This window comes from Oribacterium sp. FC2011 (genome assembly GCF_000701645.1).
GTDB lineage: Bacteria > Bacillota > Clostridia > Lachnospirales > Lachnospiraceae > Oribacterium.
Map to the genome: position 1 here is coordinate 1 of NZ_JNJM01000012.1, position 57,671 is coordinate 57,671.

At 44.0% G+C, this 57,671-nt stretch carries 42 protein-coding genes and 2 pseudogenes (1 of these 44 running past the window's edge); 3 read left to right on the forward strand and 41 right to left on the reverse strand.

Annotated features, from left to right (window positions below; all coding sequences use genetic code 11):
• Positions 1-334 precede the first annotated feature (334 nt).
• From T357_RS19235 to T357_RS0110805, 9 genes and pseudogenes are all read right to left on the reverse strand, one after another.
• Positions 335-1,834 (reverse strand): annotated as a pseudogene (locus T357_RS19235) (N-6 DNA methylase).
• A gap of 12 nt (positions 1,835-1,846) precedes the next feature.
• A complete protein-coding gene (locus tag T357_RS0110775; RefSeq protein WP_031552247.1) occupies positions 1,847-2,905 on the reverse strand; it encodes a Fic family protein in 1,059 nt (352 codons plus the stop codon).
• A gap of 375 nt (positions 2,906-3,280) precedes the next feature.
• Complete coding sequence (locus T357_RS0110780; RefSeq protein WP_031552250.1) at positions 3,281-3,613, reverse strand: type II toxin-antitoxin system RelE/ParE family toxin; 333 nt, start codon at positions 3,611-3,613, stop codon at positions 3,281-3,283.
• A 2-nt stretch (positions 3,614-3,615) separates the two neighbouring features.
• Entirely contained in the window at positions 3,616-3,933 is a 318-nt protein-coding gene (locus T357_RS0110785; RefSeq protein WP_242840096.1) for a type II toxin-antitoxin system RelB/DinJ family antitoxin, read from the reverse strand.
• 165 nt (positions 3,934-4,098) lie between these two features.
• A pseudogene (locus T357_RS21745) lies at positions 4,099-4,230 on the reverse strand (recombinase family protein); the annotation flags it as partial.
• Positions 4,231-4,447: 217 nt separating this feature from the next.
• Positions 4,448-5,692, reverse strand: a complete 1,245-nt coding sequence (locus T357_RS0110790; protein ID WP_031552256.1) for a 3-isopropylmalate dehydratase large subunit — start codon at positions 5,690-5,692, stop codon at positions 4,448-4,450.
• A complete protein-coding gene (locus T357_RS0110795; protein ID WP_031552258.1) occupies positions 5,692-6,183 on the reverse strand; it encodes a LeuD/DmdB family oxidoreductase small subunit in 492 nt (163 codons plus the stop codon). Before T357_RS0110795 ends, T357_RS0110790 begins: the two co-directional genes overlap by 1 nt.
• 199 nt (positions 6,184-6,382) lie before the next feature.
• Positions 6,383-7,630 (reverse strand): 3-isopropylmalate dehydratase large subunit, encoded by a 1,248-nt coding sequence (locus T357_RS0110800; RefSeq protein ID WP_031552261.1) that lies wholly within the window; start codon positions 7,628-7,630, stop codon positions 6,383-6,385.
• Between the two features lies 1 nt (position 7,631).
• Positions 7,632-8,099, reverse strand: a complete 468-nt coding sequence (locus T357_RS0110805; protein WP_031552264.1) for a LeuD/DmdB family oxidoreductase small subunit — start codon at positions 8,097-8,099, stop codon at positions 7,632-7,634.
• 761 nt (positions 8,100-8,860) lie between these two features.
• Here T357_RS0110805 and T357_RS0110810 point away from each other — a divergent pair.
• The gene (locus T357_RS0110810) at positions 8,861-9,745 is read left to right on the forward strand and encodes a LysR family transcriptional regulator (RefSeq protein ID WP_031552267.1); all 885 of its coding nucleotides are present in this window, start codon (positions 8,861-8,863) and stop codon (positions 9,743-9,745) included.
• Between the two features lie 227 nt (positions 9,746-9,972).
• On the forward strand, positions 9,973-10,833 hold the full coding sequence (locus T357_RS0110815) for an Mrp/NBP35 family ATP-binding protein (RefSeq protein WP_031552270.1): 861 nt from the start codon (positions 9,973-9,975) through the stop codon (positions 10,831-10,833).
• Positions 10,834-11,075: 242 nt separating this feature from the next.
• On the opposite strand, the gene T357_RS0110820 is transcribed toward T357_RS0110815, so the two are convergent.
• From T357_RS0110820 to T357_RS0110960, 29 genes are all read right to left on the reverse strand, one after another.
• Positions 11,076-11,372, reverse strand: a complete 297-nt coding sequence (locus tag T357_RS0110820; RefSeq protein ID WP_031552274.1) for an HPr family phosphocarrier protein — start codon at positions 11,370-11,372, stop codon at positions 11,076-11,078.
• A 68-nt stretch (positions 11,373-11,440) separates the two neighbouring features.
• Positions 11,441-12,202 (reverse strand): epoxyqueuosine reductase QueH, encoded by a 762-nt coding sequence (locus T357_RS0110825; protein ID WP_242840097.1) that lies wholly within the window; start codon positions 12,200-12,202, stop codon positions 11,441-11,443.
• A 99-nt stretch (positions 12,203-12,301) separates the two neighbouring features.
• Entirely contained in the window at positions 12,302-13,510 is a 1,209-nt protein-coding gene (rpoD, locus tag T357_RS0110830) for an RNA polymerase sigma factor RpoD (RefSeq protein WP_044916772.1), read from the reverse strand.
• 54 nt (positions 13,511-13,564) lie between these two features.
• Positions 13,565-13,870 carry a DUF6637 family protein gene (locus T357_RS0110835; protein ID WP_044916774.1) on the reverse strand — a complete coding sequence of 102 codons (306 nt, stop codon included), beginning with the start codon at positions 13,868-13,870 and terminating at the stop codon, positions 13,565-13,567.
• Positions 13,871-13,879: 9 nt separating this feature from the next.
• The gene (argF, locus tag T357_RS0110840; RefSeq protein ID WP_031552285.1) at positions 13,880-14,893 is read right to left on the reverse strand and encodes an ornithine carbamoyltransferase; all 1,014 of its coding nucleotides are present in this window, start codon (positions 14,891-14,893) and stop codon (positions 13,880-13,882) included.
• Between the two features lie 23 nt (positions 14,894-14,916).
• Positions 14,917-15,720, reverse strand: coding sequence for a TrmH family RNA methyltransferase (locus T357_RS0110845; RefSeq protein WP_031552287.1), 804 nt, complete (start codon positions 15,718-15,720; stop codon positions 14,917-14,919).
• Positions 15,721-15,860: 140 nt separating this feature from the next.
• Complete coding sequence (locus T357_RS0110850; RefSeq protein ID WP_031552289.1) at positions 15,861-18,032, reverse strand: ATP-binding cassette domain-containing protein; 2,172 nt, start codon at positions 18,030-18,032, stop codon at positions 15,861-15,863.
• Between the two features lie 3 nt (positions 18,033-18,035).
• Positions 18,036-20,300, reverse strand: a complete 2,265-nt coding sequence (locus tag T357_RS0110855) for an NHLP family bacteriocin export ABC transporter peptidase/permease/ATPase subunit (RefSeq protein WP_031552291.1) — start codon at positions 20,298-20,300, stop codon at positions 18,036-18,038.
• A gap of 14 nt (positions 20,301-20,314) precedes the next feature.
• Positions 20,315-20,830 (reverse strand): hypothetical protein, encoded by a 516-nt coding sequence (locus T357_RS0110860; RefSeq protein WP_031552294.1) that lies wholly within the window; start codon positions 20,828-20,830, stop codon positions 20,315-20,317.
• Positions 20,831-20,899: 69 nt separating this feature from the next.
• Positions 20,900-21,073 carry a hypothetical protein gene (locus T357_RS21190; protein WP_155991385.1) on the reverse strand — a complete coding sequence of 58 codons (174 nt, stop codon included), beginning with the start codon at positions 21,071-21,073 and terminating at the stop codon, positions 20,900-20,902.
• 2 nt (positions 21,074-21,075) lie between these two features.
• On the reverse strand, positions 21,076-23,130 hold the full coding sequence (locus T357_RS0110870) for an NAD(+) synthase (protein WP_031552297.1): 2,055 nt from the start codon (positions 23,128-23,130) through the stop codon (positions 21,076-21,078).
• Between the two features lie 96 nt (positions 23,131-23,226).
• Positions 23,227-24,690, reverse strand: coding sequence for an IMP dehydrogenase (guaB, locus tag T357_RS0110875; protein WP_031552301.1), 1,464 nt, complete (start codon positions 24,688-24,690; stop codon positions 23,227-23,229).
• A gap of 207 nt (positions 24,691-24,897) precedes the next feature.
• Positions 24,898-26,982: a clostripain-related cysteine peptidase gene (locus T357_RS0110880; protein WP_031552304.1), complete on the reverse strand. Its 2,085-nt coding sequence runs from the start codon at positions 26,980-26,982 to the stop codon at positions 24,898-24,900.
• A gap of 196 nt (positions 26,983-27,178) precedes the next feature.
• Positions 27,179-27,802: a type IV pilin protein gene (locus T357_RS19240; RefSeq protein ID WP_044916777.1), complete on the reverse strand. Its 624-nt coding sequence runs from the start codon at positions 27,800-27,802 to the stop codon at positions 27,179-27,181.
• 131 nt (positions 27,803-27,933) lie between these two features.
• Complete coding sequence (locus T357_RS20305) at positions 27,934-29,634, reverse strand: HD domain-containing phosphohydrolase (RefSeq protein ID WP_049962386.1); 1,701 nt, start codon at positions 29,632-29,634, stop codon at positions 27,934-27,936.
• Entirely contained in the window at positions 29,634-31,439 is a 1,806-nt protein-coding gene (locus T357_RS0110895) for an ATP-binding protein (RefSeq protein WP_031552312.1), read from the reverse strand. The genes T357_RS20305 and T357_RS0110895 overlap by 1 nt, the downstream gene beginning before the upstream one ends.
• Positions 31,440-31,564: 125 nt before the next feature.
• A complete protein-coding gene (locus tag T357_RS0110900; protein WP_031552314.1) occupies positions 31,565-32,056 on the reverse strand; it encodes a hypothetical protein in 492 nt (163 codons plus the stop codon).
• Positions 32,057-32,259: 203 nt separating this feature from the next.
• Complete coding sequence (groL, locus tag T357_RS0110905) at positions 32,260-33,882, reverse strand: chaperonin GroEL (RefSeq protein ID WP_031552316.1); 1,623 nt, start codon at positions 33,880-33,882, stop codon at positions 32,260-32,262.
• 107 nt (positions 33,883-33,989) lie between these two features.
• A complete protein-coding gene (locus T357_RS0110910) occupies positions 33,990-34,280 on the reverse strand; it encodes a co-chaperone GroES (RefSeq protein WP_029200923.1) in 291 nt (96 codons plus the stop codon).
• 458 nt (positions 34,281-34,738) lie between these two features.
• On the reverse strand, positions 34,739-35,692 hold the full coding sequence (locus tag T357_RS0110915; RefSeq protein WP_031552318.1) for an ABC transporter permease: 954 nt from the start codon (positions 35,690-35,692) through the stop codon (positions 34,739-34,741).
• Positions 35,685-37,166, reverse strand: coding sequence for an ABC transporter substrate-binding protein (locus T357_RS0110920; RefSeq protein ID WP_031552321.1), 1,482 nt, complete (start codon positions 37,164-37,166; stop codon positions 35,685-35,687). Before T357_RS0110920 ends, T357_RS0110915 begins: the two co-directional genes overlap by 8 nt.
• 127 nt (positions 37,167-37,293) lie before the next feature.
• Positions 37,294-38,229: a carbohydrate ABC transporter permease gene (locus T357_RS0110925; protein ID WP_031552324.1), complete on the reverse strand. Its 936-nt coding sequence runs from the start codon at positions 38,227-38,229 to the stop codon at positions 37,294-37,296.
• A 247-nt stretch (positions 38,230-38,476) separates the two neighbouring features.
• Entirely contained in the window at positions 38,477-39,856 is a 1,380-nt protein-coding gene (locus tag T357_RS0110930) for an MATE family efflux transporter (protein WP_044916794.1), read from the reverse strand.
• 144 nt (positions 39,857-40,000) lie between these two features.
• Positions 40,001-41,593: a CTP synthase gene (locus T357_RS0110935; protein ID WP_031552330.1), complete on the reverse strand. Its 1,593-nt coding sequence runs from the start codon at positions 41,591-41,593 to the stop codon at positions 40,001-40,003.
• Between the two features lie 473 nt (positions 41,594-42,066).
• Complete coding sequence (locus T357_RS0110940) at positions 42,067-46,788, reverse strand: glutamate synthase-related protein (RefSeq protein ID WP_081828134.1); 4,722 nt, start codon at positions 46,786-46,788, stop codon at positions 42,067-42,069.
• Between the two features lie 299 nt (positions 46,789-47,087).
• Positions 47,088-49,196, reverse strand: coding sequence for a glutamine synthetase III family protein (locus T357_RS0110945; RefSeq protein WP_031552336.1), 2,109 nt, complete (start codon positions 49,194-49,196; stop codon positions 47,088-47,090).
• Positions 49,197-49,390: 194 nt separating this feature from the next.
• Positions 49,391-49,993 carry an ANTAR domain-containing response regulator gene (locus T357_RS0110950; RefSeq protein ID WP_049962387.1) on the reverse strand — a complete coding sequence of 201 codons (603 nt, stop codon included), beginning with the start codon at positions 49,991-49,993 and terminating at the stop codon, positions 49,391-49,393.
• Positions 49,994-50,151: 158 nt separating this feature from the next.
• The gene (locus tag T357_RS0110955; protein WP_031552342.1) at positions 50,152-51,366 is read right to left on the reverse strand and encodes a glutamine synthetase family protein; all 1,215 of its coding nucleotides are present in this window, start codon (positions 51,364-51,366) and stop codon (positions 50,152-50,154) included.
• 133 nt (positions 51,367-51,499) lie between these two features.
• The gene (locus T357_RS0110960) at positions 51,500-52,702 is read right to left on the reverse strand and encodes an LL-diaminopimelate aminotransferase (protein ID WP_031552345.1); all 1,203 of its coding nucleotides are present in this window, start codon (positions 52,700-52,702) and stop codon (positions 51,500-51,502) included.
• A gap of 380 nt (positions 52,703-53,082) precedes the next feature.
• Here T357_RS0110960 and asnB point away from each other — a divergent pair, with 380 nt between their 5' ends.
• Positions 53,083-54,669 carry an asparagine synthase B gene (gene asnB, locus T357_RS0110965; RefSeq protein ID WP_031552347.1) on the forward strand — a complete coding sequence of 529 codons (1,587 nt, stop codon included), beginning with the start codon at positions 53,083-53,085 and terminating at the stop codon, positions 54,667-54,669.
• An 85-nt stretch (positions 54,670-54,754) separates the two neighbouring features.
• On the opposite strand, the gene T357_RS0110970 is transcribed toward asnB, so the two are convergent.
• The 3 genes from T357_RS0110970 to T357_RS0110980 all read right to left on the reverse strand — a co-directional run.
• A complete protein-coding gene (locus tag T357_RS0110970; RefSeq protein WP_029201201.1) occupies positions 54,755-56,017 on the reverse strand; it encodes a GntP family permease in 1,263 nt (420 codons plus the stop codon).
• A gap of 144 nt (positions 56,018-56,161) precedes the next feature.
• The gene (locus T357_RS0110975; RefSeq protein ID WP_031552349.1) at positions 56,162-57,292 is read right to left on the reverse strand and encodes a glycerate kinase family protein; all 1,131 of its coding nucleotides are present in this window, start codon (positions 57,290-57,292) and stop codon (positions 56,162-56,164) included.
• A 228-nt stretch (positions 57,293-57,520) separates the two neighbouring features.
• Positions 57,521-57,671 carry the final stretch of a CdaR family transcriptional regulator gene (locus T357_RS0110980; RefSeq protein WP_029201203.1) on the reverse strand. It continues 1,010 nt past the right edge of the window, so 151 of the gene's 1,161 nt are visible here — the last part of the coding sequence; its start codon lies off the right edge, out of view; it ends in the stop codon at positions 57,521-57,523.

The following is a 57,671-nucleotide window of genomic DNA, read 5'->3' on the forward strand; positions in this document are numbered from 1 at the left end:
TTTTCAGCAGCCTGACGGATAGAAGCAAAAATATCTTCGTACATAAAAACCTCCATGATTAAGTAGTGTTTACAGTGACAACTACCCATCAGGAGGCGCGTTGGCATCATAATTCCGATTGCGGAAGACGCCGTTAAATGCTATTGTTTTCATAGGCAGTGGGGCTTTCCGTATTCAGTTGTTTTGTGTGGTAACTTAACAATACCGAATTACGAAAAGTACTTCCACTGTTTTTTAATTGTCAATAAAGTAAAACTGCGCCACAGCCCTGGCAGGCCATCGCGCAGCGATTTTGTTCAATCTCAATTTATTTTCGTCGCTTAGGACACTACAGTTACACATTCAGAAGCTTCTCAAGCTCATCCATTTCTTGGCTAATCTGCTTCTCGATTTCTCTGATATTTGCCATAATCTCTGATGTAGGCGGATACTCTACCGCTACATATTCAACTTCTTTGTACTTGTTGATAGAGAGATCATAATCATTATCAGCAATTTCCTTCTTAGAAACCATAAAGGACTTGTCCGTACGTTTTCTGTCTTTTTCAGCCTCAAGATTCTTAAAACGGCTGATAATATCAGGGATATCGTTATCCTTGATTTCAGTACGTTTATCATCAAGACTGAAGCCATCAGCAGTCATATCATAGAACCACACATCATCTGTTCCACCATGACCGGTCTTAGTAAAGATAAGTATTCCGGTAGATACTCCGGCATAAGGTTTAAATACACCGGAAGGCATGGAAATCACCGCTTCAAGTCACTGATTTTCTACGATTTCCTTTCTTATAGCCTTATGTGCATTGGAAGATCCAAAGAGCACTCCGTCAGGAACGATGCACGCGCATCTTCCGCCAATCTTAAGCATTCTTACAAACAATGCCAGGAACAAAAGCTCTGTCTTCTTGGTCTTACACACCTTCTGAAGGTCTGTTGATACGGTATCTGCAACAAGATTACCCTTAAATGGTGGATTTGCCAAAATAAGGGTATACATATCCTTATCCGGGTTCTGATCAGATAAGCTGTCACGATACTCGATAAACGGATTTTCTACTCCATGTGTCATCATATTCATAGCGCCAATGCGGAGCATGGTTCTGTCCATATCGTATCCATGGAACATGTCGTTCATGAAATGATTTCTGTTCTGTATATCAAGAAGTACTTCCTTCTTGTATTTTTCTCTTAAGTAGTCTCCGATGGTAACAAGGAATCCGGAAGTTCCGCAAGCTGGGTCGCAGATAAAGTCTGTAGGCTTCGGATCCATCATCTCTACCATCATACGGATGATGTGTCTCGGTGTTCTGAACTGGCCATTAACGCCGGACTGAGCAATCTTAGAAAGAAGGTACTCATATACATCACCACGGATGTCTGTCTGGTGTAGTTCTTCCATCATGGAATATATTTCATCCATAGCGTCAACAATCTTGGAGAGCATCAAAGGAGTGTTTACCTTAAAGCTTGCGTCATCCATGTATTTGCTATAGGCAGAGTTCTTGTCTCCGTGAAGATTCTTTATAAAAGGGAATACCCATTCCTGAACAACTGAATACATTCTCTGTGCCGGGAAGTCGTGGAAGGAAGACCACTTAAGCTGATTACCATCAATCTTACGGTCTCCGATCTCAACTTCATCTGCAAATATGCTCTTGTAAGAAAGCCCAAGCATGGCAGCTTCCTTTGCACGGAGGTTATCTGTATCATCCAGATCCTTTATAAACATGAGGTATGTCATCTGTTCAACAACATCAAGCGGATTGGTGATTCCTCCGTTCCAGAAAATCTCCCACAAACTATCAATTTTATTACCAAGCTCTCCGGTCATTGCTGTTCTCCTTTATTCCTTGTCTCTGTTCCAAACGTATTTTGTATATCTGCCGCCGCCAATCTTTATTATGCTTTCCGATGACAGAAGTTCTGACAGTGCCCTCTCAACAGTTATGCGGCTGATGTCGGGGCATTTCTCCATAATCTGTGACTTTGTGATCTCACCGTAAGTGTTCTTGATCAGTTCAGCCACACGCTCCGGCTTTGAAAGGCCATTGGTAACTAAAGTCTCTACTCTGTCAGAGAAATCTCTGTATGCGGCAACTATAACACCAAGCATATACTGTACAAACGGAACATAATTATTCTCTTCCTCATGCCAGTTAAGAGAGCTTTCCTGCAAGCACTCATAATATGATGTTTTAGTTTTTTCAATCAGATGTTCAATACTGATATACTTTCCCACGATGTATCCGGCTCTGTACAGCATCAGTAGTGTAAGCAATCTGCTCATTCTTCCGTTGCCGTCATTAAATGGATGGATACACAAGAAATCCAATATGAACATAGGTATCAGAAGAAGTGGATCTATTGTCCCGGTTCCGAGTGCTTTTTCAAATTCATTACAAAGATTCTCGATTGCCTCGGGCGTTTCCCAGGCTGGGATCGGTCTGAATCTTACAAACTTGTTGCCATGTTCGTCCTCTTCCTCAATGATATTATCCGCTGCTTTATACTTTCCTCCGATATCATACCCTTCAAATTTATATAAATCTCTGTGAAGCTGAAGGATCATATTCGGTCTTATTGAGATGTAATCATGACTCTCATGGATTGTAATAAGTACATCCCTGTATCCGGCAATCTCTCGCTCGTTTCTCGTCTTAGGTGTTGTCTTATCTTTTACAAGTGCTTTCAGTCTCGCATCGGAAGTATAGATACCTTCAATCTTGTTGGATGCTTCGGTACTCTGAATCTTCGCAATCTCAACAAGTTGCGTCAGCGAATCTGCCTTCGCTTTTATAAAAAGTGACTGCTCACCTTTATACTCATGGATCTGCGTAAGCAGTGCCACTATTTCCGGTGTCAGTAGTTTTTCCCATTTTTTACTGTAATCAAAATTTCTCATTTCAATATCCTCATTCAAACATCAATTCACTCATGAGTGGATATAATGATGCATTTAAATGATAACACTCATTATACTCATTGCCAATGTTAACTACATCATTTATATATAAATGATGTAGTTAAGTGAATGATGATGTAATTAAAAAATCCCTACAAGCCGCTTAAATTCACGGTTTGTAGGAATTTCGTGTGCTATTCCATCTCTATAATTCTGTGCAACTTTCTATAGTCTTGGATACATGCATGGAAAGCATGATTCCAAGACACAAAAATAACCGCCCATTGTCCTGCCAGACTGAGCGGTTATCTTTATAACTAATCATAAAACAGGGCTAACCGTCTACCGGTAGCACTATTTTCTCACAATTAGATATTAATCCATTTCCATCAATTCCAATTGTGCTACCTGATCACGCGCCACATAAATCACTGATGTAATCTGCACTCTATGATTATCTTCGTCTATCCAGAAATAGATATAGTAATTTTTTACACGCATCCGATGAATCCCCTCGCTTCTCCAAGGTTCTTCATCTGTTAATTTGATGCGTTCCGGCATTTCTGAAAGACTTCGTATTTCCTTTTTTAAAACTGTAAGGGTATTTTGAGCAGCCACAGGTGCAAGAAGCTCTTTTTCAATATATTTCTTTATTCCACGCAGATGTTCTCGAGCTTGTCTTGTAATCCTTATGGTATATGATTTCACACTTAACCCTCCAGTTCACCAAACACTTCATCGACATCAAAAGAATCATCTTCTTTCGCCTGTTGAAGTCCTGTCGCCATCATCCTATCAAACTGCGTTGTTGTCATTTCATCCCTTGCAGGAACACTTGTTGGGAGCGTGAGCGAAAATGGAATACCATTATGCGCAATGATCTGTCGATAATACATGTCAATAGCCACAGAGCGAGGAATTCCTAAACGATCAAGTATACTCTCTGCCTGCTGCTTTACATCCAGGTTCATTCTTGAATTTACATTCGCTGTTTTAACCGCCATATTCCATGCACCACCTTTCTGCATATTATTCATCTTCAGTATATACAAATGTGACGCACTTCGCAACACATCTCATAGCCTATGACGGCGATATTATCTCCACACTCGTAACAGTTCAGCCGACCTCTTGAGGGTCGGCTGAACTGTTACTATCTATGTCCTCACTTAAGCAATCATAAAAACTAAACGCTCTTCGTAGTTTCGTCCCATTCGGTCAATGCTTTTGATCACGAGGCAATCACCGGGTTTTAATTTCTTCAAGAGCTTCTTATATTGTGATCTTTCGAAGTTTTTCCCGGATTCCTTGTCTATGAATACATTCAATAATCTTGGATATATGCATGGAAAGCATGATTCCAAGACACAAAAATAACCGCCCTGAGCCTGAGAAACTCGAGCGGTTATTCTTAACCAATTAAAACTGTAGGGCTAACCGTCTACCGGTAGCACTTTTTCTTACAATTAGATATTAACATCCTTTGACTATTCCTTCAAACAAGGTTTTTTTTCAGGAAACAAAACTAACCTTTCGAAAATATCACACATTCGTCACGTATCCCTTTACCGCGCTGTAAGCGGCAGTCACAGGTGAAGCGAGGTAGATATTGACCTTATTGGTACCCATACGGCCTAAAAAGTTTCTGTTGTTGGTGGCAACTACGGTTTCACCGTCAGTAAGGATTCCTCCGGAGCGTCCACAGCAGAGGCCGCAGCCCGGATTCATGATGATGGCTCCGGCATCATTGAAGATCTTCATAAGTCCTTCCTGTACAGCCTTTATATAGATGGAACGGCTGGCCGGCGTGATGATGAGCTTCACATACGGTGCAACATGCTTTCCCTTCAGTATCTCAGCCGCGGCTCTCAGATCCTCGAGACGACCGTTGGTACATGAACCGATAAACACCTGATCGATCTTTATATCTTTAAGCTCCGAAATCGGCCTTATCTTGTCTACCTGAGAAGGGCATGCCGCTACCGGCACAAAGTCCTCTGCCTTATAGTTCAGAACCTGAACGTAGTCTCCGTCTCCCTCATCCTTGAAACATCCGTGAGCTTCATCACATGGCACTCCCGAAAACTCTGCGGTCTTCTCATCTGCATAGAAAAGTCCGCATTTAGCTCCGGCTTCTATAGTCATGTTAGCCATGGTGAGTCTCTCGGAAACGGACATCGCATCGAAGGTATCCCCGGCAAACTCCATGGACTTATATGTGGCTCCCGCTGCAGTGAGATCCCCTATGATAGTGAGTATCACATCCTTTGAAGTAACACCTTGCGGCAGCTTACCGTTGACATTGACTCTGATAGTCTCCGGCACCTTTATCCAAAGCTCTCCGGTTCCCAGAATCCCGGCCATCTCTGTGTATCCTATGCCTGTTGAAAATGCTCCCACTCCGCCATAGGTCACCGTATGTGAATCTGTTCCGAAAACCACATCTCCCGGTGTCGCATAACGAAGCTCCGGCATGAGCTGATGACATACACCGTCGGCTCTGTGTATATGCTCTATGCCCTGCTCTTTGGCAAATGCATCTCCGATCCTGAAATGTCTTGTGTCATCAACCTGACTCGCCGGTACCATATGGTCATAAATGATGACTACCTTCTCCGGATCCCAAACCTTCTTAAATCCCATTTCGTGAAACTTATCTGCCACAAAAGGAATGAATATATCGTGTATCATAACGCGGTCCGGCTTTACGAAGACGATGTCTCCGGCCTTAACATTATCATCATGAACATTTCTTCTGATGATCTTCTCAATAAGCGTCGCTCCCATCATTTTACCCCGTTTCTCTTCTTCATAGCGTTGACCAGTCCGCCCTCATTCAGGATATCCATGAGGTTGTCCGGCAGTGAACCGATCTTAAAAGCTTCCCCGTTAAGAACCAGTTCCCTGCCCGGCTCCACTGTAAGCTCGTCGCCCTCCTTGATCTTATCCTGTATATCACTGTTCTCTATGAGGAGCAGTCCGTTGTTGATGGAGTTTCTGTAGAAAATCCGTGCAAATGACTTCGCCACCACACATTTGACTCCCAGTGCCTTTATCACCTCCGGCGCCTGTTCTCTAGATGAACCGCACCCGAAGTTGCTGCCCGCAACTATGATATCCCCGGGCTTTATAAGCGAAGGAAGCTCCGGACGAAGAGGATAGAAACCATAAGGTCTCATATCTTCTATTGATTTTAATGCAAGATATTCTGTAGGAATGATGATGTCCGTATCGATATCATCCCCCAATACAAAGACTTTTCCTGTAAATGAAGCCATTCAAAACCTCCATTATATTTCTAATTGCTGTCATGATTCATAGATACTGCTTATACATCAGGTATTCAAAATCCTTCAAAAACACATCCTTAAATCAGCATTCTATAGAATTAATGTCATACCTTTATACTTCTCCTGGTCTTCTGCCCAAAAGTGTGATAGGTTCCTGAATCATCCCGTCAAAGCTTCAACTTTAATTTCATATCATATCTGCCTTTACGATCTTTCCTGCCACAGCCGATGCCGTTACAGTTGCCGCAGATCCAAGATATACAAAGGAATTCTTGTCTCCGGCTCTTCCCTTAAAGTTACGGGTTCCGGTGCTGATGAGAACCTCACCTTCACCGATGACGCCCTGACAGCTTCCCCAGCATACACTGCAGTTGGGATTAACCACGATGGCTCCGGCCTCCATAAAGGTCTCAATGATTCCCTCCGACATAGCCTGATCGTAGATATCGCGGCTGGCGGGCGAAACGAGGAATCTCACGCCCTCTGCCACTTTCTTTCCTTTTATGATGGAAGCACCAAGTCTCAGATCCTCGATACGTCCGTTATTGCAGGAGCCTAAGAAGGCTTCATTGATCTTAACATCCTCCACCTCTGACACGGGAGAAACATTATCCACAAAATGAGGCTTTGCAACCACCGGAACTATCTCCGAAAGGTCAATGTCATAGACCTTCTCAAATACAGCATCCTCATCACTTACGAAACCGTCTGCCGCCTCACGGCCATGCTCTTTAAGATATGCCTTGGCTATATCGTCAACCTCCATGAGCGCTGTCTTGGCTCCTGCCTCAACACAGAGATTGCAGATACAGATCCTGTCTGACATGGTGAGGTTCTTCATTCCCGGACCCGCAAACTCCATGGCCTTGTAGTTTGCACCATTGGCACCGATACGACCGATGATGGTAAGGATAAGATCCCTTGCGGTTGCACCGTTCTGAAGCGCCCCTGTAAGATTAAATCTCAAGGTCTCGGGACAGAGCACCCATGACTTTCCCGTAACCATAGCATAGAGATAATCCGTGCATCCTACACCGGTTCCGAAGGCTCCAAGCTCACCGTAGGAGCAGGTATGGCTGTCTGCACCGAATACAAGCTCCTTTGGATTTACATATTTCTCTATCATAAGCTCATGACAGATTCCATCGCCCTCATGGAAGGTAATGCCGTTTTCCTTCGCGAAATCACGCATTTTCTTCTGTGAAGCCGCTGTCTTCGGGCTGTCACAGGGAACATTGTGATCCACTATCCATACAAGCTTTGACTTGTCATAAATCTTTTTGTTCTTCAGCTTGTTGTACATATCTATGGTAAGATGAGTGGTTCCGTCATTACTCATGAGATGGTCCAGCTCCACCACATATATATTGCCCGCATGAGCCTCCGAAGCTTTTGCTGCTCTTGCGATTATCTTTTCAGCTATAGTCATTCCCATATCATCCCTCCAGTGATGCCAGAAGTCCGCCCTGATCCAGTATATTCTTCATATATGCAGGAACCCTGGTGCAGGCATATTTCTCTCCGTTAACGGAAACATAGCCCTCTTCCATATTGAGTTCCATTTCATCCCCACGTTCAACATGGTCATAAACCTCACTGCAAACTATTACCGGTACACCCAGATTTATGGAGTTACGATAGAAAATACGTGCAAATGACTTTGCCAGTACTGCTTTTATTCCACAGGCCTTAAGCACAGCCGGTGCCTGCTCTCTTGAGGATCCGCAGCCGAAATTCTCATCCGCAACTATAAAATCTCCAGGTTGCACCTCCTTAATAAAGTCTCCGTCAAGAGACTCAAAAGCATGTGTTTTCATCTCTTCGATTGTAGGATATAAAAGATACTGGGATGCAATGATCTGATCAGTATCTACATCCTTTCCGTATTTGAAAATTTTTCCCATACTGGTTTTTCTCCTCCTCATCTATAAATGCATATTTTTCGCCGTTTATCTCTGACATACTGATGCAGATCTGATCAGCTCCTATATATGATTGTTTACCGCGCATTCTTTTAAATCAACTATAACATCAGCCTTTCTATAATTCTAATATATGTTTTTGATGTGTATTATGCTTTTTAGTTATTTTCTTTCGTGGTTTTTTCTCCAAAGCATTGCAACAGTTCAGCCGGCAATGGTTCGCGAAGACCGTGGTCGGCTCTTTTCCCCACAATCCAGAGTTATTGGAACCACTGATTGACCTTAAAACTCAGAATTCAGAATATAAGTCAATGTAACCTGCCATTCAGTATGACCCAAATCCTGATTACCTGAAATTGAGTCAATGTAACCTGCTATTCAGTATGACCCAAATCCTGATTACCTGAAATTGAGTCATTATAACCTGCTATTCAGTATGACCCATATCCTGATTACCTGAAATTGAGTCATTATTACCTGCCATTCAGGATGACTCAAATGCTGGTAACCGGAATATGAGTCAATGTAATGCCTTGTTCACTGCGAAAATAAGGCATCCTGGCTGAACTGTTGCAAGCATCCAAAAGTTATATTAATATCTATCATAAATAATCTTGTGTTATGGCGTGAAGATATGTTATAGTACTCATAAATTTGATTTGCAAGAGGAATATCGACATCTCTTCAAAGATTCATTAGCTAGGATTGTAGACATATGCTCCCAAGGAAAGAAGGTACATCAGATGGATCAGAATTTATCAGGCTACAAAATATTCTACGAAGTTGCAACTTGCGGAAACATTTCCAAAGCAGCAAAGAAACTTTACATTTCACAGCCGGCAATTTCAAAGTCAATAGTCAAGCTTGAAGACGGATTGGATACCAAGTTATTTAACCGTAATTCAAGAGGTGTCACCTTAACCGAAGAAGGTCAGATCCTCTATAAATACATAAAGGATGCCTTTGATAATATCAATAACGCAGAAGTTGAGCTCAAGCGAATGAAGGAATTCAACATTGGACATATCCAGCTTGGCGTTTCCACAACTCTTTGCCGTTACATCCTTCTCCCCTATCTGCAGAGATTTATGGAGCAGTTTCCAAATATCCGTGTATCCATCAACACGCAGGCTACTGCCCAGACTCTTAATCTCATTGAGGCTAAAAAGATAGACGTAGGTCTTACAGCAGAGCCTAAGAGCAGACGTCCGGAAATCCGTTTTGTTAACTCCAGACAGATCCATGACGTATTTGTTGCAACTCCGGGATATATGGAGAATCTCAGATCCATCTGCGGACCTGACTTCAATGTATTTGAAGAAGCAAACCTTATGCTGTTGGATCAGAATAATATGACAAGACGCCATATCGATGACTACTTTAAGGCCATGAACATTGAGCCGGCTCAGATCCTCGAAGTAACTACTATGGATCTCCTTATCGAGTTTGCAAAAATCGGCATCGGTGTAAGCTGTGTTGTACGTGAATTTGTACAGAAGGAGCTTGATGAAGGTTCACTTGTGGAGATTCCTCTCCAGCTTCCGATTCCTTCCAGAAACATCGGATTTGTATTCAATTCAGGAAATACTTCAAAATCTCTGGATGCATTCCTTAGTATTCTGGATTAACGATCATTCACATAAAGCCATAGGATTCTTTCGAAAGGCTTTGAACAGGACTGTAAAATCCATAACACTTATATCATTTAATACAATCCAAAGACCATCGTTTCATAGACGATGGTCTTTTTCTATGGTAGAATCCTATACTAAGCGCTGTCAAAACTGATTACGCTAATGTTTCAAAAGCACCAATGAACACTAAGAATAACAGGTGCCGAAAGGAGTTAATATATATGGCAGAATTAGAAAAACAGACACCGGGATCCTGCAATTCAAACTGCAGTTCATGCGGATCGGATTGTCCTTCACGTAACGGTGGCACACCTGATTTTAAAGCAAAGCTTGCAGAAGGCTGCAGTGTAAAAAAAGTTATCGGAATAGTTTCCGGAAAAGGCGGAGTCGGCAAGTCAACCGTAACCTCTCTTCTTGCTTCCGGCACCAATAAGGACGGTTTTAAAACCGCAATACTTGATGCGGACATTACCGGCCCCTCTATTCCGAAAGCCTTCGGATTATCAAATGACGGAGTAGGCATGACCATAGACGGAAAGCTTATGATTCCTGACAAGTCAGCAAACGGAATCGAGATCATCTCCGCTAACCTTCTTCTTGAAAACGAAACCGATCCCATCATCTGGAGAGGTTCTCTTATCGCTCAGGCTGTTAAACAGTTCTGGTCTGAAGTCAACTGGAAGGATATCGAGTTCATGTTCGTAGATATGCCGCCCGGAACAGGTGATGTACCTCTTACAGTATTCCAGTCTCTTCCTATTGACGGAATCATCATTGTAACATCTCCTCAGGAGCTTGTATCCATGATCGTTACAAAGGCAGTTAATATGGCTGCAAAGATGAATGTTCCTATCATAGGTCTCATCGAGAATATGTCCTACTTAAAGTGCCCTCACTGCGGCGAAGAAATACACGTTTTCGGTGAGAGCCATATAGATGAAGTTGCTGCAGAGCATGGTCTCAAAGTTCTCGCAAAGCTTCCTATGGATCCAAAGAATTCAGCATATATGGATGCCGGTGCTGTTGAGGCCATCGACCTTCCTGAAATGAAAGAAGCAATAAAAGCAATAGAATCACTGTAAACCGGCAGGAAAACTGACTGGTTTCTAAGAGCCATTGGAGACGGTTCTCTCCGGCGAGAACCGTCTCCAATGGCTCTTGAAAAAATAGAACGCGGTCGGGAGTCTCCTCCCGACCGCGCTTTTGCAAATCAGACAGCCGCACCCCTTACAAAGTGTCAGTCATCTGCTCACTAACCAATATTCATTTTAAAAAAACTTCAGTCTAATCTATCTATAACATCAGAATCATCTGACCAGCTCTCTCAAAATACTCTATCCTCACTATTAAACTCTGTTCCTTCGCCCAACCCCGAAGAAATAGCATTTATAATTGCTTCCAGAGCCTCTTCCTCGTCAGGTCCTTCACACTCTACTCTTAAGTGTGCACCCTGCTTAACTCCTGCAGCCATTACGTTAAGAACAGATTTGGCAACTATCTTGCGATCGCCATTGTATAAGTAGATATTACTCTTATACTTTATACTGGTTTGTGTCAAAACTCCTGCAGGTCTAAGATGTAATCCTGACTCATTAACTACGGTTACTTCTCCTGATACCATTTGTAATCCTCTTCCTAAAAATTATTATTTCGGGTAAAAGAAATAAATTTAACGGGTTGATTATAACTCTATTTATCTCTAAACGCCATACGTTCTTCCCGTTCTTTTTCGCTGGCAGCTTTGGAAAATTCACAGCCGCAGAAATCCTGCCTGTATAGATCATACTCCCGGGACAGTTCGATGGACTTTTGATATCCACCATTTTTTTTGAAATCCGAAGGAAGAAATGCTTCTCCATGGTTTGTTCCCACCTCTTCACCAATCCTGTTAAGGATCTCCGCTGATTTCATCGGAGAAATAGTAAGGGTTGTACAGAAATAATCATAGGGAATTTCACCGGATTCATTACCGGACTCGGCACCATCTCTTACGGCATCCATATATGCTGCGGTTTTCTCCAGTCTCTGACGATAACACAGGTGGCATCTCTCTCCGCGTTCCGGATCTTTTTCGTGTCCCCGGGCGATTTCCAGGAATTCCTTATGATCATACTCAGGAACCACCACGGAAACTTTTCCCAGCATAGTTCCGTCTTCATCAGTCCTTTCCATGTCTATCCCCATCTCATGTGTGAGTCTTTTTAGCTCAGATACTCTGTGTTCGAACTCCGTTTTTGTAGAAATATTGGGATTATAGTAAAAAAGGGTAATGTCAAAATATTTGCACATATGATCCAGAACAGCGCTGGAACAAGGCGCACAGCAGCTATGAAGGAGCAGTCTTGGCCTTCTCCCCTTTTTTTCAGGATCCTTCTGCCATGACTCAATGATCTTGTCCAAAAGCATTTTATAGTTTTTAGTATTGGGTTCCGGCTTTATATACTCCATCATTTTCCTTTCACAACTCATGTTTATTCGGATTTATTCACCATGCGAAAAAGATAGCCGGCATTAAAGCCGGCTACCTGTCTTTAACAATCAAATCATTTATCACTGAAGGAAATCTCTGATCCGCTTTGAACGGACAGGATTCCTGAGTTTACGAAGAGCCTTCGCCTCGATCTGACGGATACGTTCACGGGTAACATTGAACTCCTTGCCTACCTCTTCGAGAGTTCTCGGATGGCCGTCCTCAAGTCCGAATCTGAGGACTATAACCTGACGTTCACGTTCTTTGAGGTCCTCGAGAAGTGAATCGATATGCTCTCTCAGCATTACGGATTCAACATTTCCCTCAGGAGATACGATATTGGAATCTGCAACAAAATCTCCGAGATTTGAGTCATCCTCTTCACCAATAGGTGTCTCAAGAGAAGCTGGTTCTCTAGCGATCTGCATGATTTCCTGAACCTTCTCCTCGGTCATATCAAGATGCTCTGCAAGCTCCTTAACACTTGGCTCGTATCCAAGCTCCAGTGTAAGTTTACGCTGCATCTTTGACATCTTGTTTATTGTCTCTACCATGTGAACCGGCACACGGATAGTTCTGGCCTGATCTGCTAAAGCTCTGGTTACAGACTGTCTGATCCACCAGGTTGCATATGTAGACAATTTAAAACCTTTTTCCGGATCAAACTTCTCAACACCCTTTATAAGTCCCAGGTTTCCTTCCTGAACCAGATCCAGGAAGCTCATGCCTCTGCCTGTATATCTCTTTGCAATGGATACCACCAGACGAAGGTTTGCCTCGATAAGACGCTGCTTTGCATCCTCATCTCCGTTAGCCTTACGCGTAGCAAGACTATACTCTTCCTCAGCCGTAAGAAGCGGAACTGTTCCGATTTCCTTGAGATACATACGTACAGGATCTTCAGTACCTATACCTTCAAGCAGATTGACAGCATCCAGATCTACATTTTCCTCTTCTTCTTTTTCAAGCTCATCATCTATGGGTTCGATATCATCATCTGCATCACCGAGAAGAACTCCTGTTTCCATTCCCTTCAAAACAGATTCATCAACGATTGGATTGATCTCGATGCCACGGTTTTCTATGAGACGACCGATATTCTCCATCTGTTCCTCAGTTATATCATCTGATGCGAACATCTCATTTATGTCGGACTGATCGATTGAGTTTTTATTGCTCTTGCCCTTTTTACACAGCAGCTCTATCTTTTTTACAAGTTCCTCTTTGCTAAGCTCCTTCTTGTCAGAAGCCTTTGAAGCATTTTCACCAACACCCTTTTTATTAGCCATCTTTACTCCTTTTTATGGTTTAAACATCCGAAAATCCTTTGATCATTATTCTGTTTAAAACCAAATAGATACTGCCGAAATGATTCCTATTCCAAAAATGATCATTCCCGCAACAATCTGAAGCGAACCACGAAAACGCTGCTTCTTGTCATGTTCGGTATCATATCTTGAAACTACCGTAACTCCGCAAATTATCTTAAGTGCGGCCGCAGCAAAAAATATCAAAGGAAACAATACCATATTATCGACAGGATTTGTGAAAGCCATAACTGACATAACAACGATCACTATCCCAAGAACGATATGTATGAGATCGATATTCTTTGCAGTACCTCTTGATACAGTATTTATTTTTGCCATCTGCACCTCTTACTTTCCGCCAAGTGTAGTGTAAATAACTGCTTTGATAGTATGCATACGGTTTTCTGCCTCGTCAAAAACCACGCTGTGGTCTGACTCAAAGACTTCGTTTGTCACTTCCATTTCCTTAAGACCGTATTTCTCATAAATATCCTTACCGATCTTTGTATTTGTATCATGGAACGATGGCAGACAATGAAGGAATACAGCATCTTTCTTTGCATAGGAAAATGCCTTTGCATTAACCTGATATGGACTGAGATCATGTATTCTCTTTTCCCAAACTTCATCCGGCTCGCCCATGGATACCCATACGTCCGTGCATATAACATCAGCATCTGTACATGCCGTTTTAACGTCTTCTGTGAACTCAAGCACTGCCCCGTTCTTTGATGCTATCTCTCTGCAGGTCTCTATAAGTTCCTTGTTAGGCCAGTACTCCTCGGGAGCACAGGCTACGAAATGCATTCCAAGCTTTGCACAGGTTACCATATAGGAATCTCCCATATTGTATCTGGCATCACCCATATAAACCAGCTTCAATCCCTTGAGCTCTCCTTTGTGCTCACGTATGGTGAGCATATCCGCAAGCATCTGAGTCGGGTGGAATTCATTGGTAAGTCCGTTCCAAACCGGAACATCACTGTACTTTGCAAGTTCCTCCACGATACTCTGATCAAAGCCACGGTACTCGATTCCATCATACATTCTTGACAGAACTCTGGCTGTATCTGCAATAGATTCCTTTTTTCCTATCTGTGAACCGGTGGGGCCCAGATAAGTAGATCCCATTCCGAGATCTGAAGCCGCAACTTCAAAGGAACATCTGGTTCTGGTGGAATCCTTCTCAAAGATCAATGCAATGTTCTTTCCCTCAAATCTTGTCTTATGCATCGGCTGTCCGTTTACCGGACCTGCCTTTTTTTCAGCTTTTAAACGCGCTGCAATATCGAGAAGATAATTTATCTCCTCCGGTGAATAGTCAAGAAGCTTTAGAAAATCTCTTCCGGTTAAATCTGCCATAATATCCTCCCCTTTCTACACTGTCATCTGTTCATGCGCTGCCTTACCGTTTCATACATCAGTACAGTTGCTGCAACAGCTGCATTTAATGACTCGGTTTTTCCCATCATCGGAATACGCATATATGCATCCGACAGTGATGCGATCTCTTCACTGAGACCATTGCCTTCGTTTCCTATCATGAACGCAACAGGTTTACTGTAATCGAATTCCCAGTGGTTTTTCTCGCCCTTAAGGTGTGCAGCATAAACAGCTATGCCTTTAGCCTTCATTTTAAGTATTTCGGCGGAAAGGTCCTCACATATAATGAAAGGCATCCTGAACATTGCCCCCATTGTAGCTCTGACAACCTTGGGTGAATAAATATCGACACAGTTCCGATTCATGATTATTCCTTTTACTCCCGCAGCCTCAGCTGTTCTGAATATGGTTCCCATGTTTCCGGGATCCTGCAGGGTATCAAGGATGATAAAGAAATCTCCGGATAAAGATTTGTAATGTTTCTGTTTTACGATAGCAAGTATGCCCTGACTTGTTTTTGTGTCCGACATGAATTCCATGATCTGCTTTGACACCTGATATACAGCGATATCTCCTCCGGCTCTTGTGTACGTACTTTTAACTTTATCCCGCACTAAACCCTCTGGCATTCGTCCATGATAATCCGGAGTGACAAATATACGAACTATGGAATCTGCAGGGATCTCACTGCAAAGCCTCTCGCCTTCGGCTACAAAGAGACCTGTTTCCCGTCTCAGCTTTGCCTTCTTTTCAAGTTCCCTAACCTCTTTTACCAGTTTATTACCGGTAGATATGATCTTCTCCAATGATTCCCCTATCTGCCCACTCGATGAATGACTTATGCCATATTTAAAAGAAAAAGTCTAAATGGTGTGCACTATAAATATTGCTCACCATTTAGACTTTTTCAACTGTTTTATAAAAATAATATTATTTCCTGACCGGATCAGATATCTACCTGCTGACGTCTGATAAGTTCTGAAAAAAGTCCTCCTTTTTCCATAAGCTCTTCATACTTGCCGTCTTCAACTATCTGCCCGCCGTCAAGCACTATTATTCTATTGCATTTTTTTATCGTACTTAACCTGTGAGCGATCACAATACGGGTACACTTAAGCACTGAAAGTGACTCTGCTATCTGATCCTGGGAAATATTATCCAGAGCACTGGTTGCCTCATCAAACATAAGAATCTTAGGCTTGCATGCTATAGCCTGCGCTATCATCAGTCTCTGTCTCTGACCACCTGATATGGTGCCGCCGCTCTCGGAGATCATGGTCTGCATTCCCAGCGGCATAGCCCTGATATCATCTGCTATATCAGCCATTTCTGCCGCCTTCCAGGCTTCCTTCATGGTAAGTCCCGGACAGGCGATGGAAATATTGGAAAAAATCGTACCTGCGAAAAGATGTGCATTCTGAAGCACAACTCCGATATTTCTGCGCAGTCTCTTTAAGTCAATGGAGTCCAGATCTCTTCCGTCATAATAGATTCCGCCCTCAGTGGGAGTCTCGAATCCGAGAAGAAGACGCATAAGGGTGCTCTTGCCGCATCCCGTATGTCCGACTATGGCCACATACTGTCCAGGCTGTATCTTTAAATTAATGCCCTTAAGAACCATGGGGCCTTCTTCGGAGTATCTGAAGCTTACGTTACTAAGCTCTATTCCGCCTGTCATACGTGGAATAGGCTTTTTACTTTCTCCTACTTCAGGAACAGCTTCAAGAATAGGCATCAGCTCTCTGGACAAAGGCTTGATCATACAAATCTCTCCCTCAACGGAGATCAAAGCAGAAAAGGCCGCCTGGAACAATGTAAACGCCGAAGAAAATGCCATAAAATCAGCTTCGCTCAGATTCTTTTCCACTGCAATCACACAAAGCACCACTGTACCCGCAAGAACGATAAACTCTTCAAGAACTACGGGAAGAGTTGTTATGGTGGGAGCATTGTAATTACAGTCAGACTCCTCTTTGAAAAGCTTCGCCCACTTGGCAAATGCCCTTTTCTCGGCACCTGCAAGCTTTATTTTCTGTATTCCCGAAAAAAGCTGATAGGTAAGTCCGTTTATCTTGGACTTGACCTCCAGAAGAGTAAAATTCCAGTCCTGCTGTATCCAGGCGATGACAACAAAGAAAAAAATCTGTATGGCAACTATGGCCATAGTAACAGGAAAAAGCTGAGGCACCATTATCATAATTTCAATAAGATATGCAACGGCAAGAACAGCCCCGACTATGGCAGCAAGAGCAATGTTTGTGGCCTTTTCAACAATCTCCTTTCCTGCCATGATTCTTCTCTGCATCTCTCCGGAATTATGATCCTCAAAAAAATGTACCGGAAGGTTCAGCACTCTTCCCATGATCCCACCCTCGGAAGCAATTTCAGCTTTTCTCTGAATGGTACGAAGGGACAGATTCTTACTCAGTTTTATCAGCATTGTCGCAACAAGAATGCCTAAATAATTGGCCGCTATGACCATAAGAGCCCTTCCGTTTTTCATAGGGATTATGGTATTGAATATATATTGGGTAAATATCGGCGTCACCAGCCCCATCAGGCTGACCATCATACTGAGAAGAATAAAATAAATGATCCTGTAAATTCTTATCTCCGTCACTATGTACCTGAAATAATCCATGAGGTTCATCTTCTTTATAGGCATGGGCCTGTAGAAAACGAGAGCCTCCCCTGTGAAGATATCCACATTATCTTTACGGGCTTTGATATATTTTCCGCTTTTATAATCATACCACTGGTATCCTCCGAAATTCTTCGGAAGAAGTGCCATGGCTTCCCCGGTTTTGGTATAAGCCAGTATCGGATTGGCGTCATGAATCCACCATCCCTTTTTAAGCTTGACATGTCTTTTCATGATACCGGTTGGACTGAGCATAAAATTCATACGGTCTTCAAAGGAGTCCAGAATGCTTGGCGGATCTTCATATCTTACACCGTAGTATATGAGAATTTCCTTCAGGGCATCATCCCTTGTTCCCTTACTCTGGAAGTAAACTTCTTCTCCCATGACCGCCGCACGGAGTTCACCCAGAGCCCGTTCCATGGCATCATTATCATTTTTTCTTCTGGTTTTTATCTGATTATCAAGAAGTCCCATTACTTACTCCATCATAATAAGCTGGCGATACAAGCCATCCCTCTCCATAAGTTCATCATGTGTTCCTCTGTCAACGATCTTGCCCTTATCCATAACGATGATTTCGTCACACTCACGGATGGTAGAGAGACGATGGGCAATAACTATTATGGAAATGCCTCGTTCCCTGATGGACTCCATGACCTTATATTCGGTCTCCGCATCAAGTGCGCTGGTGGCTTCATCAAGTATAAGTATGGACGGATCCTCCGCAAGGACTCTTGCGATTTCTATACGCTGTCTCTGTCCTCCGGAAAAGTTCTTTCCGTTCTCCCGGATCATACCATGATAACCACCTTCTCTTGAAATGATCTCATCATGGATATGGGCGTCTCTTGCTGCAAGGATAATGTCAAAGTCCTCTATGGATTTGTCCCAAAGAGAAATATTTTCAGATATCTCATCCTCAAAAAGAACTATATCCTGATCCACAACTGACAATGAACTTGTGAATATATCCCTCGGAATATTATCTATAGGTGTTCCGTCATAAAGAATTTCGCCTGACCAGGGTTTATAAAGCCCTGACAGAAGCTTCGCCATGGTGCTCTTTCCACAGCCTGAATATCCAACGAATGCAACACTGCCGCCTGCAGGAACCTTCAGGGAGAAATCCTCTATAAAAGGAGCCGACAGTTTACTGTATCCAAAAGTCACATTCTTAAACTCAATTTCTCCGCTTAACTTTTCAGGATTCTCATTTTGGAACAGTCTTTCCACTATATGATCCCTTTTTAAGTCTCTCTCCTCATCATCCGGATTTTCATCCTGATCTTCATCCGACTCTGAATCCGTTTTTGATTTAGTTAAAATGATTCCGGCGTTTTCCATCTCCTCGTCAAAAGTTTCCGGAACATCCGCCTTATATCTCATTACATCTTCTACTCTGTTGATGGCATTGACCAGCTCCTGGAACTGTTGTCCCACTGAAATCAGACTCTGTAGCGGGGTGGAAACATTACCGAGAAAGCCCTGGATGGCAAGAAGCATACCTACCGTAATCTCGCCCTTTAATATAAACCAGGCACCGGCTGTAACAACCGCCCAGTTTGCGAGATCCTTCAGGAATCCCAGATATACTTCCAGACGGGCACCACGGGTGGTATTGCCATAATTCAGAAAATTGGCCTGAAGACCTGCCCATCTTTCAAAATATTCATCCTCTACTCCCGAGGCTTTTATGGTTTCTATCATCTCGACCCCGGCGATGGTTGCATTATCCATGCGGCCCTTATACTGAAGCTGGGCACGGTTCCTGTTTATATCCACAGAAGTAGCTCTCTGGGTAAGTACAAGGTTCATAAAAAGTACCATAACCCCCAGAAAGGTAAGTGTTACCGAATAATGAAGCATTGCTGCCACAAAGAAGATAGTAAAGCATACTTCGATCAGTATCGGAGCAAGACTTTTAATGAGAAGTCTTGCGATATTCTGGTTACTTTCCTGTCTCTGAACAACATCTCCCACATAACGCTGCTTGAAAAACTCTACCGGAAGATGGAGTACGTGCCACATAAACCTCATGCCGGCGTTAACGCCAAGCTTTGCCTCTACCTGCAGACCATATACAGCTTCCACAATGGAAGCAATTCCGATGAATCCGGCCATCAATCCCATGAATCCGATAACTGTGACAAACCATTCCTCGTTTGAACCCGTCAGAATATAATCAAGATATACTCTGTTCAAAAACGGACTTATGAGACCGCCAAGTCCCACCAGAATCGAAAAAAGTACAGCAGCCAAAAATGTATTTTGGGAGTTTTTCAGTCTGCTGCTTACAAAATTGATAACCGTATCGGGATGACCTTCCTTTTTAAATTCAGGTCCCGGTTCAAGCTTCAATACAACTCCGGTGTAGGATACATCAAACTCTTCCATGGAAACATAAACCTTTCCCATGGCCGGGTCTATGATTTCAACCTTATCCCCGTCAAATCCGCAAAAAACCACAAAATGACTGAAATTCCAATGAAGTATCAGGGGAACAGATACATTTTTGAGCGCATCAACAGAAGCCCGGTAGCCACCTCCCACCAGACCGTAATTTCGTGCAGCCAAAACCAGGTTCAGAGCATTACTTCCATCTCTGTTTATGGCACAATCCTGACGAACCTGCTCAAGAGAAACCCATTTCCCGTAGTATCCCAATATCATATTGAGACAGGCAGCACCGCACTCTGTATTTTCCATCATCATAACTACAGGAATATTTTTGATCCTACTCATATGCCTCCCATAAGTCAGTCAAACAGTATTTTATATGGCGGTCTCTCTTCCACCACAACCTTTGCCTTTAGCTCGGCATTGATGGCAAGCTTATCTTTATCTTCATCCTCAACTGTTACGATAACAGAGCTAACCCAATCGGTGTCTTTCAGGTTATTTTCAAGCAGCCATGGAGCATTAACAGCTTCTCCGGCATTGTAATAAGACACGCTCATGCCAACAAGATCAACTGTTCCGATAATGCTGTTTTTCTCATCACTTACTATGACCTTCATTCCGGGTTCCACACGATGAGCTTCCTGGGAAGACACAAAGCAGGTTATACCCTTTGGGGTTCTGATGCCGATGGCAGATACTGTTTCGGGAACGCTGCCAAAGATTCCCCACAGGATAGCAGCACCTATAGTTATAAATAATGCCACTATCAAAGCCCATGTATTGGGTCCCGGTATATCCAGGAACTGATCGAGCTTCTCAGGGGAATTGATATGCTCATAACTTTTCTTTCTAAAGAGCTGTTTTTTATCCATATTTTTTACCAAGCGCCTCTGTTGAAATAACAATTGATGAAAAGTATCTCATAAAAATCCGGTATATCCTTATAACCTGACACTTTCAGGTATGATCATCTCCTGGCCGCCCATTACTTTTTTCAGATCCTGATCCGGTATGGGTTCGAATCCGGAAAAGCCATCGAAAAACTCTATTTCCGCAGATTCATTTAAATCTTCCTTTTTTTCAAGAACTTTTTTGTCATCTTTTATATTTTCCATGATTACCTCAATTCTTTTAACTCTTCAATCCAAAGAGCAACTACCGCATCACTTGGCATCCTCAGATCTCCTCTCGGTGAAACCGCCACAGAACCAACCTTTGGTCCGTCGGGGAGACAGCTTCTCTTGAACTGCTGGGAGAAAAATCTCCAGTAGAACTTGTTTAACCATTTGAATATCTCATCTGCTTCGTATATCTCAGCATTGTCTGAATCCCCCTGGTTTTCCTTTGAGAAAGCCTTCAGAGCCAGCATATAAACCTTTTTCGGACTGAAACCGAATCTCATTATCTGATAAAGGAAGAAATCATGGAGCTCATAAGGTCCCACCAGATCCTCTGTCTTTTGGGATATCTTTCCGTCTCCTGTAGGAGGAAGAAGCTCCGGGCTCACAGGTGTGTCAAAGATATCATAGAGACACGAGCTTAATGCATTATCCTCTGAAGTATCCGCTACATACTTAACCAGATATCTCACCAAAGTTTTCGGAACTCCTGCATTAACCGCATACATGGACATGTGGTCTCCGTTATAGGTAGCCCATCCGAGAGCAAGCTCGCTGAGATCTCCGGTTCCGATAACTATTCCGTCAGTCTGATTTGCGATATCCATGAGTATCTGGGTTCGCTCCCTTGCCTGGGAATTCTCATAAGTAACAGAATGATCCTCAGGGTCATGTCCGATATCCCTGAAATGAAGTAATACCGATTCCTTGATATTAATCTCCCTCAAGGTAGCGTTAAGTCTTTTTGTCAGGGTTACGGCATTGTTATAGGTTCTGTCTGTGGTTCCGAAGGCCGGCATGGTTACAGAGATAATGTTTTCTCTTGGCAAACCCAGCATATCAAAAGCTCTTGCGGTTACCAGAAGTGCAAGTGTGGAATCAAGACCTCCCGAAATACCTATAACTGCAGTTTTGCATCCAATGTGCTCCAGTCTCTTCTTGAGGCCCAATGCCTGGATGGTGAATATCTCGTTACATCTCCGGGTTCTTTCCTGCTGGTTTCCCGGCACAAAGGGTTTAGGATCAACGTATCTCCTGAGATCGGCAGCCTCTGCAAAAAGTCTTTCATGAACCGGTCCCTCTGATGATATATCAGCTTCGACCGGTTCGATTTTTTTAACATTTTCATTCTCCGGTTCAAAGCTGAATCTGACAATCTCATATTTTTCTCTCAGCTCCTCAGAAACAGAAGGATATGTGGTTGTTCTTGATCTCTCCTGATCCAGCTTCTGGAGGTCGATATCCGCAATGTAGAGTCCGGTCTCGAAACGCTTTCCTTCTTTAACTATGGAACCATTCTCCGCAATGATATCCTGTCCTCCGAAAACAAGGTCCGTTGTTGACTCACCGTCCCCGGCATTGGTATAAATATAAGCCGCCACAAGTCGGGCACTGGTGGAACGAATAAGCTCCCGGCGGTAGCTGTCCTTTCCGACTGTTTCGTCAGAAGCTGAAGTATTGGCAATAACTGTGGCTCCCGCAAGGGCATGCTTTGTGGAGGGAGTTTCCGGAACCCATACATCCTCACATATCTCAGCTGCAAGAACAAAATCCTTAAGGTCTTCGGCTTCAAGCAGTATATTCATACCGAAGGGGATCTCATAAATCTCTCCGGTTGCCTTCGACCTGTGCTTTAAAAATCTCACATCCTCGTTGCCCGGAGTGAACCATCTTCTCTCATAAAACTCTCCATAATTAGGAAGATTCTTCTTGGGAACTATCCCAAGAATCCGTCCATCGTGAATAAACGCAGCAGCATTATAAAGCTTATGATCTGTGTACCAGGTGGTGCCAACTACAACAACAATTTCTCTTCCTCTGGTTTCTTCCGCAAGTTCATCCAGTGATTTTTCTGCTTTATCAATAAGAATCGTCTGGTGGAACAGATCCGCACAGGTATATGCCGTTAATGCAAGCTCCGGGAAAACGATAAGCCTTGCTCCCTGTTTCTCAGCCTCTTCTATATTTTTGATTATCGCTTCTTTATTATGTGAAACATCCGCAACCTTTATTTTTGGTGTTGCGGAGGCAACCCTTATAAATCCTTCTATCATTGAAAAAGCCTCCGATTGATTAACTTTTATTTGATGTTGATTATACCACAAAAAAGCTGTTCCTTTCGGAACAGCTCGGAAAATAAATATTTGTTTTTAATTATCCTCAACTGAGTAGTTTGGCGCTTCCTTTGTGATGTGAATATCATGTGGATGTGATTCCTTCAGGGATGCACTTGAGATCTTTACGAACTCGCTTGTGCTCTGAAGTGTAGGAATATCCTTTGCACCGCAGTATCCCATACCTGCTCTGAGACCGCCCACAAACTGGAAGATAGTATCCTCTACTTTACCCTTGTAAGCAACACGTCCCTCAACGCCTTCAGGTACGAGCTTCTTGGCATTGGCCTGGAAATAACGATCTGCAGAACCATTCTTCTGCTTCATGGCACCCATTGAGCCCATGCCTCTGTATACCTTGTACTTACGTCCCTGATAAAGCTCGAACTCACCCGGAGCCTCATCACAACCCGCAAATACAGAACCCATCATAACTGTGTTTCCACCTGCTGCGATAGCCTTTACAACATCACCGGAATACTGAATACCACCATCTGCGATGATAGGTACACCATACTTTGAAGATACCTCGTAAGCATTCATAACTGCTGTGATCTGAGGAACACCGATACCTGCGACAACTCGGGTTGTACAGATAGATCCCGGTCCGATACCGATCTTAACACAGTCAGCTCCTGCCTTAATAAGAGCTTCAGTTGCGGCACCTGTGGCAACATTACCGGCAATGATCTGAAGATCCGGGAACTTCTCCTTGAGAAGTGATACACACTTAAGTACATTTCCGCTGTGACCGTGAGCAGAATCAAGTACTACAACATCAACATGTGCCTTTACGAGCTCAGCTGCTCTTTCTACAACATTGGCAGTGATTCCGAGAGCTGCACCGCAAAGAAGTCTTCCCTGTGAATCCTTTGCAGAGTTCGGATACTTCATCTGCTTCTCGATATCCTTGATGGTGATGAGACCCTTGAGAACTCCCTCATCATCTACGATAGGAAGCTTCTCAACCTTTGCCTTTGCGAGGATCTGCTTTGCCTCCTCAATAGTTGTTCCTTCCTTTGCTGTTATGAGATTTTCGGAAGTCATACACTCCTTTATCTTCTTTGTGAAATCCTCTTCGAAAACCAGATCACGGTTTGTGATGATTCCCACAAGCTTACGATCAACTGTGATCGGTACACCCGAAATTCTGAACTTGGCCATAAGATCATTGGCATCCTTAAGAGTATGCTCCGGACTAAGGAAGAAAGGATCCGTGATAACACCGTTCTCTGAACGCTTTACCATATCTACCTCCTCTGCCTGCTGCTCGATAGACATATTCTTGTGAATAATGCCTATGCCGCCGCAACGTGCCATGGCGATAGCCATCTGATGCTCTGTAACGGTATCCATACCTGCAGAAATAAACGGGATGTTCAACTTTATTGTCTTTGTAAGATAAGTTGAAACATCAACAGAATTGGGAACAACCTCTGAATACTGAGGTACGAGCAGTACATCATCGAATGTGATGCCATCGCCGATAATCTTGGCCATCGGAAATCTCCTTTCAAAAAAAAAAACAATCGCTGACACTTTTTAACATGTCACTCTGTCTGTTTAAAAGGTCCTTTTCCCCTTGAAGGGCTTGGATCCAGGTTATGAATGGGTATTTGTTATAAAATTTTAACGAGTATAACAAAAGGAGGATTTAAAATCAACCCTCCTTTTTATAACCAATTCTATGTTTATTATTTAGAAATCTTATTCGGCATATTGCTTTATAAGCTGCTGATATGAAGTACTGAAGTTGAGGCCCTCATACTTCTTAAGCATTTTTTCCTTCTTTTCGGCATCTGTGCCCGGCTGTGGGAAGTAAATGGTGAGACCGGATACACCGCCATCATCATTAGGAGTCACATATCTGCTGATCTCAACAGCACTTTCAACAGAACTCCTGAGAGCGGCGGCGGCCTCCCTTATCTCTTTATAATTGATGCCTTCATTTCCACTACCCGTAAAGTTACTCTCTATTGCACCGAGAAAACTGCTGAAATCAATAAGATCATAACTGTAATTAGGTGCAAATCTGTAAGCTTCCTTACTTGCCTGTCTCAGATGATCCCTTCCGTCTTCTGTTTTCTCAGCACTCTTTAAAAGCTCTGCCAATGCCTTAAGCTTGTCAGAAGTGTTTCGTTTAAGTGCCTTAAGGTCCACGAGTGAATAAGCACCTACCATTTCATCCTTACCTTCACCTTTTCCTTTGTTTCCGGCAATGAAATCATCAATAATCTGCTTACCCTGCTCTATGGCTGATAGTTCAGGATTGTTGATCAGTCTCTTCAACCAGTTTGTGTAGTTAAGACCAATGGAATACTCATTGTCTTCAGACGCGATCATATAATCCACATGTGACGAAAGGCCATAACCCGTTTCCATCGCGCCCATAAGTCTTGCATCAAAAAACAGAAGATCTAAATCCATGTCTGCATTTCCGAGAGCGGTTGACATTTCTGTCAGTGTAAGCTGCTCGCCGGAACCATTAACCTCATCATAGCCAAAACCGCTTACAGGTCCGCCGGACTGGCCCCAGAGAACCGCCTCATATCTGTTTGCAGGGAAGTTTTTCTTTACATATTTAAGAAAAGCTTCAAATGAATCACCATCTGTCATGCTGACTTCAGAAGTGTTTCCGCCATCGCCCAGATAGATAAGCTTTGTGCCGCTGATCATCCATCTTTCAATCTTTGACTCGTCAAACTCTTTGTCAGCCGTTGAGATGTTATGGAAATCCTTGGTTCCGCCGGTTTCGATGACAACATTAATATCATCTGTCTTCAGGTTTGCTGAAAGCATGGTCACAAGACTGTTGGCAGCAAGGTTTGATTTGGTTTCAAGAGAAGACCCTATCATATATACAAGAACCGTAAGCTTTTTCTTTTCCAATGGAAGAGTTACCGTACCACTGTTTGATCCGGTAGTACCTTCTGTCTTCTGAGCTTTTGTTTCTGCTTCGGTCTCTTTTTCAGTCTCCGCTGCGGTTTCCGTTTCTGATACAGTCTCTTTTGTAGTCTCAGCAGGGGTCTCGGCCTCAACTGCATTTTTGGTCTCCTGAGCATTTTCTTCTGTTTCAGTTTCTGAATCTGAATTTGTATCAGAAGAGCTGTCCATATATGGCTCGTTGCTGAGAACGCTATTAGTTTCAGATGTCTTTTTTGTTCCATCAGCCTTATCAAGCTTTGCTCCGGATGAACCCACTCCCAAAATCTGATTGAGAGCTTCCTGGTCATCTGAAGCAGTATTGGCTGAAAAGCTGCCGGTTGATGCTTCTGTGGCAGCTGTTCCTGTTAAAGTACCGGTCTCTTTCTTTGCAGAATCTGCACTGCGATCTGCTCCCGCCACGTTTTTCACTGCTGTACCGGCATCATTTCCTTTTGAAACCTTCGTGCCGGATCCGGCAGCTGCTTTCGAAGCCCGATCTTCGCCTGTCGCAGCTGCCGTCTCCGCCGTTTCCGGATTTCCGGTTTCTATAGTAGTGTTGATATTCTCTGACTGATTAAATGCAGCCTCTGTAAGGCCTTCATCGGTTGTGATCTTAATGACCTCTCCTGTAGTCTCAACCTCCGCAAGCTGCTCTGTCTGTTCCACTTCAACGGCACGATTAACGATTCCAAAAGCTATGGTTCCAAACAACAGCATAAAGGCTATAGTAAAGCCGGCACCCAAAGCAAGAACCTTTTTATGCTTTCTGAAAAATTCCACGGAGTCCTTTTTAAACTCCTGTAACTCCTCGTTCTCCCAGGTTTCGTTATTATCTTCCTGTTTTTTTCTACTTTTGAATTCTCTCATTTCTCATAAACCCTTCCCTTTGAGAAGAAACGGTTCATTATTTCATGTTGCATAAACCGCTGCTGTCTCTGTTTTTATATGTTAACCCAAATCTGCCTTAATTTGGTTGAAGTTATCCATACAAAAAAGGAACAGACTTTAATAAAAAAGTCTGTTCCTTGATTTTTGTAAGATTTTTGTAAAGACCGGCATATACCTAATTTGGATAGAGCCTTAAGCAGCGTTTAGGACCATTTATATTGGAAGCTTTGCCACCAATATAATTGGAATTAGTAGATTTCGTATTATCTTTCCAATAAACATCAATATGAGGCGTCGCTGCTTTTGCATAAATTGAAACCATAACAACCGCATTCCTATAGTCCTCTGTGGACTGATAAGCCTCTCCTGTCTCACTACCTGATGGAACACGTGTTCCACCATCGACTTTAGTACCTTTGCCATAAACGTAACGTTTACCGTTCTTATCGGGAGGAAGTAAATCTCTTGTTCTATAAATTTTTCCTGTTCTTGGGTCATAGGCACCATATGCATTCCACGACTCCGGACCAGTAGACATTCGGTCCACGCTCAATCCGATATTTTTCTTTTCCGGATCAGTTTCATTATCTAAATCAGCGCTATATTTAACATAATCTCCTATATAATAATATTCCATTGCAGCCGCTGCCGCCGTGCGCATCAAAGCTATATCGTGCGCCTCTCTCGACTTTTCAAGCTGCACATTAAGGATAGGCAAACTTATTGCCACCAAAATACCCACGATAGCGCATACTATCAGCAACTCCGCTACAGTAAATCCTTTCTTAACGTATTTCATAGTTTTCCCCTCTAAAAAACAACTATTCTCACATTTCTATTTTAATCCAAATCATGTCTATAATCCATGTTTAAACATTAAAAAAGTGGAAATTTTTGTTTTTATCAATATCTTGGAGGTATTTTGTATCATCACTGTGCATTTATTTCAGTATAATATGCTTCAAGCTGAGCCTTGCAGCCCAGGAATGGCGCCTTCATGTTGGGGTCAAACTGGGTACCCATGCCTTCGCACATGATCTGTGTGGCTTTTTCAAAGCTGAAAGGTTCTTTATAAGCTCTCTTGCTGACAAGTGCATCATAAACGTCAACCACTGCCATAACTCTGGCTTCAATAGGCGTCATGGATCCCACAAGTCCTTCCGGATAACCGCGTCCGTCCCATCTCTCATGATGGAATCTGGCTACATTATAGGCAACCTTAACGAAATGCTCTTCCTCCACACCATCCAGCAGGATCATAACCATCTCACCGCTTTTGGTAGAATGCATCTTCATGATCTCGTACTCTTCATCGGTCAGCTTTCCCGGCTTGTTGAGTATGCTGTTTTCCACTATTATCTTACCGAGATCATGCATTGGCGCTGCTCTCATAATGTCATCGGCAAATGCGTCATCAATATCCATAATTCCCTGTCTGCGGATCTCGGCAACCAGGATCTTTATGATATCACTGGTTCTCTTTACGTGACCTCCGGTATTGTTGTCACGGTTTTCAATCATATTAGCCATACCGGCGACGATCTTGTTCTGAATACCCCTGATATTATCCGTTGCCTCTTTTACCTGTCTGTTAAGAGACTCGTTATAGGAATTCACAAGATCAAAGGCCTTCTGTTCTTCTGTAGCATCCCTTAGTTCAAAAAGATATCCTCTTCTTGGTCCATTGGTTCTGATGGTAAAGGTATTTATTTCCGCTATACAGGTAACATTACCAACCCGGAATTTCTTCGATGCACCCCCCTCTTTTTCAAAGGCATTCATCATGGGATACATTAATCTTGCATAACTGCTGCCTTCTATCAGAGGTTCATCAACCACCTGCTCCTTTAACTCAGGCAAAAAATCATAAGCCCTGTCATTACAGCTTAAAAACCGCATTTTCAAGTCGACAGCAACAAATCCCCTGACGGTCTGGACATTTTGATGCTTTGTCATAACAGCCGTAAGATCATGCGCCTGGGTTCTTTCGTAATTATACGCTAAAAATATATCGCCGATAACGTAAACAAAAGGCAGAAGGGAAAACTGGACCAATCCCAGAATATCCGGCAAATATGCCATCAATCCCATGAAGATTGCTGCGGTAATAACATACACAGTTTTCTTTGAATAAGTACCTTTTCTTATATAGGCCGCTATCAGTAGAACCAGGAAAATCGCAACCAGCACAGCCATGTAAACTGTATGAATCAGCTTCAGAGGTCCGTAAGTGACCTTTGTTGCATTACCCATGGCAGTGTGCACTATTGTGATAGACTCATAATAATTTTTATTGTGAACACTCAGCCAAACCAGTGCTAAATGTAAAAAAGCGGTACCGTAAGCCAGGAATTTGGTGAGAAATCCCGGTTTTATTCCCAACGTTCTAAGCATTGACAGAATCATGATAGTGAGAAGTATCGTACAATCAAAATAACAGATACAAAAACATATCATGGCTGCTTCCCAGTTGAGAACCGTGCTTTTCAGCCAATAAGCGAGATTTACAACTATTATTATGATAAAAACAGTATAAGTGTAAGGATTTACTTTTTCATATCCTCTGCAGGCGATTACAAGACATACCAAAATAGATATTATAAGGCAAATGCCATAGGCGTATGTATACATCACTGCCCCCTTATAATCTGGTCTATTTCAAAATATGCTTCATTTCCGCCTTCCGGATCCTTTATGATATGAAGCTTCGAATCCATAAAACCGAGAATCCTGTCAACAAGTCCCAAGCGGAATTTTACATTATCAGTATCACCGTATGATCCATCATCCCTGACTGATATAACAAGATGGAGTTTATCCCCATATTCCTTTGAAAAGACCACTAACTTTATCTCACTTATATCCTTGCCATCAAGAGCATTGAGTATCAATGAATCAATTATGTACCTTATATGTTCATCGTCACCATACAGCTTGCTCCGGACATGCTGCTGAACATTTACAGTAAAAGCGACCTGACTTCCCTCAAGCTCCGGTCCGACATCCGCTTCTATATCTTTAAGGACATCATCAAAATCATACTCTTTTTCTTTTATAACATAGATACCGTCGTCAATCTTCAGAAACTCCAGCAAATCCTTCATAAGTTTTGAGGTCTTTGATACACTATGTTTTGACTTTATTGCGTATTCACGTATTTTTTCGTCCTTGCTTTCATCGATTATATGCTGTTCCTGAATAAGTGTTTCTTTACAATTCTGTATGAGCTCCACAGCCAGATTCCTGAACAGATCTATCCTTTCCTCCCTTTCCATCTCAATATCAGCTACCTTTTTAACTATGCTGTCCTTTTCACGTTTTTCGTCATCTATAACCTGAAGGGCAAACACCACCTTGTCTACAGGCTGCCCTTCAACATAATCCATGGCAAAAAAGTGTATACGAGTCCACCCTCTGTTCTTGCTTAAATATTCGTAGGTGAGATTCTTTCTTTCTTTCATCCTGTCGCTAAGGGTTGAAAGATCTGCAAATGTAAGCAATTCTTCCCTGAAGCCTTCCGCACAGTCAATTCTAAAAAGATTTTTGAACTGTTCGTTGGCTCCCAATTCTTCAGGTCTCTTCAAATCACTCTCTGCTTCGGACACAACGGAAACTATTTCATTTTTCACGATGTCCACGATGTAGATAGAATCATATATATCGGACATGCTTGATATACCTGATTTTTTAAGCTCCAGCTCCTTTTGAGCGTCCTCATAAATTTTTGAAGAAACCAGGTATATGATGAGGTTCACAATCCATATCATCAGGAGTGTGACTATAATATAAAAAACCGTACCGTTGGTTATTTCCCTGTAGTAGTAAAAACTCAGGTCAATATTATCCAGATCCAGCTTGTCAAGATAATAAAAGATCACTCCTGTGGTAAGCTCTGACTGGGGCTTAACAGGTATTTCGGAATCCTTTTGTGAAGGATAATATATTACATAATCACCCTTTGAAAGTGGGATAAGCAGGTCACCATCATAATAATAGTCAAGCTTAACATCTTCCAGTTTATAATTTCTGAGATCCAGAGTCTGAACCTTTTCATCCTCGGTTCCGATGGCCTGATGTATCTCAACAATTCCGCACCATGCATTGTTGATGTAACAGTCTCCCCGTATGTTTATACGAAGATTCCACTGACTCACCAGGTCTTCAGAATGATTATAAAGAACTCCATCGATGGTCTGTCCTTTAAGATCCACCTTTTTACCATTCAGATCAAAATCCCTTTTTAACCATTCACTGGTGGAATCACCTCTGCCGGCATATTCAAAATATGTAGGACTATTTTTATCAGCTCCACTGACAACATATTCCCTGGCATTAAACCGGCTGACGAAAACCATCTGGTAAATAAAAAGCAAAACGATCACAATAGGACACACTATAACAAAACCTTTATAAGCCTGCTTTAAATCCATCTTCATGCAAATTCCCTCATTAAAACACACCTATCGGCATCTGAACACTGTCTTTCTACTATATTACATCGGCAATAATTATCATATTATAAAATCCCACGCCGTAAAAGTGTGGGATTGTCTCTTATTAATCAATACGTTTTATACTTCTGTGGTGTATTTCTTCGCACCTGCTTCAGAAGTTCTTCCGTACCTTCTATGTACATACAAGTCTTGTTTCCGTTTCTGGTATAAATGTATGCATATTTCCTATCCTCCGGACCGGTACCTGAATAGTCCAGAACTTTTGCATTGCCTATTTCTGTTTTTGCGGAATCGGAATTCTTCGGTGCAAAAAGGACAAGCTCTTCACCGTTTGTTTCAACGATCTTTCTTCTGCGGGATTTGTTCAGGACTTCGTCCAGTTCGAAGCTTCCGCCGAAATAGGTGTATTCGTATTCAACACTTGAAAACAGCCAGATTGCATAGTCTGCTGCCAGCATCGCAAGGAGCAAAAGCAGTGCAAATGCATACTGAAGGGCCAAAAAAAGTGAGATAACCGTAAGAACTGCTGCAATGCCCAATGCTGCTTTCCAGTATACAGGGTCATTTCTTTTCACCATGTGCTCTACATAATCGTCCATATAATTACCGCTCCTCTCATTTATAAACACAGATTTTCGCTGCTTATTTCCGATATACAGATGTCAATCTGTTTTACCCTAAAAAAGCCCGAACTGCTTTAACACAGTTCGAGCTTAATTATACGAAATTTACACTAATGGTGCAATTCAAAGAATACCCTTCTTCGATTCAATAAGTTTGAAAGTTCAGGCTTTCACTTATATTACATCATTCCGCCCATACCCGGGTTTGGCATTGCAGGAGCTACAGGCTCTTTAATGTCAGCTACAACCGCCTCAGTTGTAAGGAGTGTTGAAGCTACAGAAGCTGCGTTCTGAAGAGCTGTTCTTGTAACCTTGGCAGGATCGAGGATTCCGGCCTCAAGCATATCTACATACTCCTCGTGAAGAGCATCGAAGCCCTGTCCGTCCGGAGTCTCCTTAACCTTGTTTACGATAACTGCACCCTCAAGACCTGCATTGGAAGCGATTGTATAAAGAGGTGCCTCAAGTGCCTTAAGAATGATCTTTGCACCTGTCTTCTCATCTCCGTCAAGCTCCTCAACAACCTTCTCAACAGACTTCTGAGCATGAATGTAAGCTGATCCGCCGCCTGCGATAACACCCTCTTCAACTGCTGCACGTGTAGCATTGAGAGCGTCCTCCATACGGAGCTTGGCTTCCTTCATCTCTGTCTCAGTTGCTGCACCGACTCTGATAACAGCTACGCCGCCTGAAAGCTTTGCAAGTCTCTCCTGAAGCTTCTCTCTGTCAAAATCAGATGTGGTTGTAGAAATCTGCTGCTTGATCTCAGCGATACGTGACTCGATGTCAGACTTCTGACCTTCACCGTCAACGATAGTTGTCTTCTCCTTGGAAACCTTAACGGACTTAGCACGGCCAAGCTGCTCCATAGTTGTATCCTTAAGCTCGAGACCGAGATCTGAAGAGATAACCTGTCCGCCTGTAAGGATAGCGATATCCTGAAGCATTTCCTTACGTCTGTCGCCATAGCCCGGAGCCTTGACAGCAACTACATTGAAGGTTCCGCGAAGTTTATTAACAATAAGAGTTGTAAGAGCCTCACCCTCAACATCCTCAGCGATGATAAGGAGCTTAGCGCCGCTCTTTACGATGTTCTCGAGTACGGGAAGGATATCCTGGATGTTTGAAATCTTCTTGTCTGTGATAAGGATGTAAGGATCGTCAAGGTTTGCTTCCATCTTATCCATATCTGAGCACATATAAGCTGAGATATATCCTCTGTCGAACTCCATACCTTCAACTACATCAAGCTCTGTAAGCATGGTCTTTGATTCCTCAACAGTGATAACACCGTCCTTGGAAACCTTCTCCATAGCATCGGCAACCATCTCACCGACATGCTCGTCGCCTGCTGAAATTCCGGCAACCTTAGCAATCTGATCCTTGCCCTTAACCTTTGAAGACTGAGCCTTGATTGACTCTACTGCAGCCTTAACTGCCTTGTGGATACCCTTACGAAGGATGATAGGGTTAGCACCTGCCTCGAGGTTCTTCATACCCTCCTTAACGATAGCCTGTGCAAGAACTGTAGCAGTTGTTGTTCCGTCACCGGCAACATCATTGGTCTTTGATGCAACCTCACGAACGAGCTGGGCACCCATATTCTCATATGCATCCTTAAGCTCGATCTCCTTAGCGATGGAAACACCGTCGTTTGTGATAAGCGGTGCGCCATAGCTCTTATCAAGAACTACGTTTCTGCCCTTAGGTCCGAGTGTTACCTTAACTGTATTTGCAACCTGATCAACGCCGGCCTCAAGTGCCTTTCTGGCCTCAACGCCGTACTTAATTTCCTTTGCCATTTTGAATTCCTCCTCAAGCTCTCCGCCGTTACTTTTTCGAAATCGCGGCGGGAAATCTGTATTAATCTTTCGATAACTCAGGCAAATGCTTTTGCCTCACAGTAATCTTACTTCTCTACAACTGCAAGAATGTCGTTCTGCTTAACAACTGTGTACTTGGTTCCGTCGATCTCAACCTCTGAACCCGCATACTTTGAGAAAAGAACGTGATCGCCAACCTTAACCTGCATTGTGATCTCTTTTCCGTCAACAACTCCGCCGGGACCTACTGCAACAACAACTGCCTGACCTGGCTTCTCCTTGTCATTCTGTCCGGGAAGAACGATACCGCTTGCTGTGGTCTCTTCCATCTTTTCTTTCTCAAGAACTACTCTGTCAAATAATGGAACTAACTTCATTTGATTGACCTCCTAATTTATTAACTTGTCCGGCTAGAACGGGATATAAGATTTTTACAAAAATCCACATCAAAGCTAACCGGATTTCTGTTTTTATGTCTAAAAAGACTTTTTCTCTAGCAACAAATCGTATTATAAAACGCATTATTAGCAACGTCAAGCATCGAGTGCTAACAATTTACAGATTTCACAGTTATTTCACATTCCTCGAAGGGACAGAGCCGGAGGGCATCCATTGGAATGAGAGTCGCTTCGTCGGAAAAATCTAAATTCTGACCCCTAAGAACCACTAGGCCCTCGCCAATGTCAGAGTTCTTTTTATAACAACTCTGACTTGGCGAGGGGGCTAAGGAAAATGGGACCAAGTGGTTCTAAGGGGTCAGATTTTGATTTTTCTCGACTCAGCTCAACGCATTCCAATGGATGCCCTCCGGCTCTGTCCCTTCACTGAATCCTGGTTACATCAGACTGCTGTCCCTGTCTATGGCAGCGATGATGTTATTGGTCACCATCAGGAGTACAAAACCTACCAGGCTCTGTAAAAACGATGCTGCTGCGGAAAAGCTGAAGTTTGCCTGCTGCATGAGAGCCTTATAGACATATACGTCCAGGGTCTGTGTGACTCCCTGCAGGGAGCCGGAGTCCATGGGCACCTGATAGAAAAGTCCAAAATCCGAATTAAGTATATTCCCGACACTCAATATAAAGATGGTACATATGGTCGGAGTGAGATGCGGTAAAGTGATATAGTGCACCTTTTGCATAAAGGTGGCTCCGTCAAGATCCGCACTCTCATACAGGGTCCTGTCGATGGAAGTAATGGCACAGAGATAAATGATCATGCTGTAGCCTGCAGACTTCCATACTCCGAGAATAATCAGAAACAATCTCCAGCACTTTGGAGTCTGATACCACTGGACAGCCGTTTTGCCGAAAAAGCCGAGGATATGATTTACAGTTCCCTCATCCGTGGCAAGAAATGCATATACCAGATATCCGACTATAACCCAGGACAGAAAGTACGGAAGAACCATAACCATCTGAATGCTTCCCTTTAGTTTTTCGCTGTGTAACTCCGTAAGAAAAATCGCCAGAAAAACAGGTATAACTATGTCGAGTATTATAAAGATAATGTTGTAAAAAAGCGTGTTAAACATTATCCCGGGTATGTCCGATGACCTGAGCAGAAAGGAGAAATTATCAAGTCCCGTCCATTCACTGTTTATAAACAGATTCTTAAATAGCGATTCCCCGGGTATCGGTGTGAACCTTTTAAACGCAAAGCATATTCCGAACAGGGGAATATAGCAAAAGCAGATGAACCATATTATGGCCGGAAGAGCCATAAGCGTCAGGTCACGATTCTTCTTTTTTGAGTAGCCTATTTCTTTCTTTACAGAAGCTTTATTCATGATTAAGTTTTTTCCACTCCTCCAGCTGCTGCCTTACATCCTCCACCAGTTCCTTCATACCTGCCTCTTCCATTCGCTTTTTCATCACCGGAAGTACCTCATCAGGATCGCTTGTACCGGTGATGAGCTCTGTCTTATAGTCACTGTAGATTGCATTCAAAGCGGCAATGATATCTTCCTTTCGGGCCTGATCATAGGCAAAGCCATTGATGGCACTGTATATACCGTCTGTTTTGTATTCCTCAAATACGCCCTTCCACTGATCCGGGTCTGCCAGAAAAGTCCTGCTGACAGATTCCACGGAAGCAGCAGCTGAAGCTCCGGTCTGATAAAGGGCAGTATTGTATCTGCTGAGTCCTGTATCGGTTCGAAGGACGGTACCGTTTTCCAGATATTCAAAATGCTTGCCTTCTATACCGTAAGCCAATATATCCCTGAACCTTTTGTCTGTGCTGAGCAGTTCAAGATACTTAAGGCATGCTTTTGTATGCTCGTCATCACAGGCTGCACATATACCGATCATGGCACCCTGCTCGCTGGAGCGGGATAAAAACGGACCTTCATAGATTGAGGTTTTGACATTAAATCCCCAGTTCTCGGGATTAGAGAAGCCCTGATATCCTTTCCAGGCAACTCCGAAACGAACCGGAATGGATTTATCCGAGGTCGTTGATTCTATGGTTGCGGCATCGGGATGAATGTACCCCGCCTTATACCACTTGTGTAAGAGCCTGAATCTGTCCATCAGCTGATCGCACTCGTAAAACGGGATCACATTTGAGGCTTCATGACCTTCGCCAAAAGGCAGTACCACCAGAGTCTGGACTACCCTCTCCACAGAATTCATATATCCCGGCACCCCGCCCCTGGTCATATCCAGGGGATACCTGCCCGGAAAGTCCTCCTTGTAAGCCTTAAGGAAGGGTTCTATATCCTCAAAATTCATTCTTTCCGGGATGGTCATCCCCTTCTTTCCTTCAAAATAATCGGAATTTATGCGGAACATTTCTTCGGCACCCATATCCTTAAGAAGCGGAATCCCATATATTCTCCCGTTAACCGTTCCGGCATCCCAGAAGGGATCAACGTAATCATATAGTGCAGGTGTCTCAGTCTTCACTAAATCCGTTACGTCACGATAAAGCCCGGCTGTAGCTCCTTTATCAAACGGATTTACCCATGAAGAGGTAAAGACCATGTCATAATATTCCCCGGAGGCCATCATCAGATTAAGTTTATCCGAGGGCTGAAATTCAAGCTTTACTGTAACTCCTATCTTCTCCTTAGACACGGCATTGGCAGCCTCCACCACTTCTTTTATGTCGAGAGGAACATCAGAGGCCTGGTAGGTAACCCATCGAAGGACAATGCTGTCATCGTTTTTTCTTGTGGCTTCGCAGCCTGTAAGCATAAAAACAGAAAGCGATATCGCAAAAAATACAGCCACTATTATATTTATAAATTTACGCAGCATACCAATCTCCTATTTAAGCTCATGTTTTTCGCCGTTTATTTCTGACATTCAGATGCCAATCTAATTGGCTCCTATATGAACCCATGCTTTTCGGCACTGATAATGATGAAAATCACGCCTGTCCATATCAGCCCTTTATGGCTCCGACTGTCATTCCTCGCTTCAAAAACTGTTGGAAGAACGGAAGTATCAGCATCACCGGAAGTATAACCACCACTACCATGACCATCCTGATGGTGATGGTTGGCGGAGTATAGGCATTCATTCCCGAAAGATACTGGGTATCTCTGACGAGAGTCTGAATGCTTCGATCCATATTTACAAGAACATACTGGAGTGGATAAAGCTCTGTGTGATTACTGTCAAGATACAAAAGCGATGGATACCAGCTGTTCCAATAGTTGAAGGTCTGGAACAGGGCAACTGTCATGATGACAGGCTTCGCCACGGGTGTCACTATGAGTCTGAATATCTGAAAATGACCGGCTCCGTCCAGCTCCGCTGCTTCTATGAGGGAATCCGGTATGGCATTCTGAAAGTAATTTCTCAGTATCATGATGAACCAGGTTGAACAGAGATTTGGCAGAATAAGGGCATAATAAGAATTACTCAAATGAAAAATCTGGGTGTTCACCATATAGGACGACACAAGACCACCGGAAAAAAGCATTGGAATCATAAGAAAAAGAAGGATGCCTCTTCTCAATTTATACTCTTTTCGGGATAATGCATAAGCTATGGGACACATGAGCATAAGGCCGAAAACAACACCGGCTGCAGTTATCAAAAGGGAATTCAGAAAGGCTCTTCCAAGAAAGCCACCGGAATTAAAGAGGTAGCCGTAAGCCTTCAGAGATAATCCTTTTGGAAAAAAACTGTACCCGATTTCATTTATGCTATCCTCAGAGGAGAACGAAATAATGATAACCAGAAGTACAGGAAGAAATATGAACACGGCAAGAACTATATAGATAAAGCTGACTATGGCATTCATCCTTTTGGAGTAAGAACTGTTTTCCGGGCTTACATATCGGTTTATATCTTTAAATTCATTTGCTGCCATGATCTCCCATGCCTTTCCATCGGTTAGATTATTTTGTGTCTCCCGATAAGATTTCTACTTTCTTTATACTATCGGTTGTTTTATTAATAACTATAACGCACAAAAAATGATTATTTTATATTGTTCTATCATAAAGAAAAGGGCATGATCCGAAGATCATGCCCTTAAACCCGGAACCTTTCACGAGAGCACATTCATTCATAACAAAGCGGCAAAACGCACTGTGTTCTGCCGCTTAATTCTTTTTTCAGAACCTCCCCTTCTTCCTGTACCATTTATAGAAGCCGATGCAGATCAGAGCGCTGAGAAGCGAGCCTGCGGGAGCCGCAAGTCCCATGGCATACAGCGAATCAGGGCTCAGCTCTGTGGCGAACCACGCTCCCGGGATACGCACCAGAAGCACAGACAGTACATTGTGGATGAAGCTGAGGATGGAAGCATTGCAGGCGCTGAAATATCCGGAAAAGGGGAAATGCACTCCCGCCACGATGCAGTCAAGCACGTAGGTTCTCATGTACTGAACCGAAAGCTCCCGTACAACAGGATCTGATGTAAACATTGAAAAAACAGGACCTGAAATGAACTGAAAAAGTACCGCGAATATGAGTCCGATCCCGGCAGACATCATTACCCCGTATTTCAGGGTCTGACGTGCCCTTTCTCTGTCTCCCGCTCCTATGGACTGAGCTGCAATGGTGGAGACAGTAGAAAGCATACTTGAAGGCACCAGGAAAAGGAAGCTTATGGTCTTCTCAACTATGCCGACCGCCGCGGATATATCCACTCCTCTCCGATTGGCGATCACGGTGATGACCAGGAAACCGATCTGAACAAATCCGTCCTGACAGGCGATGGGAACACCGATGCCGAGTATCTTTTCAAGGATCTTTCTGTCCGGCATGAAATCAGCCTTATGTACAACAAAGAGCCTTTTCTTCACTATGGCCATAATGGCAATGACTACACTCACCCCCTGAGCCAGCACTGTACCGAAGGCCGCACCGGATGCCCCCAGTCTCATGGGTCCCATGAAGATAAGATCAAGAACTATATTCACAAAGCAGGCGATGGCGATAAACCTAAGGGGACTCTTTGAATCTCCCATGCCTCTGAAAATGGAGCTCAGTATGTTGTAGGCTACGATAAACGGAATCCCTGCGAAGCAGATGGTGAGATAACTAACGGTTCCGGGCACCGCCTCAACAGGTGTAGAAAGGACCGAAACTATAGGATGGATGGTCATAAGCAGTATCACCGTAACTATCAATGCAGCTCCCGTGAAAAGAGTCACGGTATTTCCTATGGTACAGCTCACTTTCCTGTCATCCTCCGCTCCCACATACCGGCCTATCATGACCGTAGAGCCCATGGCGAGTCCCACAAGCATCACCGTCACCATATGCATGACCTGTGAGCCTATGGACACGGCGGATATGACCTCCGATCCGTTGAACTGCCCCGCTATAAAAAGATCTGCAAGCCCGTACAGGGTCTGCAGGAAATAACTCAGAAGATAAGGCAGTGAGAACCATATCATATTGTGAAGAAGGTTTCCCTTAGAAAGATTGTGTTGAGCCATGATGTCTCCCTTACCCGCCCCGGAGCCGCCGGTCAGAATAGCAGTCATCTTTTTTCTGCGGCCCTTCGATAAAAAAGCGTTTGTTCCAATCATTTTAAGGAACAAACGCTTTTTTCACAATATCATTTTCTCTATACCAGTTATTCTCAAAAAGATTACCTGCATTTTATCAGGCTGCCTCAACACATTTCTTTAGTTTAATGCAGCCTCAATAAGTCCCCTGAAAAGAGGGTGTGCTTTATTGGGTCGTGATTTAAATTCGGGGTGTGCCTGTGTTGCAACGAAATAGGGATGCTCCTTAAGCTCGATCATCTCAACTATATGACCGTCCGGGGACTGTCCCACAAGCATCATTCCGGCTGCTTCCAGATCTTCCCTGTAATCATTGTTAACTTCATATCTGTGTCTGTGACGCTCGGTTATGGAAGTAGTTCCGTAAAGTCTTTCCGGCTTTGAACCCTCTCTCAGCTCACATGGATAGGCTCCGAGACGCATGGTTCCTCCGAGGTCTGTGACTGTTTTCTGTTCAGGCATAAGATCGATGACAGGATGTGTGGTCTCCGGCTTAAATTCCGTGGAGTCTGCATCCTTCCAGCCAAGAACATTTCTGGCAAATTCTATGATGGAGATCTGCATTCCAAGGCAGATTCCGAGATATGGTATCTTATTTTCACGGGCATACTGCGCCGACATAATCATACCTTCGATTCCGCGCTGACCGAACCCGCCCGGGATGAGGATGCCGTTAACCCCCTTTAATAAAGTGGCTGCTCCCTCCTTTTCAACCTCTTCGGAATCCACCCAGCGGATGTTTACCTTTGCATTATTTGCGATGGCGCCGTGCTTAAGTGATTCCGCAACGGAAAGGTAGGCGTCGTGAAGCTGAGTATACTTTCCGACGATGGCAATAACGGTTTCCTTTTCCGGATGACGGAGATTCTCTACCATTGCCGTCCAGGAAGTAAGGTCCGGTTCGGGGCATGGGAGGTGTAGACATTCGCACACTGACTGTGCAAGGTGCTCACGCTCCATGAGAAGGGGAACCTCGTAAATAAACTCGGCATTTGTGTTCTGAAGCACGTGATTTGAAGGCACGTTACAGAACATACCGATCTTCTCTCTGATGTCCTTGGGGATCGGATACTCGGTGCGGCATACAAGGATGTCCGGCTGAAGTCCGAGACGCTGAAGCTCGCGGACACTCATCTGTGTGGGCTTTGTCTTAAGCTCCTCCGAGGCATGAAGATATGGTACGAGAGTCACGTGTATCATGATGGCATTTTCACGTCCGATATCATGCTGGAACTGACGGATGGCCTCAAGGAAGGGCTGGGACTCGATATCTCCCACTGTGCCGCCTACCTCAATGATGGCAATGCGGTCCTCGGAAGGATCGTTTGAGCGATAGAAATCGGACTTTATCTCGTTTGTGATGTGAGGTATGACCTGAACTGTGTGGCCTTCGTACTCACCGTGACGCTCCTTGTTGAGAACAGACCAGTAAACCTTTCCTGATGTGATATTGGAACGGTGATCCAGGGACTCGTCAATAAAACGCTCATAGTGACCGAGATCAAGATCAGTCTCGGTGCCATCATCAGTTACAAAAACCTCACCATGCTGGATGGGGTTCATGGTACCCGGGTCAATGTTTATATATGGATCAAATTTCTGCATGGTCACCTTGTAGCCCCTTGCCTTGAGAAGCCTTCCAAGGGAAGCTGCAGTAATGCCCTTTCCGAGTCCTGAAACTACACCACCGGTTACAAAAACGTACTTGATCATAGAGTCCCCTTTCAAAATACAAAAAAAAGAGGTGACAAAGGCCAGGGACCTTCTAAAGTCCCTGTGACACCTTTGTCACCTCGTGATATCTCTAAAAAACATGAAGATGATACAATCAAATCATATATTTGTAAATAGGGTTTTTACTATTTATTTTAGGTTTATAAATCGGTCGCTCCTTGACCTATAATCTGTTTTTAGAGATATAGGTCATATAGAATCATGATCTTCATTGACTCATATTCTGTTTTTTGGAATATAGGTCATTCAGAATCAGGTTCTTCATTGACTCATATTCTGTTTTTTGGAATATAGGTCATTCAGAATCAGGTTCTTCATTGACTCATATTCTGTTTTTGGAAATATAGGTCATTCAGAATCAGGTTCTTCATTGACTCATATTCTGTTTTTGGAGATATAGGTCATTCAGAAAAAGGCTCACCACCCCTATACCCCCTCCTCAGTTCAGCCCTTTAGCTGAACAGCAGCTTAAAGGCTTCCATCTCCGCATCCTGCGGTGAAGAGCCGCTGTCCTCAAAATGATTTACAGCGTCCTGCACCTTCTGGTAATCGTTCGGAACTATCTTCTTGAAGCTCGGAAGGAATCTGTCGAAATTATCAAGTATCTCCTTTCCAAGCTCGGAACCGGTCTCCTGAACATAGTCCTTAAGTATGGCCTTAAGCTCCTTCACGTCGTATCTTTCCGTCACCTCCCGGAGCTGTACCATATCCTTGTTGAGCTTCAGATACAGTGAATGGTCTTCATCAAGAACATAGGCGATACCACCGGACATACCTGCCGCAAAGTTCTTTCCTGTGTGCCCGAGGATAACCGCACGGCCGCCGGTCATGTACTCAAGACCGTGGTCACCGCAGCCCTCAGCCACCGCAGTAGCTCCGGAGTTTCTCACGCAGAAACGTTCTCCGGCTATACCTTCAACATAACACTTTCCGGAGGTTGCACCATAAAGCGCCACGTTACCGATGATAATGTTTTCGGACGGACGGAATGCCCTTCCTTTAGGCGGTGTCACGATAAGCTTTCCGCCGCTTAAGCCCTTTCCGAAACCGTCATTGGCATCACCGTGAAGCCTGATGGTGAGACCCTTAGGGATGAAGGCACCGAAGGACTGTCCTCCTCCGCCGTAGGCTTCCACAACAAAGGTATCATCCTGGAGCTCCCGGGTCTGTTCACCCATCCAGTAATTATCTGTTATCTCAGAACCCAGGATGGTTCCGAAGGTACGGTTGGTACTTGAAACCTTAACCTTCTCCTCATGATGCTCACCCTTCTCCATAGCATTTTTGAATTTAGGCAGGAGTACGCTTTCGTCCAATGTCTTCTCCAGATGGAAATCATAAACATGCTCCGGATCAAAATGACGTACATTCTCCGGAAGACTTGCGAACTCAGGGTCGAGTATGGCTGAAAGGTCTACCTTTTTCGCACGGTCGGTAACATTGGCACGCTCCTCGGAAAATGCCAGACAGTCGGTACGTCCCACCATTTCCTGCACTGTTCTGAAGCCAAGCTCTGCCATGATTTCCCGGAGCTCCTGAGCTATAAACTTCATAAAGTTCATAACATACTCAGGCTTGCCCTTGAACTTTGCACGGAGCTTGTCATTCTGTGTGGCAACTCCAAAAGGACAGGTATCCTTGTGGCATACCCTCATCATCATGCATCCCATGCTGACAAGAGCTGTTGTGGCAAAACCGTACTCCTCGGCACCGAGAAGGGCTGCAATGGCAACATCACGTCCGGTCATAAGCTTACCGTCCGTCTCCAGCATTACCCTGTTACGAAGTCCGTTACGGATAAGTGTCTGGTGAGCTTCCGTGATTCCCAGCTCCCAGGGAAGTCCGGCATGATGGATTGAAGTCATGGGAGCCGCACCGGTTCCTCCGTCATAGCCGGCTATCAATATTACCTGCGCACCGGCCTTGGCAACACCGCAGGCTATGGTTCCGACACCGTTTTCGGAAGCCAGCTTCACTGAGATTCTGGCACGGCGGTTTGCATTCTTAAGATCATAAATAAGCTGCGCCAGATCCTCGATACTGTATATATCGTGATGAGGCGGAGGCGAGATCAGAGACACACCGGGAGTTGAAAATCTGGTCTTTGCAATCCAGGGATAAACCTTCTTTCCCGGAAGGTGTCCGCCTTCGCCCGGCTTTGCGCCCTGAGCCATCTTTATCTGTATCTCACTTGCGGAATTAAGATAGGATCCCGTAACGCCGAAACGTCCCGAGGCCACCTGCTTTATGGCAGAATTCCTCTCTGTTCCGTATCTTGAAGGATCCTCTCCACCTTCGCCCGAATTTGACTTTCCGCCAAGGCGGTTCATGGCAACGGCCATAGTCTCATGGGCTTCCAGGGAAATGGAGCCGTAAGACATTGCACCTGTCTTGAAACGCTTCACGATGGACTCCACAGGCTCAACCTCACTGAGAGGAACCGGCTTATTCTTTGGAGCGAATTCCATGATGCCTCGAAGGGCATGGGGAATAGGTGCATCATCTATCATGGCGCTGTATTCCTTAAACCTCTTGTAGTCCCCCTTCTGCACTGCCTGCTGCAGTGCCTTTATGGTCTTTGGAGTATAAAGGTGTTCATCCTTATCTTTAACATTGCAGAAATTTGCCATCCTCAGCTTCTGAAGCTTTTCATTTTCCTCCCCGGAAGCCTCTAAAGAGATCTTCCTATTCTTAAGGGCGGGTACACTGTAAAACATTGACTCATCCCCATCTGCCCCATTGAGTCCCAGAGGATCAAAGGCCAGCTCATGCCTCCAGTTTACGCCTTCGGATATTTCTTTTATGCCGATGCCTCCTACCCTTGAAACAGTGCCTGTAAAATACTTGTCCGTAAACTCACGGCTAAGCCCGATGGCCTCAAATATCTTCGCCGACTGGTAGGACTGGATGGTGGATATACCCATCTTCGCCGAAATCTTTACTATGCCGTGGAGGACCGCCTTGTTGTAGTCTTCGATAGCCGTATGTGTATCCTTGTCGAGATATCCTTCATCGATGATCTCGGCTATACACTCATGTGCGAGATATGGATTGATGGCACGGGCACCAAAGCCAAGGATCGCCGCAAACTGATGAACATCTCTCGGTTCTGCAGACTCGAGAATAAGGGAAACCGCAGTCCTCTTCTTTGTAAGCACCAGATGCTGTTCAACGGAGCTCACAGCAAGCAGCGAAGGGATGGCAACGTGGTTTTCATCAACTCCCCTGTCACTCAGGATGATAATGTTGCAGCCTCTCTGATAGGCACGGTCCACAGTGATATTTAACTGCTGGAGGGCTCTTTCAAGAGAAGTATTCTGGTAGTAAAGCAGCGACACAACAGCTGACTTGAAGCCAGGAGCTGAAAGCTCTTTTATCTTCAAAAGCTCTACTCCCGTAAGGATAGGATTTGTTATCTCCAGAACCCGGCAGTTCTCCGCCTTTTCCTGAAGGAGGTTTCCGTCAGAACCAAGGTACACGGTTGTATCCGTAACTACCTTTTCACGAAGTGAATCTATAGGAGGATTTGTAACCTGGGCAAAAAGCTGCTTAAAATACCTGAACAGGAGCTGATGCTTATTGTCAAGCACGGCAAGGGGTGTGTCATGTCCCATGGAGGCAGTGTCCTCAACACCATTCTGTGCCATGGGAAGGATTATGGACTTCACATCCTCATGAGTGTAGCCGAAAGCCTTGTAAAGCCTGTCTCTCTGCTCCCTGTCGTGGGTTTCCACCTTGTGGTTCGGGATCCTGATATCCTCAAGATGCAGAAGATTTCTGTCAAGCCACTCTCCGTAAGGATTCTTCTCGGCATAATGCTTCTTTATCTCGGAATCCGATACAATCCTCTTCTGAAGGGTATCCACCAGAAGCATACGTCCCGGCTGGAGTCGTGACTTCTTTACGATATGCTTTGAGTCAATGTCAAGAACTCCCACTTCAGAGGCAAGGATCAGTCTGTTATCGTCGGTGATGTAGTATCTCGAGGGTCTCAGACCGTTTCTGTCAAGGGTTGCTCCCACCACATCCCCGTCGGAAAAAATGATGGCTGCGGGACCGTCCCAGGGCTCCATCATGGTGGCATAGTAATGATAGAAATCCCTCTTCTCCTGATCCATAAACCTGTTATGCTTCCAGGGCTCGGGAATGGTCACAGTCATGGCAAGAGGAAGCTCCATACCGTTCATATACATGAATTCCAAAGTATTGTCCAGCATGGAGGAATCGGAACCGTTTCGCTCCACCACCGGGAATATCTTCTCAACCTCCTTGTCAAGGAATGGACTCTGCATGGTTTCTTCACGGGCCAGCATCCTGTCAATGTTTCCCTTGATGGTATTGATCTCTCCGTTATGGGCAAGCATGCGGTAGGGGTGGGCACGATCCCAGCTGGGAGTTGTATTTGTTGAGAATCTGGAGTGAACGATGGCTATGGCAGTCTTGTAATCAGGATCCCTCAGGTCATCATAGAAAGCACGAAGCTGTCCCACCAGAAACATTCCCTTATATACGATGGTTCTGGAGCTCAGAGAACAGATATAGGTGTCCTCAGAGGACTGCTCGAACTCACGTCTCTGAACATATAATCTTCTGTCAAAATCAATGCCTCTCTCCACTCCCTCAGGTCTTTCAATGAAGCACTGCTCTATACAGGGCATGCAGTCCAATGCTATCTTTCCCAGAATCTCGGGATGCGAGGGAACCGGTCTCCAGCCAAGGACAGTGAGCCCGTTCTTTTTTGCGATGACTTCAAACATCCTTTTTGCGAAGGTTCTCTTCTTTTCATTCTCAGGGAAAAAGAACATTCCAACGCCGTAATCTCTTTCTTCTCTAAGCACAATTCCGGCTTCCTTTGCTGCCTTTTTAAAGAAATCATGACTTATCTGGAGAAGTATACCTACACCGTCTCCCACCTTACCTGTGGCATCCTTTCCGGCACGATGCTCCAGCTTTTCCACTATATGAAGGGCATCATCAAGAACCTTTTCGTCCTTTGTACCGTCAATGTTTACAACGGTTCCTATTCCGCAGGCATCGTTGCCGAGCTCCTCAGGGTGTCCTGAGGAAACCGGTCTCCATAATGTATTGTGGCCGCGGAGTTCTTCCGGAACTATGAAGCAGTTACCGGCAGTTACATTGGCGGCCTCCTGATTTGTATTTTGATAATTCTCCATTTACGTACTCCCTCTGACTGTTTCTGTTCCCGTCCGGGAAAATGCCGGGCGGACACCGGCCCACTCGATTGAAAGTACATTACAAATAATCTTGTTCTTTCAACTTGCAAGCCCTGGCACCATCCTCACATTTTCTTTCTTGTAATGGGTGCCGATTATTCAAGATATATCTTTTCCTCAATATTCCCATACCACCAGGGAATAAAAACCCCATAGTACAAATCAAGCAGGAATGAATAAACCACTCCTGCAGGATCTGCCCTGCAGCTATGCAGGAAATCTTTGTCTTATGTATGTTCTTATCTCAATGAGAAAAGAAGCTTTGAATAGGTCGGATATGGCAGGCAGCTTTCCGGAATCATGCTTTCTGCATGGTCAACATGTGCTCTAAGCTCCTCCATGTCGCTCAGTACCTTGTCATGGTAAGCTCTCGCCTGTGAAAGGCTGTCCCCGAGTCCCTCTGTAAAGTGAAGGTCTTTTTCCAGTTTCTCTATGCCCTTGCTTATCTCAACTGCCTCTGCATCAAGCTTTGCAAGGATGCCTGTTTCAAAAGTGCAGGCTACATCTGAAAGCAGCTGTTTCTTGGAAAGTGCAGTAGCTGTAACCTCTGTCTGATATTTGAGAAGACCTTCTGTAAAGTCCTTCTTAACCATCTCAAGCATGGTCAAAGCTTCGATACGGATGGTCTTTGCGTAGTTCTCAAGGAATATCTCATATCTTGAATCTATTTCTGATTCGGTAAATACATGATGCTTTATGAAGAGCTGTTTGTTCTTCTCGGCAATAAGTCTCGGCATAGCTTCCGGAAGTGACTTAAGGTTAAAGAGACCTCTCCTCTCGGCTTCCTCTACCCACTCGTCTGTGTAGCCGTTTCCGTTAAATACTATTCTTCTGTGCTCCTCAATGAGTTCCTTAATAAGCTTTCCGGCCTCTTCCTCGATGTTCTCAGGTGCTGTTCCCGAAAGTCTGTCTGCAATCTGATCGATAGCCTCAGCAACAGCGGTATTAAGGACGATGTTAGGGTCTGCAACTGAAAGTGAGGAACCGGGCATACGGAACTCGAACTTGTTTCCTGTAAATGCGAAAGGCGATGTTCTGTTACGGTCGGTGTTGTCCTTTCTGAAATGAGGAAGTACGTGTGCACCTGTTTCCATCTGGGTTGCAGCATCCGACTTGAAATCAGCCTCACCATTTTCGATGGATTCAAGTACCCTCTCGAGGGCATCACCTACATAAACGGAAACGATAGCCGGAGGTGCTTCGTTTGCGCCAAGTCTGTGATCATTACCGGCAGAAGCAACGGACACTCTCATGATATCCTGATACTCATCGATAGCCTTGATAATTGCAGCAAGGAAAAGCAGGAACTGAGTGTTCTTCTCAGGGTTCTTGCCGGGATCCAGAAGGTTCTCGCCCTCTGATGTGATCATTGACCAGTTGTTGTGCTTACCGGAGCCGTTGATTCCCTCAAATGGCTTTTCGTGAAGTAGACATGCGAAATTGTGCTTGTCGGCAACCTTCTTCATCATCTCCATGGTAAGCTGGTTATGGTCAACTGCAATGTTTGCAGTCTCAAATACAGGTGCAAGCTCATGCTGTGAAGGTGCAACCTCGTTATGCTTGGTCTTTGCCGGGATACCCAGTTTCCAGAGCTCCTCATCAAGGTCATGCATGAATGCTGAAACCTTTGGCTTCAGAACTCCGAAATAATGATCCTCCATTTCCTGTCCCTTTGGAGCAGGAGCACCGATAAGTGTACGTCCTGTAAGAAGAAGGTCTTCTCTCTCCTTGTAGAGATCCTTGTCGATAAGGAAATATTCCTGCTCTGAACCAACAGTCGTGTCAACTCTTGTAACTCCTGTTTTTCCGAGAATATGAAGAAGCTTTGTGGCAGATTCACTTAAAGTCTCCATGGATCTGAGAAGCGGAGTCTTCTTGTCGAGAGCTTCACCTGTGTATGAGCAGAATGCTGTCGGTATGTACAGTGTTCCGTCCTTTATAAATGCAGGAGAAGAAGGATCCCATGCAGTATATCCTCTTGCCTCAAAGGTAGCTCTCAAGCCTCCTGAAGGGAAGGATGATGCATCAGGTTCACCCTTTACAAGCTCCTTGCCGGAGAACTCCAGAAGTACTCCTCCGTCTGAGGTAGGGGTAATGAAACTGTCATGCTTCTCAGCTGTGAGTCCTGTCATAGGCTGGAACCAGTGAGTAAAATGGGTAGCTCCCATTTCCAATGCCCACTCCTTCATGGTTGCGGCAACAGTATTTGCCACATCTATTTCAAGATGTGAACCATTCTGTATGGTCTTGTGAACAGCCTTATAAATATCCTTAGGAAGTCTCTCCCTCATTATCTTGTCGTTAAATACAAGGCTTCCGTAAATGTCAGAAATTGTAGATGTACTCATAGCTTCTCCTCCCTCATTGTAAACATACATAATTAAGTGATTTATAAATATAAAAAAAGAGGACAATGACACAGTTTATAAAACCGAACGCCATTGTCCTCTTTAGTTATCATGTTATTGAATTGTTTTATAAAAACCTTTGCTTATGAATTTCGACATTCATGATATTAAGGAATCTTAAACATAGGTGTTTATTACAGATTGGTGACTATCCTTCCGTTTTCACGGATGACCTTTATTGCAGCTTCTCTTCTTGTGATGGAAGCATTCATGGCCTCTTTTTCAAGATATTTATGTGCCTCAGGCTCAGTCATGCCGCCTCTTTCGATGAGAAGGCATTTGGCTCTGGTCACATATTTCTCATCTTCAAGCTTTCGCTGAAGCTTCTGATTTTCTTTTAAAACCCTTTGTACCTTATGACTCACTGTGCTCAGCATCTGCACTGATGATGTGAACAATGCCGGGTTCACAGGTCTCGCCATAACCATGATTCCGGAATCCCCGGAACGGTACTGAACCTCCTGGTAAACGTCTTTGTTCACCAGCATAAGTATACTCATGGCCTGATATTTTGCTGCGATTTCCAATGCAGCCTGAAGACCAAACTCATCCGGAAGAGGGGTATATATGATCAAGAGATCAAAACTCTCTTCCATAAGCTTTTGCTTAACCTTTGTCATGGACGGCTGAAATGACAACTTGCCAAATCCTGAGGGCAGAATCCCTTTGATCTGGGTCGCCACTTTTTCCATGGCAGCCGCAATCAGCACACTGCTCCCTTTCTCCGCTCTCTCCATGTTAATCTCCCTAAACGGTACTTTTGCAGTACCAAGAATCCTAAAACAATCAGTTCATACGCCCGAAATATGATTTCGGACTTCTCATTCCCCGGTCCTGACTCCGGGAGTTTCAACTTGGATGCCTATGCCGCCATTGGCATCACCAGATACATATTCTAAACTTCATCTCCTGAATACGCTGCGAGATATCCTTCAGGAATAAGTGTCCTTACAAACTCAGAGTCTCTTGCATAGGCTATGGCTTCATCAAGGGACTGCGGTAATCTCTTAAGTTTATCAGTTATGGAAGTGTCTGCCTTGAAAAGATTTACATCCAAAGGCTCCATTGGCTCAAGCTTTCTCTCAATGCCATCGATTCCTGCGTATATAAGGAGCATAAACGCAAGATAAGGATTTGCGGTTGGATCAGGTGATCTGAGCTCAATTCTCTTTTGATCTGATCTTGTGGCAGGTATACGGATAAGCTGTGAACGGTTTTCAGCTGACCAGCTTACGTACTTTGGTGCCTTCATATCACCAAGTCTCTCGTAGCTCTCCCTTTTTGGATTAAGGAAAAGTGTGATCTCTCTGATATGATCAAGTATTCCCGCCATAAAGTTGTCGGTATAATACTTTCCGTCTTTTGACCTTACGGAAATGTTTATATGCATACCATTTCCCGGCTCATTGGTGAGAGGTTTCGGGCTGAAGTCTGCCCATACGCCATCTGAATTCGCTATGGATTTTACCACCCATTTAAAGGCTGAAGCATTATCCGCAGCCTCAAGAGGTTCCGCATAACGAAAATCTACTTCGTTCTGTCCCGGACCCATTTCGTGGTGACTGGCCTCAGGTCTGATACCCATGTCAACCAGAGCAAAGCTGATCTCTCTTCGGATATTCTCACCATGATCCTCAGGTGCTATATCCATGTAGCCTGCATTATCCTGCGGTATCTTGGTGGGCTCGCCTTTTTCATCAAGCTTAAAAATATAGAACTCCACCTCTGTGCCGATATTAATAATAAAACCTTTGTCCTCGGCCATTCTCACCGCCTGCTTCAAAAGCCAGCGACTGTCCCTCTGAAACATGCTGCCATCAGGATACTCTATATCACAGAACATTTTTGCAACCCGTCCATCGATTGGTCTCCATGGAACTATGGAAAGTGTTGTGGGATCCGGTCTCAGGAAAAGATCCGAGTGAACCTCTGCTCCAAAACCTGCCACAGAACTTGCGTCTATACTTATGCCTTCGGTAAATGCTCTCCTAAGCTCATCCGGCATGATGGCGATATTCTTCTGAACTCCAAATACATCAAAGTACGCGAGTCTGATAAATTTGACATTTTCATCCTCAACAAATTCAAGGACGTCTTCATATGAATTCATTTTTTCCACCTCAAAATCATCATAGGTACTGAATATTGTATTACTGAAATTCATTGTAGTAAACTCGCTTTTCTAAAATAATCCCGTCCGGAAAACGTCGGATGCGCGTAGGCACATCTTTCCGTTTCCTACATTACTTTACCAATTGACTAACAAATTCTTCGAAACGCCTCATGGCTTCCCTGGTGTTATCGTGTGTTGAAAATGCGGTGAGTCTGAAAAAATTTGTTCCGGATTTTCCGAAACCGGCCCCGGGGGTTCCGACTACGTAAACTTCTTTAAGAAGTTTGTCGAAGAAGTCCCAGCTGTCCAAATCTCCCGGACACTTTAACCATATGTAAGGGGAATTCTTTCCGCCGGTGTAGTAAATACCAAGCTTATCCATGGTATCTGTTATGATTTTCGCATTATCACGATAATACTGAATGTTTTCTTCTATTTCTTTTTCACCCTCCTGAGAGAATACGGCCTCTGCGCCTCTCTGGGTGATGTAGCTTACGCCATTAAATTTTGTGGTCTGTCTGCGGAGCCACATTTTATTGAGATTTCCTTCACCTCTTGTGAGGGTATCGGGAACCACTGTGTAACCGCATCTTGTTCCGGTAAAGCCTGCCTTCTTTGAAAGGCTGCAAAACTCTATGGCTACTTCTCTTGCTCCCGGAATCTCATAAATGCTGTGAGGATAGTCACCGGTTATAAAGCACTCATAGGCTGCATCAAACAGGATTATGGAACCATTCTCTCTTGCAAAATCAACCCATTTCTGCAAGCCCTCTCTGTTATAAACCGCCCCGGTAGGATTGTTGGGGCTGCAGAGGTAAATGATGTCTGCCTTATATTCAGGTGACGGAAGCGGGAGGAAGCCATTGTCCTCTGATGACATTGCAAGAATGATCTTTCTGCCATCCATCATATTGGTGTCCACATATACCGGATAAACAGGATCTGTAACGAGGACAGTATTCTTTTTATCGAAAAGATCCAGTATATTTCCAAGGTCTGACTTTGCACCGTCGGAAATGAATATTTCGTCAGGATTAAGTTCCACTCCAAATTTTGTATAGTAATTTCTGATAGCTTCCTTAAGGAAATCATATCCCTGCTCAGGTCCGTAGCCTCTGAAGGTCTCCGGCTCTCCCATTTCTCCGGCTGCCTTAATCATGGCATTAACAACGGTTTTTGGAAGAGGTCTCGTCACGTCTCCTATTCCCATGCGGATAAGCTTATCTGAAACCTCAGGATTTGATTCCTGCCAGGTACGGATGCGCCTTGCAATCTCAGAAAAAAGATAGCTCTCATTAAGCTTCAAAAAATTCTCATTTATACTTGCAGACATTTTAAATGCTCCTGTATATTATTCATTCTTTACGAGTCTTACGCATAGCTCTGCTGACTCAAACATAAAGAAAAGGACAACACACCCCTGGTATCATAACCGGGACGCCGTTGTCCTTTGTCATCATTATACGAACCACAAAATACTTGTCAAGGTTATTTCGGATTGCAAAAATTTATACAAGCTATTCCTTGACATTTATTAAGTACTGCGCAATAATCACTAACCATAAAGACGGCAACGATGTCGGTTTAACCACCGGGATCTTTGCCGTCTTTTTTGTTTTCAGGTTTGATGAATTAAGCCCGGTCAGAACATTGTAAAGGTTCGTAAACATTAAACCAAAATCCTATAACTATCTTATTAGGGAGTATCAGATTATGTGTAGTATCATTGGTTTCTGTGATAAGCGCGCACAGTATGAAGTTGTTAAAACTGCGCTTCTTAAAACAACCTCCAGAGGTCCGGATGCCTCAAGGATCATCGACACAGGTAATGGTTTCCTTGGCTTTAATCGACTTTCTATCATGGGACTCAATGATGCCGGCATGCAGCCTTTTGAACTTGACGGCTCATATATAGTTTGTAACGGTGAAATCTACGGTTTCCGCAAATTAAAGGAAATGCTTATAAAGAAGGGTTACACCTTTAAGTCAGATTCCGACTGCGAAATCCTTCTGCCCCTCTATAAAGAGTTTGGAACAGATATGTTCAGAATGCTGGATGCTGAATTTGCCATGGTTATCTATGATGCAGAAACAGAATCCTACATCGCAGGAAGGGATCCTTTCGGAATCCGTCCCCTTTACTATGGAGAAACCACAGACGGTGTTCTCTCCTTCGCTTCCGAGCCCAAAAACCTTGTGGGGCTTTGCCATGAAGTTAAGCCATTCCCGCCGGGACACTACTACAAGGACGGCGAATTCATTTGCTACTATGATGTTTCCAAAGTAAATAAATATAATAAGCAGGATGATCTTGATGCCATCTCAAAAAACATTCATGACCTTCTTATACAGGGTGTAGAGAAGCGTCTCGATGCGGATGCTCCTGTCGGTTTCCTGCTTTCCGGAGGTCTCGACTCTTCTCTCGTTTGCGCTATCTCCGCAAAGCTTCTGAACAAGCCCATTGAAACCTATGCCATCGGCATGGACATTGACGCCATTGATCTTAAGTATGCAAGAGAGGTTGCGGATTACATCGGATCAAACCACCACGAAGTTATAATTAACCGTAATGATGTTATAAATGCCATCGAGCCGGTCATTGAAGCTCTGGGAACCTACGATATTACAACCGTAAGAGCTTCCATAGGTATGTATCTCTTATGTAAAGCCATCCATGAGCAGTCAGATATCCGCGTACTTCTCACCGGTGAGATTTCCGATGAGCTCTTCGGATACAAGTACACAGATTTTGCACCGTCTGCAGAGGAATTCCAAAAGGAAGCTGAAAAGCGTGTCCGTGAGCTCCATATGTATGACGTTCTCCGTGCGGACCGCTGCATCAGCGTAAACTCCCTTGAGGCACGCGTACCTTTCGGCGATCTGGCATTTGCAGACTATGTAATGCATATCGACCCCGAAAGAAAGCTTAACACTTATAACAAGGGTAAATATCTCCTTCGCCACGCCTTCGAAGAGGATCATATCCTTCCCGAAGACATCCTCATGCGTGAAAAGGCTGCTTTTTCCGATGCGGTAGGTCACAGCCTTAAGGACGACCTGGCAGAATTCGCAGAGGCCAGCTACACTGATGAAGAATTTGAAGAAAGATGCGAAAAGTACACTCATGCAACACCTTTCACCAAGGAATCTCTCCTTTACAGAGACATCTTTGAGAAATACTATCCCGGTCAGTCCGGAATGGTAGTTGATTTCTGGATGCCAAACAAGACCTGGCCGGGTTGTAATGTTAACGACCCTTCAGCCCGCGTTCTCAGTAACTACGGTGACTCCGGAAAATAAAAAGATTCGAAAATATGAAATACCTGTCTGATGCATATATTTAAGGAACCGCCGGAGACTATATCAATCTCCGGCGGTTTTATAGTTAATGAATCATTATATACATTACAACCGAAACCACAGTACTTGTAAGACCGATGATGGCTTCGTAAGGAATCAGTTTCATGCGCTCACTGATGGTAAGGTTTACTGCACCGCCTGTTGCGTGGAAGAAGGAACCGTGTGGCAGGGAATCCAGCACTGTTGCTCCGGCATGGATCATTGCTGCTGCGGCCAATGCTGAAACACCGTTAGCAAGGAGTGTAGGAGCAAAGGTTTGTGAAGCAACGGTTGCTCCAGCTGTGGTTGATGCTGTAGCTGCTGCCATAAGTATTCCTGAAAGCGGAGCCAGAACGAAAGCCGGCATATTCATTGCCTCAAGGAGGTTTGTCACATCATACTGTAATGCAGAAGCCTTTATGATACCTGCGATTGTACCGGTACCTATAAGAAGGATTGATACACCGATCACCTTGCTGAGACCAAATTCCATATACTCGATACAGTTTTTGACTTTACCGGTTGCAAGCATACACACAAAACCTCCCACCGGAAGTGCGATCAAAGGATCAATAGCTATTCCTGCGATAGGACGTAATGCAAGCATCACTATAACCACAACCGGACCGAGTACTGCAGGTAAAAATGCAGGAAGGTTCTTTTCGCCTGTAGCTTCCATGTCATCGGCTGTGATCTCTCCTCCGCTCTTTTTAACAAGCATGGAAGCCAGAATGATGGACACTATAAGAGCAAATACTGCAGGAACTGCATTTCTCATCATTACTGCTGTAAGATCCTGTGAAAATGCCTCTGATACTGAAATTGTATTGGGGTTCGGGGAAATAATGTTTCCGGCCTTTCCTCCACCAATCATAGCGATAAGGATGCCGCTTTTTGAAAGACCTGCTCTCTTTCCTATTGCCAAAGCTATGGGAGCAACCGTAATTACGGAAATATCTATAAATACACCAACCGCACAGATAATCATGGTGGCTATGGCAATTGCCGCCACAGCTCTCTTTTCACCAAGCTTCTCAACAATGGTTTCTGCGATTTTCTCTGCAGCTCCTGTTTTGATCAATGTTCCTGCCAGGATTCCGCTGGTGAGAATTCTGAGAACCGATGACATCATTGAGCCTGCTCCGCTGACCATGGTGCTTACTGTTATGGAAAGACCACCTCCGCCGATCAGACCTCCGATCAATGCTCCGAGAATAAGACTATATGCCGGCTGGACCTTTTTGATGATAAATATTATCGCAACAGCCAGTCCGATAATTGCTCCTAAAGTTGTAAATTGTGCTTCCATGGTTACTTCCTTTCGTTATCTATCTACTCATCTATTAACACAGTTTTTGAGCCTTAACATCTGACACACAGATGTCAATCCAATCGACCATTATCGTGGTCGCCATACCACCTTGATTTCTAAAAAATCAAAAAGAATCATTCTTTATAGAGATATGTTGATCATCCGGAACATTCGAACAGCTCCCTTATAGTAAAGCTCTTCTGCCCTATCCAGAGCTTCCGACAGAAGCATTGGCCCATCCACCGTAGTCATGATGGAATTGATTCCATGCTCGAATATTCCTTCATAGCCTTTTCCGAGACCGCCGCAAAGGGCTGCAACCGGAATCTCATGGCTCTTTGCTCTGTCTCCGACTCCCTGCATTACCTTTCCGAAGCAGCTCTGCCAGTCTGTTCTGCCTTCTCCGGTAACTATCATGTCCGCACCTTCTATAAGTTTATCAAATCCGATGAGATCAAGCACTGTCTCGATACCCGACTTCATCTCTGCATTTAAAAATATTTTAAGCGCCGTACCAAGTCCGCCTGCTGCTCCCGCTCCTTGTATATCATCGGGATTAATGCCAAACTCCTTTATGATCACATCCCGATAATTACACATGCCTTTCTCGAGGCGTTCCAGAATTTCGTGGGTTCCACCCTTCTGTTTTCCAAATGTAAATGTGGCTCCGTCTTTTCCGCAAAGAGGATTTGTAACATCACACATAACCGTGAAACGCGCCTTCTTTGCTCTCTCATCCAAACCACTCATATCTATATGAGCGACCTTCTCAAGCTCGCTGCCCTTGCCTTCAAGTACGTTTCCGTTAATGTCCAAAAACTTTACTCCCAGGGCACTCGCAAAGCCCATGCCTCCGTCATTGGTTGCCGATCCGCCGATGGCAATGGATATATCCTCGAATCCTTCATCCAGCGCCGCCTTAACAAGCTCTCCGGTTCCATAGGTTGTGGTGTTAAGAGGATTCCTCTTATCCTCCGGAACCAGGGGAAGTCCTGAGGCCTGTGCCATCTCGAGAATTACCTCGGAATCACTAAGCTGTCCATAATAAGCTGTGACATCTTCCATCAGAGGACCGTGTACTTCCTTATAGACCTTTTTGCCTTTTCTGGCCAGAATAACGGCATCTGTTGTTCCCTCTCCGCCATCCGCAACAGGGATACCCATAGTCTCACAGGGACCAAATACCTCATGCGCTGCTTTTGTAAGTAATTCAATGGTTTGTTCGCTGGACAATGTGCCTTTGAAAGAATCCGATGCAAATACCAGTTTCATAGTCTGCTCCTTTTTTGTTACGACATACCATAACGATTTATGCAGTTTGTTAAGTTCATTGCATAAAATCGTTAGTTTCTATTGTTCTGAGTCACTCATTTATTAACTATATCTATATTTTATTTAAAATTTCTGATTTGGATAGAACTTCCGAGCATAAAAAGAGCGCATATATTTGTGTCTGCTACACAAAACATGCGTTCTGTATAAGTTTGCCCATTGTATACATTAGCCAATGAGATACATGTACAAAAAATCCATGAATCCCCGGTCCCTTGCACTTTCCAATGGATTAATGCCCAAATAATCCTTCATTTTGTTGTATCTGTACATCAGTGTATTTTTATGGATATAGAGCTTTTTGGATGCTTCAGACAAA

Excerpts from the sequence above, each read along its gene's own strand:
- T357_RS0110775 (WP_031552247.1), bottom strand. The coding sequence starts at position 2,905 with ATGAGAAATTTTGATTACAGTAAAAAATGGGAAAAACTACTGACACCG.
- T357_RS0110785 (WP_242840096.1), bottom strand. The coding sequence starts at position 3,933 with ATGCAGAAAGGTGGTGCATGGAATATGGCGGTTAAAACAGCGAATGTA.
- T357_RS0110790 (WP_031552256.1), bottom strand. The coding sequence starts at position 5,692 with ATGGGAGCGACGCTTATTGAGAAGATCATCAGAAGAAATGTTCATGAT.
- T357_RS0110795 (WP_031552258.1), bottom strand. The coding sequence starts at position 6,183 with ATGGCTTCATTTACAGGAAAAGTCTTTGTATTGGGGGATGATATCGAT.
- T357_RS0110800 (WP_031552261.1), bottom strand. The coding sequence starts at position 7,630 with ATGGGAATGACTATAGCTGAAAAGATAATCGCAAGAGCAGCAAAAGCT.
- T357_RS0110805 (WP_031552264.1), bottom strand. The coding sequence starts at position 8,099 with ATGGGAAAAATTTTCAAATACGGAAAGGATGTAGATACTGATCAGATC.
- T357_RS0110810 (WP_031552267.1), top strand. The coding sequence starts at position 8,861 with ATGGATCAGAATTTATCAGGCTACAAAATATTCTACGAAGTTGCAACT.
- T357_RS0110815 (WP_031552270.1), top strand. The coding sequence starts at position 9,973 with ATGGCAGAATTAGAAAAACAGACACCGGGATCCTGCAATTCAAACTGC.
- T357_RS0110820 (WP_031552274.1), bottom strand. The coding sequence starts at position 11,372 with ATGGTATCAGGAGAAGTAACCGTAGTTAATGAGTCAGGATTACATCTT.
- T357_RS0110825 (WP_242840097.1), bottom strand. The coding sequence starts at position 12,202 with ATGATGGAGTATATAAAGCCGGAACCCAATACTAAAAACTATAAAATG.
- rpoD (WP_044916772.1), bottom strand. The coding sequence starts at position 13,510 with ATGGCTAATAAAAAGGGTGTTGGTGAAAATGCTTCAAAGGCTTCTGAC.
- T357_RS0110835 (WP_044916774.1), bottom strand. The coding sequence starts at position 13,870 with ATGGCAAAAATAAATACTGTATCAAGAGGTACTGCAAAGAATATCGAT.
- argF (WP_031552285.1), bottom strand. The coding sequence starts at position 14,893 with ATGGCAGATTTAACCGGAAGAGATTTTCTAAAGCTTCTTGACTATTCA.
- T357_RS0110850 (WP_031552289.1), bottom strand. The coding sequence starts at position 18,032 with ATGGGACTTCTTGATAATCAGATAAAAACCAGAAGAAAAAATGATAAT.
- T357_RS0110855 (WP_031552291.1), bottom strand. The coding sequence starts at position 20,300 with ATGAGTAGGATCAAAAATATTCCTGTAGTTATGATGATGGAAAATACA.
- T357_RS0110860 (WP_031552294.1), bottom strand. The coding sequence starts at position 20,830 with ATGGATAAAAAACAGCTCTTTAGAAAGAAAAGTTATGAGCATATCAAT.
- T357_RS21190 (WP_155991385.1), bottom strand. The coding sequence starts at position 21,073 with ATGGAAAATATAAAAGATGACAAAAAAGTTCTTGAAAAAAAGGAAGAT.
- T357_RS0110870 (WP_031552297.1), bottom strand. The coding sequence starts at position 23,130 with ATGATAGAAGGATTTATAAGGGTTGCCTCCGCAACACCAAAAATAAAG.
- guaB (WP_031552301.1), bottom strand. The coding sequence starts at position 24,690 with ATGGCCAAGATTATCGGCGATGGCATCACATTCGATGATGTACTGCTC.
- T357_RS0110880 (WP_031552304.1), bottom strand. The coding sequence starts at position 26,982 with ATGAGAGAATTCAAAAGTAGAAAAAAACAGGAAGATAATAACGAAACC.
- T357_RS19240 (WP_044916777.1), bottom strand. The coding sequence starts at position 27,802 with ATGAAATACGTTAAGAAAGGATTTACTGTAGCGGAGTTGCTGATAGTA.
- T357_RS20305 (WP_049962386.1), bottom strand. The coding sequence starts at position 29,634 with ATGTATACATACGCCTATGGCATTTGCCTTATAATATCTATTTTGGTA.
- T357_RS0110895 (WP_031552312.1), bottom strand. The coding sequence starts at position 31,439 with ATGAAGATGGATTTAAAGCAGGCTTATAAAGGTTTTGTTATAGTGTGT.
- T357_RS0110900 (WP_031552314.1), bottom strand. The coding sequence starts at position 32,056 with ATGGACGATTATGTAGAGCACATGGTGAAAAGAAATGACCCTGTATAC.
- groL (WP_031552316.1), bottom strand. The coding sequence starts at position 33,882 with ATGGCAAAGGAAATTAAGTACGGCGTTGAGGCCAGAAAGGCACTTGAG.
- T357_RS0110910 (WP_029200923.1), bottom strand. The coding sequence starts at position 34,280 with ATGAAGTTAGTTCCATTATTTGACAGAGTAGTTCTTGAGAAAGAAAAG.
- T357_RS0110915 (WP_031552318.1), bottom strand. The coding sequence starts at position 35,692 with ATGAATAAAGCTTCTGTAAAGAAAGAAATAGGCTACTCAAAAAAGAAG.
- T357_RS0110920 (WP_031552321.1), bottom strand. The coding sequence starts at position 37,166 with ATGCTGCGTAAATTTATAAATATAATAGTGGCTGTATTTTTTGCGATA.
- T357_RS0110925 (WP_031552324.1), bottom strand. The coding sequence starts at position 38,229 with ATGGCAGCAAATGAATTTAAAGATATAAACCGATATGTAAGCCCGGAA.
- T357_RS0110930 (WP_044916794.1), bottom strand. The coding sequence starts at position 39,856 with ATGACTGCTATTCTGACCGGCGGCTCCGGGGCGGGTAAGGGAGACATC.
- T357_RS0110935 (WP_031552330.1), bottom strand. The coding sequence starts at position 41,593 with ATGATCAAGTACGTTTTTGTAACCGGTGGTGTAGTTTCAGGACTCGGA.
- T357_RS0110940 (WP_081828134.1), bottom strand. The coding sequence starts at position 46,788 with ATGGAGAATTATCAAAATACAAATCAGGAGGCCGCCAATGTAACTGCC.
- T357_RS0110945 (WP_031552336.1), bottom strand. The coding sequence starts at position 49,196 with ATGAGTACATCTACAATTTCTGACATTTACGGAAGCCTTGTATTTAAC.
- T357_RS0110950 (WP_049962387.1), bottom strand. The coding sequence starts at position 49,993 with ATGGAGAGAGCGGAGAAAGGGAGCAGTGTGCTGATTGCGGCTGCCATG.
- T357_RS0110955 (WP_031552342.1), bottom strand. The coding sequence starts at position 51,366 with ATGAATTCATATGAAGACGTCCTTGAATTTGTTGAGGATGAAAATGTC.
- T357_RS0110960 (WP_031552345.1), bottom strand. The coding sequence starts at position 52,702 with ATGTCTGCAAGTATAAATGAGAATTTTTTGAAGCTTAATGAGAGCTAT.
- asnB (WP_031552347.1), top strand. The coding sequence starts at position 53,083 with ATGTGTAGTATCATTGGTTTCTGTGATAAGCGCGCACAGTATGAAGTT.
- T357_RS0110970 (WP_029201201.1), bottom strand. The coding sequence starts at position 56,017 with ATGGAAGCACAATTTACAACTTTAGGAGCAATTATCGGACTGGCTGTT.
- T357_RS0110975 (WP_031552349.1), bottom strand. The coding sequence starts at position 57,292 with ATGAAACTGGTATTTGCATCGGATTCTTTCAAAGGCACATTGTCCAGC.